The sequence below is a fragment of the Escherichia sp. GZ89 genome (genome assembly GCF_019366485.1).
Classification (GTDB): domain Bacteria; phylum Pseudomonadota; class Gammaproteobacteria; order Enterobacterales; family Enterobacteriaceae; genus Escherichia; species Escherichia fergusonii.
The window spans coordinates 402,000-459,670 of sequence record NZ_JAEOHX010000001.1 but is presented as its reverse complement, the minus strand read 5'-3'; the positions used below and the strand labels follow the sequence as shown (position 1 = coordinate 459,670).

General features: G+C 48.8%; 55 protein-coding genes (2 of these 55 cut by a window edge). 36 read left to right on the top strand and 19 right to left on the bottom strand.

Annotated features, from left to right (window positions below):
- Nucleotides 1-880, bottom strand: partial view of a Re/Si-specific NAD(P)(+) transhydrogenase subunit beta gene (gene pntB / locus K0335_RS02250; protein WP_000014025.1) — the 5' portion only. Its footprint begins 509 nt before the window's first position; only the first 880 of its 1,389 coding nucleotides appear in the window; its start codon is at nt 878-880; its stop codon lies beyond the left edge, outside the window.
- Nucleotides 881-890: 10 nt separating this feature from the next.
- The gene (gene pntA, locus K0335_RS02245; protein WP_104919727.1) at nt 891-2,420 is read right to left on the bottom strand and encodes a Re/Si-specific NAD(P)(+) transhydrogenase subunit alpha; all 1,530 of its coding nucleotides are present in this window, start codon (nt 2,418-2,420) and stop codon (nt 891-893) included.
- A 519-nt stretch (nt 2,421-2,939) separates the two neighbouring features.
- Between pntA and ydgH the strand changes: the two genes are divergently transcribed.
- The 3 genes from ydgH (at nt 2,940) to folM (ending at nt 6,211) form a co-directional block, all read left to right on the top strand.
- Complete coding sequence (ydgH, locus tag K0335_RS02240; RefSeq protein ID WP_104919726.1) at nt 2,940-3,884, top strand: DUF1471 family protein YdgH; 945 nt, start codon at nt 2,940-2,942, stop codon at nt 3,882-3,884.
- Nucleotides 3,885-4,071: 187 nt separating this feature from the next.
- On the top strand, nt 4,072-5,454 hold the full coding sequence (locus K0335_RS02235; protein ID WP_000412346.1) for an amino acid permease: 1,383 nt from the start codon (nt 4,072-4,074) through the stop codon (nt 5,452-5,454).
- A 34-nt stretch (nt 5,455-5,488) separates the two neighbouring features.
- Complete coding sequence (folM, locus tag K0335_RS02230) at nt 5,489-6,211, top strand: dihydromonapterin reductase (RefSeq protein ID WP_104919725.1); 723 nt, start codon at nt 5,489-5,491, stop codon at nt 6,209-6,211.
- Here folM and K0335_RS02225 read toward each other — a convergent pair.
- The gene (locus tag K0335_RS02225) at nt 6,208-6,543 is read right to left on the bottom strand and encodes a GlpM family protein (RefSeq protein ID WP_104919724.1); all 336 of its coding nucleotides are present in this window, start codon (nt 6,541-6,543) and stop codon (nt 6,208-6,210) included. The genes folM and K0335_RS02225 overlap by 4 nt on opposite strands.
- A 130-nt stretch (nt 6,544-6,673) precedes the next feature.
- Here K0335_RS02225 and rstA point away from each other — a divergent pair, with 130 nt between their 5' ends.
- The 3 genes from rstA (at nt 6,674) to tus (ending at nt 9,773) form a co-directional block, all read left to right on the top strand.
- On the top strand, nt 6,674-7,393 hold the full coding sequence (gene rstA / locus K0335_RS02220) for a two-component system response regulator RstA (protein ID WP_024256867.1): 720 nt from the start codon (nt 6,674-6,676) through the stop codon (nt 7,391-7,393).
- A 12-nt stretch (nt 7,394-7,405) separates the two neighbouring features.
- A complete protein-coding gene (gene rstB / locus K0335_RS02215; RefSeq protein WP_104919723.1) occupies nt 7,406-8,692 on the top strand; it encodes a two-component system sensor histidine kinase RstB in 1,287 nt (428 codons plus the stop codon).
- A 151-nt stretch (nt 8,693-8,843) separates the two neighbouring features.
- A complete protein-coding gene (gene tus, locus K0335_RS02210; RefSeq protein WP_104919722.1) occupies nt 8,844-9,773 on the top strand; it encodes a DNA replication terminus site-binding protein in 930 nt (309 codons plus the stop codon).
- On the opposite strand, the gene fumC is transcribed toward tus, so the two are convergent.
- Nucleotides 9,770-11,173, bottom strand: a complete 1,404-nt coding sequence (fumC, locus tag K0335_RS02205) for a class II fumarate hydratase (RefSeq protein ID WP_104919721.1) — start codon at nt 11,171-11,173, stop codon at nt 9,770-9,772. The two genes, tus and fumC, sit on opposite strands and share 4 nt — an antisense overlap.
- A 153-nt stretch (nt 11,174-11,326) precedes the next feature.
- The gene (gene fumB / locus K0335_RS02200) at nt 11,327-12,973 is read right to left on the bottom strand and encodes a class I fumarate hydratase (RefSeq protein WP_219393709.1); all 1,647 of its coding nucleotides are present in this window, start codon (nt 12,971-12,973) and stop codon (nt 11,327-11,329) included.
- Nucleotides 12,974-13,168: 195 nt separating this feature from the next.
- On the opposite strand from fumB, the gene manA reads away from it, so the two are divergent.
- The 4 genes from manA to add all read left to right on the top strand — a co-directional run bounded on the left by manA (nt 13,169) and on the right by add (nt 18,496).
- A complete protein-coding gene (gene manA / locus K0335_RS02195) occupies nt 13,169-14,344 on the top strand; it encodes a mannose-6-phosphate isomerase (protein WP_219393708.1) in 1,176 nt (391 codons plus the stop codon).
- A 101-nt stretch (nt 14,345-14,445) separates the two neighbouring features.
- Nucleotides 14,446-15,948, top strand: coding sequence for a YdgA family protein (locus K0335_RS02190; RefSeq protein WP_000749395.1), 1,503 nt, complete (start codon nt 14,446-14,448; stop codon nt 15,946-15,948).
- 265 nt (nt 15,949-16,213) lie between these two features.
- Nucleotides 16,214-17,386 carry a MalY/PatB family protein gene (locus tag K0335_RS02185; protein ID WP_104919719.1) on the top strand — a complete coding sequence of 391 codons (1,173 nt, stop codon included), beginning with the start codon at nt 16,214-16,216 and terminating at the stop codon, nt 17,384-17,386.
- A gap of 105 nt (nt 17,387-17,491) precedes the next feature.
- Nucleotides 17,492-18,496 (top strand): adenosine deaminase, encoded by a 1,005-nt coding sequence (add, locus tag K0335_RS02180; protein WP_104919823.1) that lies wholly within the window; start codon nt 17,492-17,494, stop codon nt 18,494-18,496.
- Nucleotides 18,497-18,541: 45 nt separating this feature from the next.
- Here the strand turns inward: add and K0335_RS02175 are convergent, their stop codons facing one another.
- On the bottom strand, nt 18,542-19,582 hold the full coding sequence (locus tag K0335_RS02175; protein WP_001283781.1) for an oxidoreductase: 1,041 nt from the start codon (nt 19,580-19,582) through the stop codon (nt 18,542-18,544).
- A gap of 235 nt (nt 19,583-19,817) precedes the next feature.
- On the opposite strand from K0335_RS02175, the gene blr reads away from it, so the two are divergent.
- The 12 genes from blr to gstA all read left to right on the top strand — a co-directional run bounded on the left by blr (nt 19,818) and on the right by gstA (nt 30,204).
- The gene (gene blr / locus K0335_RS02170) at nt 19,818-19,943 is read left to right on the top strand and encodes a division septum protein Blr (protein WP_001080815.1); all 126 of its coding nucleotides are present in this window, start codon (nt 19,818-19,820) and stop codon (nt 19,941-19,943) included.
- A gap of 272 nt (nt 19,944-20,215) precedes the next feature.
- Nucleotides 20,216-20,431, top strand: coding sequence for a transcription modulator YdgT (ydgT, locus tag K0335_RS02165; RefSeq protein ID WP_000217945.1), 216 nt, complete (start codon nt 20,216-20,218; stop codon nt 20,429-20,431).
- Nucleotides 20,432-20,522: 91 nt separating this feature from the next.
- Nucleotides 20,523-20,963 (top strand): DUF2569 domain-containing protein, encoded by a 441-nt coding sequence (locus tag K0335_RS02160; RefSeq protein WP_104919717.1) that lies wholly within the window; start codon nt 20,523-20,525, stop codon nt 20,961-20,963.
- 76 nt (nt 20,964-21,039) lie between these two features.
- Nucleotides 21,040-21,621 (top strand): electron transport complex subunit RsxA, encoded by a 582-nt coding sequence (gene rsxA / locus K0335_RS02155; protein ID WP_000133195.1) that lies wholly within the window; start codon nt 21,040-21,042, stop codon nt 21,619-21,621.
- Nucleotides 21,621-22,199 (top strand): electron transport complex subunit RsxB, encoded by a 579-nt coding sequence (gene rsxB, locus K0335_RS02150; protein ID WP_001092590.1) that lies wholly within the window; start codon nt 21,621-21,623, stop codon nt 22,197-22,199. Before rsxA ends, rsxB begins: the two co-directional genes overlap by 1 nt.
- Nucleotides 22,192-24,372 (top strand): electron transport complex subunit RsxC, encoded by a 2,181-nt coding sequence (gene rsxC, locus K0335_RS02145; RefSeq protein WP_000915565.1) that lies wholly within the window; start codon nt 22,192-22,194, stop codon nt 24,370-24,372. Before rsxB ends, rsxC begins: the two co-directional genes overlap by 8 nt.
- Entirely contained in the window at nt 24,373-25,431 is a 1,059-nt protein-coding gene (rsxD, locus tag K0335_RS02140) for an electron transport complex subunit RsxD (protein WP_046077535.1), read from the top strand.
- Nucleotides 25,432-25,434: 3 nt separating this feature from the next.
- Nucleotides 25,435-26,055 carry an electron transport complex subunit RsxG gene (gene rsxG, locus K0335_RS02135; RefSeq protein WP_000920776.1) on the top strand — a complete coding sequence of 207 codons (621 nt, stop codon included), beginning with the start codon at nt 25,435-25,437 and terminating at the stop codon, nt 26,053-26,055.
- A 2-nt stretch (nt 26,056-26,057) separates the two neighbouring features.
- Complete coding sequence (locus K0335_RS02130) at nt 26,058-26,750, top strand: electron transport complex subunit E (RefSeq protein WP_001289670.1); 693 nt, start codon at nt 26,058-26,060, stop codon at nt 26,748-26,750.
- Nucleotides 26,750-27,385 carry an endonuclease III gene (gene nth, locus K0335_RS02125; protein WP_001076952.1) on the top strand — a complete coding sequence of 212 codons (636 nt, stop codon included), beginning with the start codon at nt 26,750-26,752 and terminating at the stop codon, nt 27,383-27,385. Before K0335_RS02130 ends, nth begins: the two co-directional genes overlap by 1 nt.
- Nucleotides 27,386-27,986: 601 nt before the next feature.
- Complete coding sequence (dtpA, locus tag K0335_RS02120) at nt 27,987-29,492, top strand: dipeptide/tripeptide permease DtpA (RefSeq protein WP_000100917.1); 1,506 nt, start codon at nt 27,987-27,989, stop codon at nt 29,490-29,492.
- A 106-nt stretch (nt 29,493-29,598) separates the two neighbouring features.
- Complete coding sequence (gene gstA / locus K0335_RS02115; protein ID WP_000765733.1) at nt 29,599-30,204, top strand: glutathione transferase GstA; 606 nt, start codon at nt 29,599-29,601, stop codon at nt 30,202-30,204.
- Nucleotides 30,205-30,293: 89 nt separating this feature from the next.
- On the opposite strand, the gene pdxY is transcribed toward gstA, so the two are convergent.
- From pdxY to anmK, 5 genes are all read right to left on the bottom strand, one after another.
- Nucleotides 30,294-31,154 (bottom strand): pyridoxal kinase PdxY, encoded by an 861-nt coding sequence (pdxY, locus tag K0335_RS02110; protein ID WP_000789728.1) that lies wholly within the window; start codon nt 31,152-31,154, stop codon nt 30,294-30,296.
- Nucleotides 31,155-31,210: 56 nt separating this feature from the next.
- Nucleotides 31,211-32,485, bottom strand: a complete 1,275-nt coding sequence (tyrS, locus tag K0335_RS02105; RefSeq protein ID WP_002431557.1) for a tyrosine--tRNA ligase — start codon at nt 32,483-32,485, stop codon at nt 31,211-31,213.
- 126 nt (nt 32,486-32,611) lie between these two features.
- A complete protein-coding gene (gene pdxH, locus K0335_RS02100; RefSeq protein ID WP_015953371.1) occupies nt 32,612-33,268 on the bottom strand; it encodes a pyridoxamine 5'-phosphate oxidase in 657 nt (218 codons plus the stop codon).
- A 57-nt stretch (nt 33,269-33,325) separates the two neighbouring features.
- A complete protein-coding gene (gene mliC, locus K0335_RS02095; RefSeq protein WP_000734958.1) occupies nt 33,326-33,649 on the bottom strand; it encodes a C-type lysozyme inhibitor in 324 nt (107 codons plus the stop codon).
- Between the two features lie 91 nt (nt 33,650-33,740).
- Entirely contained in the window at nt 33,741-34,865 is a 1,125-nt protein-coding gene (anmK, locus tag K0335_RS02090; RefSeq protein ID WP_001256262.1) for an anhydro-N-acetylmuramic acid kinase, read from the bottom strand.
- Between the two features lie 273 nt (nt 34,866-35,138).
- Here anmK and slyB point away from each other — a divergent pair, with 273 nt between their 5' ends.
- A complete protein-coding gene (gene slyB, locus K0335_RS02085) occupies nt 35,139-35,606 on the top strand; it encodes an outer membrane lipoprotein SlyB (protein WP_000595673.1) in 468 nt (155 codons plus the stop codon).
- A 45-nt stretch (nt 35,607-35,651) separates the two neighbouring features.
- Here the strand turns inward: slyB and slyA are convergent, their stop codons facing one another.
- Entirely contained in the window at nt 35,652-36,092 is a 441-nt protein-coding gene (slyA, locus tag K0335_RS02080; protein WP_000764576.1) for a transcriptional regulator SlyA, read from the bottom strand.
- Between the two features lie 197 nt (nt 36,093-36,289).
- Between slyA and K0335_RS02075 the strand changes: the two genes are divergently transcribed.
- The 3 genes from K0335_RS02075 to K0335_RS02065 are packed head-to-tail and all read left to right on the top strand — an operon-like array spanning nt 36,290 to nt 39,396.
- On the top strand, nt 36,290-36,526 hold the full coding sequence (locus K0335_RS02075) for a DUF1656 domain-containing protein (protein WP_000668781.1): 237 nt from the start codon (nt 36,290-36,292) through the stop codon (nt 36,524-36,526).
- A gap of 2 nt (nt 36,527-36,528) precedes the next feature.
- Nucleotides 36,529-37,386 carry an HlyD family secretion protein gene (locus K0335_RS02070; RefSeq protein ID WP_104919713.1) on the top strand — a complete coding sequence of 286 codons (858 nt, stop codon included), beginning with the start codon at nt 36,529-36,531 and terminating at the stop codon, nt 37,384-37,386.
- On the top strand, nt 37,387-39,396 hold the full coding sequence (locus tag K0335_RS02065) for an FUSC family protein (RefSeq protein ID WP_160194037.1): 2,010 nt from the start codon (nt 37,387-37,389) through the stop codon (nt 39,394-39,396).
- On the opposite strand, the gene sodC is transcribed toward K0335_RS02065, so the two are convergent.
- From sodC to K0335_RS02050, 3 genes are all read right to left on the bottom strand, one after another.
- Nucleotides 39,397-39,918, bottom strand: coding sequence for a superoxide dismutase [Cu-Zn] SodC (gene sodC / locus K0335_RS02060; RefSeq protein ID WP_002431560.1), 522 nt, complete (start codon nt 39,916-39,918; stop codon nt 39,397-39,399).
- An 80-nt stretch (nt 39,919-39,998) separates the two neighbouring features.
- Entirely contained in the window at nt 39,999-40,895 is an 897-nt protein-coding gene (locus K0335_RS02055) for an aldo/keto reductase family oxidoreductase (protein WP_000250656.1), read from the bottom strand.
- Between the two features lie 48 nt (nt 40,896-40,943).
- Complete coding sequence (locus tag K0335_RS02050) at nt 40,944-41,183, bottom strand: DUF1289 domain-containing protein (protein WP_000840481.1); 240 nt, start codon at nt 41,181-41,183, stop codon at nt 40,944-40,946.
- A gap of 102 nt (nt 41,184-41,285) precedes the next feature.
- Between K0335_RS02050 and nemR the strand changes: the two genes are divergently transcribed.
- The 5 genes from nemR to K0335_RS02025 all read left to right on the top strand — a co-directional run bounded on the left by nemR (nt 41,286) and on the right by K0335_RS02025 (nt 48,967).
- Nucleotides 41,286-41,885, top strand: a complete 600-nt coding sequence (nemR, locus tag K0335_RS02045; RefSeq protein WP_001032929.1) for a DNA-binding transcriptional regulator NemR — start codon at nt 41,286-41,288, stop codon at nt 41,883-41,885.
- Between the two features lie 36 nt (nt 41,886-41,921).
- Nucleotides 41,922-43,019 carry an N-ethylmaleimide reductase gene (nemA, locus tag K0335_RS02040; RefSeq protein ID WP_000093593.1) on the top strand — a complete coding sequence of 366 codons (1,098 nt, stop codon included), beginning with the start codon at nt 41,922-41,924 and terminating at the stop codon, nt 43,017-43,019.
- 80 nt (nt 43,020-43,099) lie between these two features.
- The gene (gloA, locus tag K0335_RS02035) at nt 43,100-43,507 is read left to right on the top strand and encodes a lactoylglutathione lyase (protein ID WP_001237799.1); all 408 of its coding nucleotides are present in this window, start codon (nt 43,100-43,102) and stop codon (nt 43,505-43,507) included.
- A 102-nt stretch (nt 43,508-43,609) separates the two neighbouring features.
- Nucleotides 43,610-44,257, top strand: coding sequence for a ribonuclease T (gene rnt / locus K0335_RS02030; protein ID WP_001282299.1), 648 nt, complete (start codon nt 43,610-43,612; stop codon nt 44,255-44,257).
- 87 nt (nt 44,258-44,344) lie between these two features.
- Nucleotides 44,345-48,967, top strand: a complete 4,623-nt coding sequence (locus K0335_RS02025) for an ATP-dependent helicase (RefSeq protein WP_219393707.1) — start codon at nt 44,345-44,347, stop codon at nt 48,965-48,967.
- Nucleotides 48,968-49,059: 92 nt separating this feature from the next.
- Here K0335_RS02025 and grxD read toward each other — a convergent pair whose 3' ends face one another.
- The gene (gene grxD, locus K0335_RS02020) at nt 49,060-49,404 is read right to left on the bottom strand and encodes a monothiol glutaredoxin 4 (RefSeq protein ID WP_000099402.1); all 345 of its coding nucleotides are present in this window, start codon (nt 49,402-49,404) and stop codon (nt 49,060-49,062) included.
- 326 nt (nt 49,405-49,730) lie between these two features.
- On the opposite strand from grxD, the gene K0335_RS02015 reads away from it, so the two are divergent.
- Complete coding sequence (locus K0335_RS02015) at nt 49,731-50,570, top strand: C40 family peptidase (protein WP_000101163.1); 840 nt, start codon at nt 49,731-49,733, stop codon at nt 50,568-50,570.
- 205 nt (nt 50,571-50,775) lie between these two features.
- Complete coding sequence (gene sodB, locus K0335_RS02010) at nt 50,776-51,357, top strand: superoxide dismutase [Fe] (protein WP_000007279.1); 582 nt, start codon at nt 50,776-50,778, stop codon at nt 51,355-51,357.
- A 45-nt stretch (nt 51,358-51,402) separates the two neighbouring features.
- Here sodB and K0335_RS02005 read toward each other — a convergent pair whose 3' ends face one another.
- Nucleotides 51,403-52,569 carry an MFS transporter gene (locus K0335_RS02005; RefSeq protein ID WP_000701020.1) on the bottom strand — a complete coding sequence of 389 codons (1,167 nt, stop codon included), beginning with the start codon at nt 52,567-52,569 and terminating at the stop codon, nt 51,403-51,405.
- Nucleotides 52,570-52,736: 167 nt separating this feature from the next.
- Nucleotides 52,737-52,826 (bottom strand): YnhF family membrane protein, encoded by a 90-nt coding sequence (locus tag K0335_RS02000; RefSeq protein ID WP_046077524.1) that lies wholly within the window; start codon nt 52,824-52,826, stop codon nt 52,737-52,739.
- 296 nt (nt 52,827-53,122) lie between these two features.
- Between K0335_RS02000 and purR the strand changes: the two genes are divergently transcribed.
- Entirely contained in the window at nt 53,123-54,148 is a 1,026-nt protein-coding gene (gene purR / locus K0335_RS01995) for an HTH-type transcriptional repressor PurR (RefSeq protein WP_000190995.1), read from the top strand.
- Here the strand turns inward: purR and punR are convergent.
- Nucleotides 54,145-55,077: a DNA-binding transcriptional activator PunR gene (gene punR / locus K0335_RS01990; protein ID WP_000269508.1), complete on the bottom strand. Its 933-nt coding sequence runs from the start codon at nt 55,075-55,077 to the stop codon at nt 54,145-54,147. The genes purR and punR overlap by 4 nt on opposite strands.
- A gap of 113 nt (nt 55,078-55,190) precedes the next feature.
- Here punR and punC point away from each other — a divergent pair, with 113 nt between their 5' ends.
- On the top strand, nt 55,191-56,396 hold the full coding sequence (punC, locus tag K0335_RS01985; protein ID WP_001182330.1) for a purine nucleoside transporter PunC: 1,206 nt from the start codon (nt 55,191-55,193) through the stop codon (nt 56,394-56,396).
- A gap of 289 nt (nt 56,397-56,685) precedes the next feature.
- Nucleotides 56,686-57,671, top strand: partial view of a cyclopropane fatty acyl phospholipid synthase gene (cfa, locus tag K0335_RS01980; protein ID WP_000098871.1) — the 5' portion only. The gene runs 163 nt beyond the window's last position; 986 of the gene's 1,149 nt are visible here — the first part of the coding sequence; its start codon is at nt 56,686-56,688; its stop codon lies beyond the right edge, outside the window.

Sequence of the window (57,671 nt, the reverse complement as noted above, 5' to 3'; positions counted from 1 at the left end):
TTTCACGATGTTCACCAACTTCCTGATCATCACCTGTGGAGGTTCCGTCTGTACCAAAGCCACCGGCGATAACGCTGATGAATGAGCGATTCATCGCCTTACACATAATGTAAGAGAGGATGGCACCAGAAGACCCCACCAGCGCACCAGTAACAATTAACAGGTCGTTACTCAGCATAAAGCCTGCAGCTGCCGCAGCCCAACCAGAGTATGAGTTGAGCATTGATACTACGACAGGCATATCCGCCCCGCCGATAGATGCAACTAAATGCCAGCCAAATACCAGTGCGATCACGGTCATCACCAGCAGTGCCAACACTTGCAGACCAACACTTTCGGTACGAACGAAAACAAGCAGTAACAGGAAGGAAACCACCAGTGCCGCAAGGTTCATTTTATGACGATTTGGTAGCATCAGCGGTTTTGAGGAGATTTTTCCGCACAATTTACCGAACGCCACAACCGAACCGGTGAACGTTACCGCACCGATAAAGATACCGAGGAATACCTCCGTCAGGTGAATATTGACCAGTACTGGCTCCATGCCAGCATCATGATGCAGGTAACTGTTAAAACCAACCAGCACCGCCGCCAGACCTACGAAGCTGTGCAGAATCGCCACCAGTTCTGGCATCTCGGTCATTTCAACCTTTTTCGCCAGGCGGATACCAATTGCACCACCGATGATCATCGCCACCAGAATCCATGCAACATTGCCTGTATCCGGCCCAAAGATGGTAGCGATTAACGCTATCGCCATCCCGGCTATACCAAAGTTATTTCCCCGTTGCGAAGTTTCGTGTTTTGAAAGCCCCGCCAGACTAAAAATAAACAGGATTGCGGCAACAATGTATGCAGCTGTAACTAATCCTCCAGACATATGTTACCCCTTAATTTTTGCGGAACATTTTCAGCATACGCTGAGTTACAGTGAAACCACCGAAAATATTAATGCTGGCGATAAGCACCGCAATAAAGCTCAGGAAGCTAACCCAGCCACCCTGGCCTATTTGCAACAATGCTCCGACAACAATAATCCCCGAAATTGCGTTAGTGACAGACATCAGCGGTGTATGTAACGCGTGAGAAACGTTCCAGACCACGTAATAACCAACGACACATGCAAGGGCAAAAACGGTGAAGTGACCAAGGAACTCTTTAGGCGCGACATTTGCCATCCAGCCAAAGAGAATAATGGCCAAAGCCATCAAGGCATATTTCCGCCATGGCGAAGCCGGTTTTTCCGGTTCCGTTGGTTGGGGCGCGGCTTTCGGTGCTGTCTGTGGCTGAGCGGAAACCTGAATCGGTGGTGCCGGCCAGGTAATTTCTCCATCGCGGATCACCGTCACACCACGAATCACGACATCATCGAAATCAACAGTAATGTTGCCGTCTTTCTCTTTGCAAAGCAGTTTCAGCAGGTTGACCAGGTTAGTACCGTAAAGCTGTGAAGATTGGGTCGGCAAGCGACCTGGCAGATCGGTGTAGCCAATCACTTTTACGCCGTTTTCGGTAGTATAAATTTCGCCTGGTACGGTGTATTCGCAGTTACCCCCGTTCTGGGCCGCCAGATCGACAATCACACTACCCGATTTCATGGAGTCAACCATTTCCCGGGTGATAAGTTTTGGTGCAGGTTTGCCAGGAATAAGTGCGGTAGTAACGATGATATCGACATCTTTTGCCTGAGCAGCAAAGAGTTCCATTTCGGCTTTGATAAACGCCTCAGACATTACTTTGGCATAACCATCGCCACTGCCTGCTTCCTCTTTGAAATCAAGCTCGAGGAACTCGGCGCCCATACTCTGTACTTGTTCTTTTACTTCCGGGCGGGTGTCAAAGGCGCGAACAATCGCCCCCAAACTGTTAGCCGCGCCGATAGCCGCAAGGCCCGCAACCCCAGCACCAATGACCATAACTTTGGCCGGAGGCACTTTCCCAGCAGCCGTAATTTGCCCGGTAAAGAAGCGGCCAAATTCATGTGCGGCTTCGACAATCGCGCGGTAACCCGCGATATTCGCCATTGAGCTTAATGCATCCAGCGACTGCGCACGTGAGATACGTGGCACAGAGTCCATTGCCATGACGGTCACGTCGCGCTCCGCCAGTTTTTGCATCAGTTCAGGATTTTGTGCAGGCCAGATGAAGCTAACCAGTGTTGTTCCCGCTTTGAGTAGCGGAATTTCTTCATCTTCAGGTGCGTTTACTTTGAGAATAATCTCTGACTGCCAAATGGCGTTGCCATCGACTATTTCCGCCCCTGCTTGTTCAAATGCCTTATCGTCAAAACTTGCCAGTTGACCCGCGCCGCTCTCTACTGCAACGGTGAAACCTAGTTTCAGTAGCTGCTCAACCGTTTTTGGTGTTGCAGCGACTCTGGTTTCATTGGTTAACCGCTCTTTTGGTATGCCAATTCGCATAATATTCCCTTCCATCGGTTTTGGATGATGGTTTGTCAGTGATCGTAAAAGGCCAAAGCGCTCTTACGTTAGAGGTATGTATTACCCCGGAAAAAAACTGTAACAAACTTGCTATAAGCTACTGAAAATAGCGTCAGTGATCTAGCGGCAAAACAGGGTATTTATACGTGCATTGGCGAAATCTGAACGATTCAGCATCTGAAGCGGGATATTGACCTTAGATATCATGGCAACAACTGATAATTCTCTTATAGCCAATAGCAAAACATGATTAATCTCCACCGCATTCGCCTAGTTAACATTAAATTAACTTATAAAAATTATGTAGATCATAAGTTTCTGCCACGCAATGTCTGTTTTTTAAACTTCTGGCTAAAGGATAGTGCGTATCTGATTGACTGTTACATGGGGAATGAAAATTACCGCAGACATTGACCTAATTTAAATGCCATAATCAGCGACGTTTCTAGTCAATAACAATACCAGTACCTGGTTTGCGCAAGGCGAAGGATTATTTTTATGAAGCTTAAGAACACACTCCTGGCGTCCGCACTGCTTTCTGCGACTGCTTTTTCTGTAAATGCAGCGACAGAACTGACGCCGGAGCAAGCGGCAGCATTAAAACCTTATGATCGTGTAGTAATTTCCGGTCGTTTTAACGCGATTGGCGATGCGGTAAAAGCCGTTTCCCGCCGTGCAGACAAAGAAGGCGCAGCCTCTTTTTATGTTGTTGATACCTCTGATTTTGGCAACAGCGGCAACTGGCGCGTTGTTGCAGACCTCTATAAAGCCGATGCGCAGAAAGCTGAAGCTGAGAAAAACCGCGTCATTAATGGTGTCGTTGAATTGCCAAAAGATCAGGCTGTCCAGCTGGAACCGTTTGATACAGTCACCGTACAGGGTTTCTACCGCAGCCAACCAGAAGTTAATGCAGCGGTAACGAAGGCGGCAAAAGCGAAAGGGGCATACGCCTTTTTTATCGTTCGTCAGATTGACGCCAACCAGGGCGGCAACCAGCGTATTACCGCATTTATCTATAAAAAAGATGCGAAAAAACGTGTAGTACAAAGTGCGGATGTCATCCCTGCTGATTCAGAGGCCGGACGTGCAGCTCTCGCAGCGGGTGGTGAAGCAGCGAAAAAAGTTGAAATTCCAGGGGTAGCCAGCAGTGCATCTCCAAGTTCAGATGTTGGCCTGTTCTTCGAGACTCAATCATCTAAAGGTGGTCGTTACACTGTCACGCTGCCGGATGGCACTAAAGTCGAGGAAGTGAACAAAGCGACAGCAGCAATGATGGTGCCGTTTGACAGCATTAAATTCACGGGTAATTATGGCAACATGACTGAAATTTCTTATCAGGTTGCCAAGCGTGCAGCGAAAAAAGGTGCCAAGTATTACCACATTACTCGCCAGTGGCAGGAACGTGGTAACAACATGACCATCAGTGCTGACCTGTATAAATAATCACGACAGGTATTAAATTGAAGGCGGCTTTGTGCCGCCTTTCGCATTTTTAGTGATAAATATTGCTTAAGCCATTGCATGCCCCCTGCTCTCCCCGTAAAATCGCGCGCCTTAGCGGCATTCACCATTTTTATGCGTTTTGCCCTAATAATTATTCTGACTCTCTCGTTTTGATGACTGGACACCGATGGAAAAAAAACTGGGACTGAGCGCACTCACCGCGCTGGTATTAAGCTCAATGCTTGGCGCTGGCGTATTCAGCCTGCCGCAAAATATGGCGGCAGTTGCCAGTCCGGCGGCCTTACTCATCGGCTGGGCCATTACCGGGGCCGGAATTCTGTTACTGGCCTTTGCCATGTTGGTATTAACGAGAATTCGCCCTGACCTTGACGGTGGCATCTTCACTTATGCCCGTGAAGGATTTGGAGAATTGATCGGTTTCTGTTCTGCATGGGGCTACTGGCTTTGTGCGGTAGTTGCCAACGTCTCGTATCTGGTTATCGTTTTCTCGGCACTCAGCTTCTTTACTGATACCCCAGAACTGCGTCTGTTCGGTGATGGCAACACCTGGCAATCTATTGTGGGTGCTTCGCTATTGTTGTGGGTTGTTCATTTTCTGGTGTTACGTGGTGTACAAACCGCTGCCACTATCAACCTGGTCGCGACACTGGCAAAACTTCTGCCGCTCGGTTTATTTATCGTGCTGGCATTTTTAATGTTTCGCATGGATATTTTTAGCCTTGATTTTACTGGCGTTGAATTAGGCGTTCCGGTCTGGGAACAGGTTAAAAACACCATGCTGATCACGCTGTGGGTGTTTATCGGGGTTGAGGGCGCGGTTGTTGTCTCCTCTCGTGCAAGAAATAAACGCGATGTTGGTCGTGCCACGTTGCTGGCTGTTCTTGCTGCGCTTGGTGTCTATTTACTGGTGACGTTACTTTCGCTTGGTGTTGTAGCTCGCCCGGAGCTGGCTGAGTTGCGTAACCCATCAATGGCGGGTCTGCTGGTCAAAATGATGGGCCCATGGGGTGAAGTTATTATCGCCGCCGGGTTAATCGTCTCCGTTTGTGGTGCTTATTTAAGCTGGACGATTATGGCAGCCGAAGTACCGTTTCTTGCTGCAACTCACAAAGCGTTTCCACGTATTTTCGCTCGTCAGAACGCCAATGGAGCACCTTCAGCCTCTTTATGGTTGACGAACATTTGCGTGCAAGTATCGCTGGTATTGATCTGGCTTACCGGTTCTGATTACAACACGTTGTTGACCATTGCTTCAGAGATGATTCTGGTGCCCTATTTCCTGGTCGGTGCCTATTTACTTAAAATTGCCACTCGCCCAATACATCAGGCTGTAGGTGTCGGCGCATGCATTTATGGCTTATGGTTACTCTATGCTTCCGGGCCAATGCATTTGCTGTTATCTGTTGTGTTGTATGCTCCAGGTCTGCTGGTGTTTCTGTACGCACGTAAAACACATACCCATGATAATGTATTGAACCGCCAGGAAATGGTGCTGATTAGTTTACTGTTAGTCGCGGCTATTCCTGCGACGTGGATACTGGTGGGATAACATGAATCCCATCGTTTGACGCTAAGGAGCTACGATGGGTCATTCCCGCGCATTCCCTGTTCTTATTACTGGTGGAGGCCGTCGCATCGGCCTCGCTCTCGCATGGCATTTTATCAATCAAAAACAACCTGTTATTGTCAGTTACCGAACACACTACCCGGCAATTGATGGTTTGAAGAAGGCCGGTGCGCTTTGTATTCAGGCTGATTTCTCCACAGATGAAGGTATATTAGCATTTGCTGAACAGGTAAAAGCTGCAACATCGGGTTTACGGGCGATTTTGCATAACGCCAGTGCCTGGATGGCAGAGAAGCCGGGGATTCCACTCCCGGACGTTTTATCATGCATGATGCAGATCCATGTTAGCACGCCGTACTTACTCAACCATGCACTGGAACCGTTACTGCGCGGCCATGGACACGCAGCGAGCGATATTATCCACTTCACTGATTACGTCGTCGAACGCGGTAGCGATAAGCATATCGCCTATGCTGCAAGTAAAGCCGCGCTGGATAATATGACCAGGTCGTTTGCCCGCAAACTGGCGCCTGAAGTTAAAGTCAATGCTATTGCACCATCGCTGATTTTATTTAACGAACATGACGATGCGGAGTATCGCCAGCAGGCACTGAATAAATCACTGATGAAAACCGCACCTGGTGAAAAGGAAGTAATTGAATTAGTTGATTATTTGCTCACAAGCTGTTTTGTTACCGGGCGTAGTTTTCCCCTGGATGGTGGCCGTCACCTGCGCTAATGCAGTTTTATCCAGCAGAAAATTAACAACCATGCGCTTAGCCCCCAGCATATAACCGCCCCTCCGAGAGCTGTGGGCAGGCGCATAAATCCGGTGAAATACCATAAAGAGGCCAGATAAACAAAATAGGGAATGATCGACCACATACTGAAGATGATGGTTGTTCGTAATGCTTCAATCCCTCGTTCGCTTGCCACAATATAGTGAGCAATCAACGCAAAGGTCGGAAATAAGGGAATTAAACCTGCAATATAGTAATTTTTTGTTTTTGCCAGTAAGCCTATCAACACCACGACCAGCGCACCAAGTGCAGCTTTGAATACTAAACCCATCCTCATTCACCTTAACACTTCCATAACATATTCTCAGTAGAATACCTTATGCTCTTTTGTTTAGGAACGATTGATATGCAGGTAAAACGTGCCAGTGTATGGTGAGGTTTTTATTTCCACTGTGAATATTATGAACACACTCGTTTTTGTCGAAGATGATGCTGAAGTAGGCTCTCTGATTGCTGCTTATCTGGCAAAACATGATCTTAATGTTATCGTCGAACCGCGTGGTGATAAGGCGGAAGAAGTCATTGCCAGCATTCAACCAAACCTGGTATTGCTGGATATTATGCTTCCTGGCAAAGACGGGATGAGTATTTGTCGTGATTTGCGTGGTAAATATGCCGGCCCTATTGTGCTTCTGACATCACTTGATAGCGACATGAATCATATTCTGGCGCTGGAATTGGGGGCTTGTGACTATATTCTGAAAACGACACCCCCGGCTGTGTTGCTGGCGCGGTTACGTTTGCACTTGCGACAAAATGAACTAACGCAACAGAGCAAAGGTATTCAGGACTCTGTGCTGAAAATGCATAGCACGTTGTGCTTTGGTTCTTTGAGTATCGATCCTATTAATCGCAGTGTACTTCTTGCCGGAGAAGAGGTCGTACTTTCTACTGCCGATTTCGAACTGCTTTGGGAACTGGCTACCCATGCCGGGCAAATAATGGACCGCGATGCCCTGCTGATGAATCTGCGCGGTGTCAATTATGACGGCTTAGATCGAAGCGTGGATGTCGCTGTCTCTCGTTTACGTAAGAAATTACTCGATAACGCCGCCGAACCTTACCGGATCAAAACTATTCGTAATAAAGGTTATTTGTTCGCGCCACACGCCTGGGAATAAACGGGTAAAGATATGAAAAAACTTTTTGTTCAGTTTTATCTGCTGCTCTTCACCTGTTTTCTGGTAATGACCTTGTTAGTAGGGCTGGTCTATAAATTCACCGCTGAACGCGCCGGTAAGCAGTCCCTGGATGATTTAATGAAAAGCTCCCTGTATCTGATGCGTAGCGAGCTCCGGGAAATTCCCCCTCGTGACTGGGGAAAAACCTTAAAAGAGATGGACCTGAATCTCTCTTTCGACCTTCGTGTAGAACCATTGCAGCATTACCAGCTTGAGCCCCGTGCAATGCAGCGTTTACGCAGTGGTGAAATTGTGGCGCTTGAGGACCAATATACATTTATACAGCGTATTCCTCGCAGCCACTACGTTCTGGCTGTCGGCCCAGTGCCCTATCTTTATTTCCTGCACCAGATGCGCTTACTTGATGTGGCGCTTATTGCTTTTATCGCCTTCTCTCTCGCCTTTCCGGTGTTTATCTGGATGCGCCCACACTGGCTGGATATGTTGAAGCTGGAAGCTGCAGCGCAACGATTTGGCGAAGGCCATCTGACCGAACGATTGCATTTTGACAGTAACTCCAGTTTTGCCCGTCTTGGCGTGGCCTTTAACCAAATGGCTGACAACATTAACGTTCTGATTGCAAGCAAAAAGCAGCTAATCGATGGTATTGCCCACGAGCTGCGTACCCCTCTGGTGCGCTTACGCTACAGGCTGGAAATGAGCGATAACCTGAGTGAAGCAGAATCGCTGGCGCTAAATCGCGATATTGGTCAACTGGAGTCATTGATTGAAGAGCTGCTCACTTATGCCCGGCTGGACAGACCGCAAAATGAGCTAAGCCTCAGTGAAGTGGATCTCCCCCACTGGTTAACGACGCATTTGGATGATGTGCAAACCTTGAATCCAGACCATAACATTCGGGTGAAAACGCTGAATACGGCAAATTACGGCGTTCTGGATATGCGGTTAATGGCAAGAGTACTGGATAATTTAGTTAATAATGCCCTGCGTTACTGCTGTTCGACAGTGGAAATTAGTCTGATACATCAGGGTAACTTCGCAACACTCATTGTTGAAGATGATGGGCCGGGTATCGCCCCGGACGCCCGTGAACATATCTTCGACCCCTTTGTTCGCCTTGATCCCAGCCGTGACCGGAGCACGGGGGGATGTGGTCTGGGATTGGCGATTGTACGCTCCATTGCCCAGGCAATGGGCGGAACGGTCATCTGTGAAGAAAGCGAATCAGGTGGTGCAAAATTTCGATTTAGCTGGCAAGTGTTATCTCTATCAGCCTGAAATAATTCGAATTGCCGGGCAAATTACCTATAGCATGTTGAACACTGCCTGGAAATAAATGCATAAATCCCTGCCAGACTATGACCGCACGGTGGTGATGTCCGGCATGTTGTGATATACATAAAGTATGTTGTAACTAAATGGTGGTTTTATGGCCCGTTACGATCTTGTTGACCGACTCAATACTACTTTTCGTCAAATGGAGCAGGAACTGGCGACCTTTGTTGCAGAGCTTGAACAGCACAGGTTGCTGATCGCCCGCGTATTTTCATTACCCGAAGTCAAAAAAGAGGATGAACATAACCCACTGGAACAGATCGAGGTAAAACAACATTTGGGAAAAGAGGCTGAATCTTTGGCGTTGCGCCATTTTCGCCATTTGTTTATCCAACAACAGTCTGAAAACCGTAGTAGCAAAGCAGCAGTAAGATTACCCGGAGTCATCTGTTATCAGGTTGATGACAATACTCGTCCCCTACTTGAAGAACACGTTAAACGCATCAATGAATTAAAAATGGCTTTTGAGCACATTGTCACAGTGGAGTCTGGTTTACCAACAGCAGCACGTTTTGAGTGGGTACACCGCCACTTGCCAGGCCTCATAACGCTTAACGCTTATCGAACGTTGACGGTTATTAACGATCCGGCGACCTTACGTTTTGGTTGGGCGAACAAGCATATTATTAAGAACTTACGACGCGACGACGTACTGGCGCAACTTGAGAAAAGCCTCAAATCACCGCGTAGCGTTTACCCCTGGACACGGGAAGAGTGGCAGGCAAAGCTGGAACGCGAGTATCAGGATATCGCCTCTCTGCCCCAGGAGGCGAAATTAAAAATTAAACGGCCTGTAAAGGTACAGCCTATTGCCCGCGTCTGGTATAAGGGCGATCAAAAGCAAGTACAACATGCCTGCCCTACGCCGCTTATTGCCTTAATTAATACCCATAATGGTGCCGGGGTGCCGGATATTGGCGAATTACTCAATTACGACGCCGCGAATGTTCAGCATCGCTATAAACCACAGGCGCAGCCGCTTCGTTTAATCATTCCACGACTGCATCTGTATGTAGCTGATTAGTGGTTTTGTTGCATACTTCCAACCATCTGTTCAGGGCGTACCCAACTGTCGAATTCAGCTTCGCTCAGATATCCCAACGCCAGGGCTGCTGCTTTTAATGTCAGCCCTTCTTTGTGGGCTTTTTTGGCAATTTCTGCTGCTTTGTCATAACCAATATGGGTATTCAGAGCGGTAACCAGCATCAGCGATTCATTAAGCAGTTGGTTGATTCGCGCACGATTTGGTTCGATACCCACTGCGCAATGTTGGTTAAAACTTTCCATACCGTCAGCCAGCAAACGTACCGATTGCAGGAAATTGTGGATCACCATTGGGCGGAAGACGTTCAATTCGAAATTACCTGACGCACCGCCCATATTGATAGCGACATCGTTACCCATTACCTGACAACAGAGCATGGTCAATGCTTCGCACTGCGTCGGGTTGACTTTACCTGGCATAATTGAACTGCCAGGTTCGTTTTCAGGAATGGAGATTTCACCGATGCCGCAGCGGGGGCCAGAAGCCAGCCAGCGAACATCGTTGGCAATCTTCATCAGCGAAGCTGCCAGCCCTTTTAACGCGCCGTGTGCCTGCACCAGAGCATCGCAGGTTGCCAGCGCTTCAAATTTGTTCGGCGCGGTAACAAAGGGAGCTGAAGTTAATGACGTCAGTTCCTCCGCCACACGATGAGCATATTCCGGATGTGTGTTCAGCCCCGTGCCCACCGCCGTGCCGCCCAGTGCCAACTCCGCTAAGTGAGGCAGGCTGTATTCGATATGCTTAAGGTTATGTTCCAGCATCGCCACCCAGCCGGAAATCTCCTGCCCCAGGGTCAACGGTGTGGCATCTTGCAAATGTGTACGACCAATTTTGACGATATCAGCAAACACACGTGATTTTTCATTTAAGGTATGTGTAAGCGTTTTAAGCTGCGGAATCAGTTGATTTTGCAGCGACAACAAAGCGGCAACGTGCATGGCAGTGGGAAATACATCATTGGAACTTTGGCTTTTATTTACATCATCGTTAGGATGAACTTTACGTTCCATGCCACGCACACCGCCAAGCAGTTCGCTGGCCCGGTTAGCCAGCACTTCATTCATGTTCATATTGCTTTGTGTACCAGAACCGGTTTGCCAGATAGCCAACGGAAATTCATCACTATGCTTTCCGGCCAGTACTTCATCTGCCGCTTCACAGATGGCGCTTGCTTTTTCTTCTGAGAGCAAACCTAAATCCTGGTTTACTTTAGCCGCTGCACGCTTGGTGAGCGCCAGTGCATGAATCAGTGAAACGGGCATTTTTTCCGTAGATATCCGAAAATGTTCCAGCGAACGTTGGGTTTGTGCGCCCCACAATTTATCTGCCGGAACGTCAATCGCACCCATTGAATCTTTTTCGCTGCGTACTGTTTTCATGGCCTGCTCCTCACCTGATTGTTTATTGCATCTGTTCAGTCATCATTCCCATTACATGTGCTGCGACTCAAATTACTTAGAGCACATACCCAACAAAGTATTTGCCATTTAATAACAATAAAAAGCCGCCCCGAAGGACGGCTTACCTGGCGATTACTTGACGCAGCGCGAACACTGCGACATTTGTATCTGTTGGAAGAAGTCATTTCCTTTGTTATCCACAAGGATAAATGCCGGGAAATCTTCGACTTCAATTTTCCAGATAGCTTCCATGCCAAGCTCCGGGTACTCAACACACTCAAGGCTCTTAATGCTGCCCTGGGCCAAGACCGCTGCCGGGCCGCCAATACTGCCGAGGTAGAAGCCACCGTGTTTTTTACAGGCATCTGTTACCTGCTGGCTACGGTTACCTTTGGCCAGCATGATCATGCTGCCACCGTGGGACTGTAACTGATCGACATAAGAGTCCATACGTCCGGCGGTAGTTGGGCCAAGAGATCCTGATGCGTATCCTTCCGGTGTTTTCGCCGGACCTGCATAATAAATCGGGTGATCTTTAATGTACTGTGGCAGACCTTCCCCGTTATCCATACGCTCTTTCAGTTTAGCGTGTGCAATATCACGACCGACAATAATGGTGCCGTTCAGCGATAAGCGCGTTGATACCGGATACTGCGACAACTGAGCGAGGATTTCACTCATCGGACGATTTAAATCAACACGTACGGCCTCACCTTCTCCCGCTTTACGCAGCTCTTCAGGAATGTATTTCCCTGGGTTATGTTCCAGCTTCTCAATCCAGATACCCTGGCGATTGATCTTCGCTTTAATATTACGGTCAGCAGAACATGAGACGCCCATACCAACCGGGCAAGATGCTCCATGGCGTGGCAAACGGATAACACGGATATCATGGGCGAAATATTTACCGCCGAACTGCGCTCCCAGCCCCAGATTCTGTGCTTCGATCAGCAACTCTTTTTCCAGCTCAACATCACGGAATGCCTGACCATGCTCATTCCCTTCCGTTGGTAGCTCGTCATAGTATTTCGCCGACGCCAGTTTCACTGTTTTAAGGTTGGTTTCAGCAGAAGTGCCACCGATAACAAACGCAATATGATAAGGCGGGCAAGCTGCTGTACCCAGTGTGCGCATTTTCTCAACCAGGTAATTTTTCAGTTTCCCCGGTGTCAGTAATGCTTTGGTTTCCTGATAGAGATACGTCTTGTTTGCCGAACCACCACCTTTCGCGATGCAAAGGAATTTATACTCATCACCATCAACCGCGTAGAGATCGATCTGGGCTGGCAGGTTAGTACCGGTGTTCACTTCTTTGTACATATCAAGCGCGGCGTTTTGTGAATAGCGCAGGTTATCTTCAATGTAGGTATCGTACACACCGCGTGCCAGCGCAGCTTCATCGCCTCCACCAGTCCATACACGCTGACCTTTTTTGCCAACGATAATGGCTGTACCGGTATCCTGGCAGGTTGGCAATACGCCTTTTGCCGCGATATCCGAGTTGCGCAGGAATTGCAGTGCGACATATTTATCGTTTTCACTGGCTTCAGGGTCACGCAAAATATCAGCTACCTGCTGTTGATGGGCAGGACGCAGCATAAATGAGGTATCATGAAACGCCTGTCTCGCCAACAGAGTCAGTGCTTCGGGCGCAACTTTTAAGATCTCCTGTCCTTCAAATTCAGAGACAGTGACATGTTCGCTGGACAGCAGATAGTACTCGGTATCATCTTTCTTGAGTGGAAAAGGAGCCTGATAATGGAAGGGTTTATTTGACATTGTTCTCTCACTTACTGCTCGTTCAGTTTTTTCTCTCAGTATCTTGCGACACTCGTTAAAAACCAGGTAACAGCATCATACACAAATATTTAACAAAAACTGAGACTAGTACGACTTTTTAAGCCCACAGGTTACTTGCCAGAGAATTCTTGCTTTAATAACGCCAACAAATTACACATGAAACAGGGCTTGATAATGCAAAAACTCATTAACTCAGTGCAGAACTATGCCTGGGGAAGTAAAACAGCGTTAACGGATCTTTACGGTATCGCCAACCCATCCCAACAACCGATGGCCGAGTTATGGATGGGCGCACACCCGAAAAGCAGCTCAAAAGTTGAAACATCTGAAGGACAAATCGTCTCACTGCGTGATGTTATTGAGAACGATAAATCAGCCCTGCTTGGGGATGCAGTCGCGGAGCGTTTTGGCGAACTCCCGTTTTTGTTCAAAGTGTTGTGTGCCGCGCAACCGCTCTCTATTCAGGTGCACCCTAACAAACGTAACTCTGAAATCGGCTTTGCCAAAGAAAATGCAGCAGGTATTCCAATGGATGCCGCCGAGCGAAATTATAAAGATCCCAATCATAAACCAGAGTTAGTTTTTGCCCTGACACCGTTCCTTGCAATGAACGCGTTCCGTGAATTCTCTGAGATTGTTTCGTTGCTGCAACCTGTTGCGGGGGCGCATCCGGCAATTGCCCATTTTTTACAGCAACCTGATGCCGAACGTTTAAGTGAACTGTTTGCCGCCCTGCTCAATATGCAGGGAGAGGAAAAATCCCGCGCGCTGGCCATTCTGAAATCGGCACTCGACACTCAGCAGGGTGAACCGTGGCAGACGATTCGCGTGATCGCGCAGTTTTATCCAGATGACAGCGGCCTGTTCTCACCCCTGCTGCTCAATGTGGTGAAACTGAATCCTGGTGAAGCCATGTTCCTGTTTGCCGAAACGCCACACGCTTATTTGCAGGGCGTGGCTCTGGAAGTCATGGCCAACTCCGATAACGTATTACGCGCCGGTTTGACACCAAAATATATTGATATTCCTGAACTGGTTGCCAACGTTAAGTTTGAAGCGAAACCCGCGGGACAATTGTTGACGCAGCCCATCAAAAACGGTCATGAACTTGACTTCCATATTCCGGTTGAGGATTTTGCGTTTGCTTTGCATGACCTGACGAAAGACGAAGCTGCCGTTAACCAGCAAAGTGCGGCAATCCTGTTCTGCGTTGAAGGTGAAGCCTGTTTGCGCAAAGGTGATCAACAGTTACATCTGAAGCCTGGCGAATCTGCTTTTATAGCCGCAAACGAGTCGCCGGTTTTAGTGAGTGGCAATGGTCGTTTAGCCCGCGTTTACAACAAGCTGTAATGGCATACTGAAATATTTAACAACTCTTGCTAAGCTTATTAAAGGCTTATAACACCACCAGGCGGTATGTTCCGCCTGGTTTCATTTTACGGATAAAAAATATGAAAAAATCGCTGGTAGCGGCAGGCGTTGTTGTAGCACTTGGTCTTATCTGGACAGGTGGTGCATGGTACACGGGGAAAAAACTGGAAACGCATCTGGCGGAGATGGTTAGCCAGGCCAATGCGCAACTCAAGCTCACCGCTCCTGAGGCTAACGTGGAGGTGAGTTATCAAAATTATCAGCGTGGCATTTTCAGTAGCCAGTTACAGTTGGTAGTGAAACCTGAGGCAGGTAAGGTGAGTCCGTGGATTAAAACTGGTCACAGCGTCATCCTCGACGAATCTGTTGATCATGGCCCCTTTCCGCTCTCCCAGTTAAAATCGCTCAATCTTATCCCGGCGATGGCATCGGTCAGAACCACTCTGGTCAATAATGAAGTAACTCAACCACTGTTTGAACTCTCTAAAGGCGAAATGCCTTTCGTCGTCAATTCACGTATTAGTTATAGCGGCGATAGCCGTTCAGATATTCATCTGAACTCACTAAATTATGAAAAAGAAGGTGAAAAAGTTGCCTTTAGTGGCGGTGAGTTTCAGGTTAATGCAGACCGGGACGGTAAAGTTATTTCCCTTTCCGGGGAAGCACAAAGCGGCCTGATTGATGCAGTGAATGAATACGACCAAAAAGTTCAGATCACCTTTAACAACCTGAAAACCGAGGGTTCCAGTACACTTGCGGATTTCGGCGAACGAGTGGGTAATCAGCAACTTTCTGTAGACAAGGTAGCCATTTCAGTCGCAGGCAAGGAACTGGCACTACTGGAAGGGATGGAGATTGCGGGTAAATCTGATTTGGTGAACGACGGCAAAACGATCAATAGCCAACTGGACTACTCACTTAAGAGCCTGAAAATGCAGAATCAGGATCTGGGCAGCGGTAAGCTGACTCTTAAAGTGGGTCAGATTGATGGCGCGGCCCTGCACCAGTTTACCCGGCAGTACAATGCCCAGACTCAGGCTCTGATGGCACAACCAGAAATCAGCAATAATCCGGAACTCTATCAGCAAAAAGTGACCGAAGCATTTTTTGCTGCCCTACCACTGCTGATGAAAGGTGATCCTGTTATTACGATTGCACCACTGAGCTGGAAGAACAGCAAAGGTGAAAGCGCGTTTAATCTGTCGTTGTTCCTCAAAGATCCCACCACCACTACCGAACAGCCTCAAACGTTGGCTCAGGAAGTGGATCGCTCTGTAAAATCTCTGGATGCAAAACTGACCATCCCTGTGGATATGGCAACGGAGTTGATGACTCAGGTGGCAAAACTTGAAGGCTATCAGCAAGATAAGGCTGAAAAATTAGCTCAACAGCAGGTTAATGGATTTTCAGCTGCCGGGCAGATGTTCCGCCTGACGACGTTGAATGACAATACCATCACCACCAGCCTGCAATATGCCAATGGTCAAATTACGCTTAATGGCCAAAAAATGCCGCTGGAAGCGTTCGTTGGCATGTTTGCCATGCCTGCATTATCAGTGCCCGCAGTTCCCGCTCTCCCATAAAGGTAACAGCGCCGGAGAATTTCACTCCGGCGTTCTATCGAATCCCCGCTTTCTCCCGGTAATCAAACAAACGCTGACAATATTCTTACTGCCCTGGTCAGTGATAAATGCGTCACTTCTGAATATTCCGGCACTAAAAGACTATCGCGCCAGCAGTAGAGTGCAGTTTAATCAGCAACTTCTTCAGGTCGTGATTACCCATGTACCGTCAGTCAAAGATGAGATCGTGGGTTTAATGAATACAACTCAAGCTTAAGGACATCATATGTTTGATTTTTCAAAGGAAATTGACAGACGTGGGACCTGGTGTACGCAATGGGACTATATCGCGGATCGTTTTGGTAGTGCAGACCTGCTGCCATTCACCATTTCTGATATGGATTTTGCGACAGCTCCCTGCATCATTGAGGCACTGAATCAGCGCCTGATGCATGGTGTCCTCGGCTACAGTCGCTGGAATAACGATGATTTTCTCTCTGCCATTACCCACTGGTTTGCGACTCGCCATGACACAACTCTTGATCCGCAATCGATAGTTTACGGACCTTCTGTTATCTATATGGTTGCAGAACTGATTCGCCAGTGGTCGGCGCCAGGCGATGGCGTGCTGATTCATACCCCGGCATATGATGCTTTTTATAAAGCGATTGAAGGTAATCAGCGCACCGTTCTGCCCATCTCGCTGGAAAAACAGGCTGATGGCTGGTACTGCGATATGCAGCAACTGGAACGTGAACTGGCCCGTCCGGAATGTAAGGTTATGCTGCTATGTAGTCCACAAAACCCGACAGGAAAAGTGTGGACGTTTGATGAATTACAGACCATGGCTGAGCTCTGTCAGCGCCACGGTGTACGCGTAATTTCTGATGAAATTCACATGGATATGGTGTGGAGTGTGCATCAACATATTCCATGGAGTCATGTTGCTCGCGGAGACTGGGCTTTGCTGACTTCAGGTTCGAAAAGTTTCAATATTCCCGCGTTAACCGGAGCTTATGGAATTATTGAAAGCCGTCAGTGCCGCGAAGCTTATTTGACAGCACTGAAAGGTCGTGATGGACTTTCTTCCCCGGCAGTACTGGCACTCACGGCACATATCGCCGCTTATCAACACGGTGCACCATGGCTTGATGCCTTACGTCAGTATCTCAATGCTAATCTGGATTATGTCGCCGAAGAACTTAACGGCACATTCCCGGAACTCAACTGGCAAACTCCCCACTCCACCTATCTGGCATGGATAGATTTACGTCCGTTAAATATTAATGATGCACTATTGCAGGACAGACTCATTCATCAGCAAAAAATCGCCATTATGCCTGGCTTTACCTATGGTGAAGAAGGACGTGGCTTTATCCGCCTTAATGTTGGATGCCCGCGCGCTAAACTGGAAAAAGGGGTGCAGGGATTAATTAAGGCAATATTGTCACTGCGGTGATTAATGCGTTGCGCAATAGATATATTTATTGCGCAACGTAGATTTTTCCGAAGATTTGTTTTTATAATGGCGCGCACTTTTATATTCAAAATAATGAGTGCAATTATGATTGATACTTCTCTGCCATTAACTGATATCCATCGCCACCTCGACGGTAACATTCGCCCACAAACCATTCTTGAACTTGGTCGTCAACACAATATTGTGCTGCCTGCTGATTCTCTTGAGGCGCTTATCCCCCATGTCCAGGTCACCAGCACTGAACCGGATCTGGTGAGCTTTTTAAGCAAGCTGGATTGGGGGGTAAAAGTCCTGGCATCGCTGGAATCTGTTCGCCGCGTTGCTTTTGAGAATATTGAAGATGCTGCCCGTAATGGTCTGCATTATGTAGAGCTGCGTTTTTCCCCTGGCTATATGGCTATGACTCACCAGTTGCCCGTTGCCGGGGTGGTGGAAGCGGTCATTGCTGGTGTTCAGGAAGGGTGTAAAACATTTGGTGTCGAAGCTCGCCTGATTGGCATAATGAGCCGTACTTTTGGTGAAGCTGCTTGTCTGCAGGAACTTGAAGCGCTTTTAGCCCATCGGGATCACATTACTGCGCTGGATTTAGCCGGTGACGAACTTGGCTTCCCTGGTAGTCTGTTCCTCTCTCATTTTAACCGTGCCCGCGACGCTGGCTGGCGTATTACTGTTCATGCTGGTGAAGCTGCTGGAGCCGAAAGTATTTGGCAGGCGATCCGTGAACTGGGTGCCGAACGTATTGGTCACGGCGTTAAAGCCATTGAGGATCGGGCGCTGATGGATTTTCTGGCGGAACAGCGGATCGGAATTGAGTCCTGTCTGACATCAAATATTCAGACCAGCACCGTCTCTTCTCTGAGTGTGCATCCTCTTAAAACTTTCCTTGAACACGGTATTCTTGCCAGCCTGAATACGGATGATCCCGGCGTTCAGGGGGTTGATATTATTCATGAATATAATATAGCAGCGCCTGCAGCCGGGCTATCCCGCGAGCAGATTCGCCAGGCGCAAATAAACGGTCTGGAAATCGCTTTCCTGAGCGATGCAGAGAAAAAAGCCCTGCGTGCGAAAGTCGCTGCAGGACAATAACCACATATTACAGACCGGCCTTGTTGCCGGTCTGTTCGTTTAAGATTATGCCAGAGAAAGTGTCGCCCGATGCTTCGCTGATTCAATGCCCAGCTCGATCAACTCCATAATTTGGATCGCCTGACTGGCCGGTACTGGATTTTCCCCTTCACCTTTTAGCGCATCACGAATAGCAGCATAATATGCCGGATAATTGCCGGGGATTGTCAGCAACGTCTCTTCTACCCGTGCATCACCTTCGACGCGTGTCAGCACACCGTCACGCATATCATAGCCCCAGTCTTCCTGTGGCAGTCGTTCGCCGTTTTTCAATCTCTCTTCCTGAGGGTCAAGTCCATATTTCACATAACTACCACGGGAACCGTGAACGATATAACGGGCGGATTCTGCCGCTGCCAGCATAGTGCCGTGGAGAATCACTCGCCGCTGTGGATACGACAAAATGGCATGAAAATAATCGGTGGATTGCGCACCAGGGCGCAGTTGCGCAAGGTCAACCGTCAGACTGACAGGCAGACCAAACAGATTAATTGCCTGATCCAGTAAATGTGGCCCTAAATCGTACCAGATACCGCTCCCCGGACCGCCTTGCTCACGCCAGCGATCACGAACTTGCGGGCGGAAACGGTCAAAGTGAGATTCAAAATAAGCCACTTCACCCAGTGTGCCTTCGGCCAATAACGCTTTCAACGTCAGGAAATCACTATCCCATCGACGGTTATGAAAGACCGAAAGTACCCTTCCAAGGCTGCGCGCCAGGGAATCCAGCTCGCGAGCTTGTGACAGTGTCACGGTGAATGGCTTATCAACAATCACGTGCTTACCCGCTTCCAGCGCAGCTTTCGCCAGAGGGAAATGGGTATCGTTTGGCGTCGGGATTACAATTAAATCAAGATGAGGATCGTTAAACAGATGTTTCGGTTCTGAAACAACAGTAACTGTCGGCCAGTCCACCTTAACTTTTGCTTCATCACTACTTGATACCGCTGCCAGTTCCAGACCTGGAGTACCTGCAATCAAAGGGGCATGGAACGTTTTACTGGCATAGCCATAACCGATTAATCCTACCCTGATTCTGTCGCTCATCTTCTGACCTCTTTGTGCGAAACGTAGTTATTTACACCATCTCACCAACTGCCACAACAGATTACTCGCGGTGTCACCAGTGAATAAGGTTTAACTTAAGTCAATGAAATATTACAAAGTGCCTGTTTCAGATGAAAAAACCGCTAAAATCAACATGCACCAACTTGCTGATAAGCCCATTGCTCAGTAATATTCGTACCCTGTATATTGAAAATCTTAGTCGAAGTAATCCGCGATGAATCGTTTAATTGAATTAACCGGTTGGGTTGTATTAGTGATTTCTGTCATTCTGTTAGGCGTAGCCAGTCATATTGATAACTATCAACCACCTGAGCAAACAACAGCGGTACAAAAGAAATAAAGGTGACCACGAGATTTCTTTCGCCTGGCTCGCAGCCGGTTGTACAATATGCAACAGAATGTGTCACTGAATTCGGATAATAATATTTATCACTACGTCTTTAATGATTGTCAGTAACGAGTATGCAGGATATTCTTTGTTCGATTTTGTCGAGTATTTTTTCATTATCGCTACCTATTTCATTGCTGGCTGTTGAATAATTTTTGTGGTTATTTTGCCGTTCCCGGAGTCAATCCTACCTCTTTAGTATTAATTTTAATATGGAACCTTCTATGACTGTACAGGACTATTTATTAAAATTTCGTAAAATCAGTTCGCTTGAAAGTCTTGAAAAACTGTTTGACCATCTTAATTATACCCTTACCGATGATCATGAAATAATCAATATGTACCGTGCTGCTGACCATCGTCGTGCAGAACTGGTCTCTGGTGGTCGTCTGTACGATATCGGCAAAGTGCCGCAATCCGTCTGGCACTACGTGCAATAATAAAGAAAGTAGCGATCATCATTGAAAGCGATATAATAATCGGCTCAAATGATTTGGTACGCCTGTTAGCTTTAGCACATCCGGAGAAATTATGACCTCAACACCGGCACAACGTATCGGCGGCTGGTTGCTTGCACCATTAGCCTGGCTCTTAGTGGCATTGCTGAGTGTTTCACTGGCTATGATGCTTTACGCAATGGCTTTGGCGTCACCGCAAACGTTGAAAATGCTGGGCGAACAAGGCTCAACCAGTCTGGCGTTATGGGCCGCCTCCTTTATTACCGCCATTGGCATGTGGTATTACACATTGTGGTTAACAATCGCTTTCTTTAAACGCCGTCGATGTGTACCAAAACACTATATTATCTGGCTGCTTATCTCTGTGCTGTTGGCTGTTAAAGCATTTGCCTTTTCACCAGCTGCTGACACTTTGGTTGTACGTCAGTTACTGTTTTCACTACTTGCGACGGCTTTATTCGTCCCCTATTTCAAACGCTCGGCTCGTGTTACAGCAACGTTTGTGAACCCGTAATAACCTTACAGTTAACCTGTTGTCGCCTGATGTGGATTAACGGATAATAGGCGGCTTTTTTATTTCAGGCCGAAAAATGACTGATTACTTGCTACTGTTTGTCGGGACTGTACTGGTCAATAACTTTGTACTGGTGAAGTTTCTTGGCCTTTGTCCGTTCATGGGCGTTTCCAAAAAGCTGGAAACGGCAATGGGTATGGGGCTGGCTACGACCTTTGTGATGACCCTTGCCTCCATTTGCGCATGGCTTATCGATACCTGGATCCTGATTCCGCTCAATCTGATTTATCTGCGCACACTGGCGTTTATATTGGTTATCGCTGTAGTGGTGCAGTTTACTGAGATGGTGGTACGCAAAACCAGCCCGGTACTTTACCGTTTGCTGGGGATTTTTCTCCCACTTATCACCACTAACTGTGCGGTGCTGGGTGTGGCGTTGCTGAATATTAATCTCGGGCACAATTTCCTGCAGTCAGCATTGTACGGTTTTTCTGCTGCGGTGGGCTTTTCGCTGGTTATGGTATTGTTCGCCGCTATTCGCGAACGTCTGGCCGTTGCAAACGTTCCGGCACCATTTCGCGGTAACGCCATTGCGCTGATTACTGCTGGTTTAATGTCTCTGGCCTTTATGGGCTTCAGTGGTTTGGTGAAGTTGTAATGAATACTATCTGGATTGCCGTTGCCGCCATAAGCCTGTTAGGCCTGGCGTTTGGCGCCATTCTGGGTTATGCCTCCCGCCGTTTTGCAGTGGAAGATGATCCGGTCGTTGAAAAAATCGACGAAATTTTACCGCAAAGCCAGTGTGGGCAGTGCGGTTATCCAGGCTGTCGCCCTTATGCTGAAGCTATCAGTTGCAATGGCGAAAAAATTAACCGCTGTGCGCCAGGTGGTGAAGCGGTTATGTTGAAAATTTCTGAATTGTTAAATGTCGAACCGCAACCTCTTGATGGCGAAGAGCAGGAACTCGCGCCAGCACGAGTGGTGGCGGTGATTGACGAAAATAATTGCATTGGCTGCACCAAATGTATTCAGGCCTGCCCGGTAGATGCCATCGTTGGTGCTACCCGTGCAATGCATACCGTCATGAGTGACCTCTGTACTGGCTGCAATTTGTGCGTTGATCCTTGTCCGACGCAGTGCATCTCTTTACAGCCTGTTGCTGAAACGCCTGACAGTTGGAAGTGGGATCTGAACACGATTCCTGTTCGCATCATTCCAGTGGAACACCATGCTTAAGTTATTCTCTGCCTTTAAAAAAAATAAGATCTGGGACTTTAATGGTGGCATTCATCCACCAGAAATGAAAAGCCAGTCTAACGGCACACCGTTGCGCCAGGTTCCGCTGGCGCAACGTTTTGTTATGCCCCTAAAACAACATATAGGTGCTGAGGGAGAATTGTGCGTGAGTGTGGGTGATCATGTTTTACGTGGTCAGCCTTTAACGCGTGGCCGCGGGAAAATGCTGCCCATACATGCTCCGACTTCCGGCACCGTGGTCGCCATTGCCCCCCACTCCACGGCACATCCTTCTGCGCTGGCTGAATTAAGCGTGATTATTGATGCTGATGGCGAAGATCGCTGGATTGAACGTGATGGCTGGCTGGATTATCGCAATCACAGCCGCGAGGAGTTAATTGCGCGTATTCATCAATTTGGCGTGGCGGGTCTCGGCGGTGCAGGCTTCCCGACTGGCGTTAAATTGCAAGGCGGTGGCGATAAAATTGAAACGCTGATTATTAACGCCGCGGAATGTGAGCCATATATCACTGCTGATGATCGTCTGATGCAGGATTGTGCAGCACAAGTTGTGGAAGGTATCCGCATTCTTGCGCATATCCTCCAGCCTCGTGAAGTGTTGATCGGCATTGAAGATAATAAACCGCAGGCTATTTCCATGCTGCGTGCAGTTCTTGCTGATTCACATGACATTTCGCTGCGGGTAATCCCAACCAAGTATCCTTCTGGCGGTGCCAAACAGTTGACATATATTCTGACGGGCAAACAAGTGCCGCATGGCGGTCGTTCCTCAGATATTGGCGTGTTAATGCAAAACGTCGGTACGGCTTACGCGGTGAAACGCGCCGTCATTGACGGAGAGCCGATCACCGAACGCGTGGTCACACTTACTGGTGAGGCCGTCAGCCGTCCGGGTAATGTATGGGCACGGCTGGGAACGCCTGTAAAGCATCTGCTAACCGATGCCGGATTTTGCCCTTCAGCCGACCAGATGGTAATTATGGGCGGGCCATTAATGGGCTTTACTCTTCCCTGGCTGGATGTACCTGTTGTCAAAATTACCAACTGTCTGTTAGCCCCTTCAGCTTCGGAACTCGGCGAACCGCAAGAAGAACAAGGTTGTATTCGTTGCAGCTCGTGCGCCGACGCCTGTCCGGCAGATTTACTGCCACAACAGTTATATTGGTTTAGCAAAGGTCAGCTACACGATAAGGCCACTGCGCACAATATTGCCGACTGTATTGAATGTGGTGCCTGCGCCTGGGTTTGTCCTAGTAATATTCCGCTGGTGCAATATTTTCGTCAGGAAAAGGCAGAGATTGCCGCAATTCGCCAGGAAGAACGACGTGCAGCTGAAGCCAAAGCACGATTCGAAGCAAGGCAGGCACGTCTGGAGCGTGAAAAAGCTGCGCGTCTTGAACGGCATAAAAAAGCAGCAGTTCAACCTGCAGAGAAAGATAAAGACGCCATTGCGGCAGCTCTTGCCAGAGTGAAAGAGAAACAAACGCAAGCGACACAACCGATTATCATTAAAGCGGGTGAACGTCCGGATAACAGCGCTATTATCGCAGCACGAGAAGCACGTAAAGCGCAGGCCAGAGCAAAGCAGGCGCAAATTCTACAAGCCGATGAATCACCATCAACAGCCGATCCGCGTAAAGCCGCTGTTGAGGCTGCTATTGCCCGAGCTAAAGCACGTAAGCAGGAACAACAAGCTGTCACTGATACCAGTGCTAACGAAACGGTCGATCCACGCAAAGCCGCTGTTGAAGCAGCTATCGCCCGTGCCAAAGCACGTAAACAGCAACAGCAAGCCTCTGCTAATACCAGTGCTAACGAAACGGTCGATCCACGCAAAGCCGCGGTTGAGGCCGCTATCGCCCGTGCCAAAGCTCGCAAACAAGAACAACAAGCTGCTGCTAATACCAGTGATAACGAAACGGTTGATCCACGCAAAGCCGCGGTTGAAGCAGCTATCGCCCGTGCCAAAGCACGTAAACAGCAACAGCAAGCCGCCGCTAATACAAGTGATAACGAAACGGTTGAACCGCGCAATACCACAGCAGCAAACGGCGAAGAAGTGGTTGATCCACGTAAAGCTGCAATCGCTGCAGCTATCGCGCGGGCGCAAGCCAAAAAAGCAGCACAGCAAAAGGTAGTTAACGAGGACTAAATGGTATTCAGAATCGCAAGCTCCCCCTATACCCATAACCAACGGCAAACTTCACGGATTATGCTGTTGGTATTGCTGGCCGCTATTCCTGGTATTGCGACACAATTGTGGTTCTTTGGCTGGGGCACACTTGTCCAGATCATATTGGCTGTCATTAGCGCCCTTTCAGCTGAAGCTTTGGTGTTAAAACTGAGAAATCAGCCAATTGCCGCCATTCTGAAAGATAATTCAGCACTACTGACCGGTTTGCTGTTAGCTGTAAGTATTCCGCCTCTCGCACCGTGGTGGATGGTAGTTCTCGGTACGGTCTTTGCGGTAATTATCGCCAAGCAACTTTACGGCGGTCTGGGGCAGAATCCGTTCAACCCGGCAATGATCGGTTATGTTGTTTTGCTGATCTCTTTCCCGGTCCAGATGACCAACTGGCTCCCCCCCTATGAAATTGCAGCAACCGTACCTGGCATGGCAGACGCGTTACAGGTGATTTTCACCGGACATACCACCAGCGGTGGTGATATGAGTACACTGCGAATGGGTATTGATGGAATCAGCCAGGCGACACCCTTAGATACGCTGAAAACTTCGTTACATTCTGGTCGCTCCGTTGAACAGATCATGCAGTATCCCATCTTTAGCGGCATGTTGGCAGGTGCTGGCTGGCAGTGGGTTAACCTCGCATGGCTGGCTGGCGGTGTATGGTTGCTTACGATTAAAGTTATCCGCTGGCATATCCCGGTAAGTTTTCTGGTGTCACTGGCGCTGTGCGCGACACTCGGTTGGTTGTTTGCACCTGAATCGCTCGCGTCGCCACAAATTCATATGCTTTCCGGCGCGACGATGTTGGGGGCATTTTTTATTCTTACCGATCCCGTCACCGCGTCTACTACCAATCGTGGACGCTTAATTTTCGGCGCTCTGGCGGGTGTGCTCGTCTGGCTTATTCGTAGCTTTGGTGGCTATCCCGATGGTGTGGCATTTGCTGTCCTGCTGGCGAATATTACCGTTCCTCTGATCGATTACTACACGCGCCCGCGCGTTTACGGACACCGGAAAGGATAAATCATGCTGAAAACGATTCGAAAACATGGCATCACTCTGGCCCTGTTTGCTGCCGGGTCAGCAGGATTAACTGCAGCCATAAACCAGATGACCAAATCGACCATTGCTGAACAAGCCGCCATCCAGCAAAAGGCGTTATTTGATCAGGTATTACCCACAGATCACTACAATAACCGCCTGACTGAGAGTTGTTATCTGGTTAATGCACCTGAACTGGGTAAAGGCGAACACCGCGTTTATATTGCTAAACAAGATGATCAACCTGTCGCTGCGGTACTGGAGGCAACTGCACCTGATGGTTATTCTGGCGCTATTCAGTTACTTGTTGGCGCCGATTTCAGTGGCACCATTCTCGGCACCCGTGTTACTGAACATCATGAAACACCTGGTCTTGGTGACAAAATTGAGCGGCGTCTCTCCGACTGGATCACCTTTTTTGCGGGAAAAAAAATTGACGGCGCAGATGACCGTCGTTGGGCAGTGAAAAAAGATGGTGGTGAATTTGACCAGTTCACTGGTGCAACCATCACACCACGTGCAGTCGTTAACGCCGTCAAACGAGCCGGACTGTACGCCCAACAGTTGCCAGAACAACTTCCTCAACTTACCGCCTGTGGAGAATAACAATGAGCGAGATTAAAGATGTCATTGTCCAGGGATTGTGGAAAAACAACTCTGCACTGGTGCAGCTGCTCGGCATGTGTCCTTTATTGGCGGTCACTTCTACAGCGACAAACGCGCTTGGATTAGGGCTGGCAACGACGCTGGTGCTGACTCTAACCAATCTGACGATTTCGACGCTACGTCGTTGGACACCAACAGAAATCCGTATCCCGATTTATGTCATGATCATCGCTTCGGTGGTAAGCGCAGTGCAAATGTTGATCAACGCCTATGCATTTGGTCTTTATCAGTCGCTGGGGATCTTTATTCCGCTTATTGTTACGAACTGTATCGTCGTTGGCCGTGCAGAAGCCTTCGCGGCGAAAAAAGGCCCTGCACTTTCGGCACTGGATGGTTTTGCAATTGGAATGGGGGCAACTGGCGCAATGTTTGTTCTCGGCGCCATGCGTGAAATTATTGGTAATGGCACGTTGTTTGATGGCGCCGATGCGCTACTGGGCAATTGGGCCAAAGTCTTACGTGTCGAAATTTTCCATACCGATTCCCCTTTCCTGCTGGCAATGTTGCCGCCAGGTGCGTTTATCGGCCTTGGACTAATGCTGGCAGGTAAATATCTTATCGATGAAAAAATGAAAAAGCGCCGTGCAAAAACTGTTGTGAATGAAATACCAGCAGGCGAAACAGGGAAAGTCTGATGAATCAAACTAAAAGAGTGGAGATCCTCACGCGCCTGCGTGATAACAATCCACATCCAACAACTGAACTCAATTTTTCTTCACCGTTTGAACTGTTAATCGCAGTACTACTTTCAGCCCAGGCGACGGATGTCAGCGTTAATAAAGCCACAGCAAAGCTCTATCCAGTTGCTAATACGCCCGCTGCGATGCTGGAGTTGGGTGTTGAAGGCCTGAAGTCATATATCAAAACTATCGGCTTATTCAACACTAAAGCAGAAAATGTGATTAAGACCTGCCGTATTCTGCTGGAGAAACATAACGGTGAAGTACCAGAAGATCGCGCGGCACTGGAAGCTTTGCCTGGTGTGGGCAGAAAAACGGCCAATGTAGTGCTCAATACCGCTTTCGGCTGGCCGACTATCGCGGTTGATACTCATATTTTCCGCGTCTGTAACCGTACGCAGTTTGCGCCAGGTAAAAATGTCGAACAGGTGGAAGAGAAGCTGCTGAAAGTAGTACCAGCGGAGTTCAAAGTAGATTGTCACCACTGGCTTATTTTGCATGGTCGTTATACCTGCATCGCCCGTAAACCACGCTGCGGCTCATGTATCATTGAAGATCTTTGTGAATACAAAGAGAAAGTCGATATCTGATACCTCGCGGGGCGTGCTCACGCGCCCCCGACGTCACTCCCCCTGCTATTGCTCTCATCTGGTTAATGATGCCGCTTCGTTACCTCTTCATCAGACAATCTGCTGGTGATTAACCACGTTTGCAGGTTGATAGTTCTTTTAATAGCGAAATTTTCTATCTATATGTGACTCAAATCACAATGTACTACTGGTGTTAAAAAAAAGGGTGATTCCGGTGAAATCCTGAAATGAATAATCATCTGTAAGATTTTTTATACAAAAGATTACACTGGCTATTAGCCACTTGCTGGCCTATATCACTATGTTTTGCGTAACCAAGCAAAATATAATTCCATTCCAAGCATTACCTTAACCAACTTGCAGAGTAAAAAACTGCCATTGCGGAAATGAAAAAATTTAACGCTGGATAACATTTGAGGTAACCGAGGAATCATCCATCCATGATAAATGTAACGGATTATTACAAAAGACTTGTCTGAAAATGTAATCCAGGGAACATTACCTGCCGTTTCCCCTCCCACTATAACAATGCACGAATGTACTGACGGCATAACGTGCCAGAACACCCCCGTTAATATGGGATGTAAAAAAAGAGGTTAAAGTGTCAACTGCAAACAATAAACCAACTGAAAGCGTGAGTTTGAACGCTTTCAAACAACCTAAGGCGTTCTATCTCATCTTCTCGATTGAGCTCTGGGAACGTTTCGGTTACTACGGCCTGCAAGGAATTATGGCTGTTTACCTGGTTAAACAACTGGGTATGTCTGAAGCGGATTCGATCACCCTGTTCTCCTCATTTAGTGCTCTCGTTTACGGTCTGGTCGCTATCGGCGGCTGGTTGGGCGACAAAGTACTGGGTACTAAGCGTGTCATCATGCTTGGTGCAATCGTTCTGGCTATCGGTTATGGGCTTGTTGCATGGTCCGGGCACGATGTCGGTGTTGTCTATATGGGTATGGCAGCAATCGCTGTGGGTAACGGCTTGTTTAAAGCTAACCCATCCTCCCTGCTTTCTACCTGCTATGCGAAAGATGATCCGCGTCTGGACGGTGCATTTACCATGTACTATATGTCCGTCAACATCGGTTCTTTCTTCTCCATGCTGGCAACACCATGGCTGGCTGACCGGTATGGCTGGAGCGTAGCATTCGCACTGAGCGTAGTGGGCCTGATTATTACCATCGTTAACTTCGCTTTCTGCCAACGTTGGGTTAAACAGTACGGTTCCAAACCTGACTTCGCGCCAGTTAACTACCGTAACCTGTTGCTGACCATCATCGGTGTTATTGCACTGATCGCGATCGCTACCTGGCTGCTGCACAACCAGGAAATTGCACGCATGGCACTGGGCGTTGTTGCTCTGGGTATCGTCTTTATCTTTGGTAAAGAAGCTATCGCCATGAAAGGTGCTGCACGTCGTAAAATGATCGTTGCATTCATCCTGATGCTAGAAGCCATTATCTTCTTCGTGCTTTATAGCCAGATGCCAACGTCACTGAACTTCTTTGCGATTCGTAACGTTGAACACACCATTCTGGGCATGACGGTTGTACCTGAACAGTACCAGGCACTTAACCCGTTCTGGATCATCATTGGTAGCCCTATTCTGGCCGCTCTGTATAACAAGATGGGCGATACTCTGCCGATGCCAACTAAGTTCGCTATCGGTATGGTGATGTGCTCCGGTGCGTTCCTGATCCTGCCACTGGGTGCAAAATTCGCCACTGACGCGGGTATCGTTTCCTCTGGCTGGTTGGTGGCAAGCTACGGCCTGCAGAGTATCGGTGAACTGATGATTTCTGGTCTGGGTCTGGCAATGGTTGCTCAGCTCGTTCCACAGCGTCTGATGGGCTTTATTATGGGTAGCTGGTTCCTGACCACTGCCGGTGCCAACATCATTGGCGGTTATGTTGCCAACATGATGGCTGTACCAGAAAATGTTTCCGATCCACTGATGTCTCTGGAAGTCTATGGTCGCGTATTTATGCAGATCGGTATCGTTACTGCGGTAATTGCTGTCCTGATGCTGCTGACTGCTCCGAAACTGAATCGTATGACTCAGGACGATTCAGATGACAAAAAAGCATCTAAAACTGCGACTGCGTAAGTTTTAAGGGAAACGCTTTTTTAAGCCGCTAACTTTGCGTTAGCGGCTTTTTTTTTACCCATTTGCGCACTACCATGATCTTTCAATCAGTCAAAAGGAGTTAGCGATGAAACTGTTTTACAAACCCGGCGCCTGTTCACTGGCTTCTCATATCACCCTTCGTGAGAGTGGTAAGGATTTCACTCTGGAGTGTGTGGATTTACAGAACAAACGCCTGGAAAATGGCGATGACTACTTCGCTGTCAATCCCAAAGGTCAGGTTCCGGCACTGCTGCTTGATGAAGGTGCGCTACTCACCGAAGGCGTTGCTATTATGCAATACTTGGCAGACCTTGTGCCTGATCATCAATTACTGGCCCCTGTTAATACCCTTGCCCGCTACCAGACCATCGAATGGCTGAATTACATTGCCACTGAGCTACACAAAGGCTTCACGCCACTGTTTCGTCCTGATACACCGGAAGAGTTTAAGCCATCCGTGCGTGCGCAGCTTGAAAAGAAACTGCACTACATTGACAATGCGCTAAAAGATGACCAGTGGATTTGTGGCGCACGTTTCACCATTGCCGATGCTTACCTGTTCACAGTTTTGCGTTGGGCATATGGCGTTAAGCTGAATATGGAAGGTTTAGATCATATCGCTTCATATATGACGCGAATGGCAGAACGCCCGAAAGTTAAAGCGGCACTGTCAGCGGAAGGATTAAAGTAAACGTTAACGCCAGATGGCGAGATAAATCACTTATCCGGTTCTGTTGATGCACTCTCAGACCGGATAAGTGTTTTGAATAGCGACAAAAATTAAAGCTGTGTCGCACTGAAATAATGTTCAGGGTTAGCAATGCGATCCTGAGCTGCGACAACTTGCAGTTCATACTCCTGCATTGCTTTCGTTGTCAGCATAATTTCATACACTGCAGCAGTGACATGTTCCAGCGCCTGTTGTAGGGTCGCGCCTTGCAACAGTTTCACCAGGAGTAAGCCGCTGGTTACATCGCCAACACCAACAGGCTGGCGTGCGCCAAAATCAACCAGAGGGCGACTGATATGCCAGGCTTCGTCTGCGGTGACCAATAACATTTCAAAGCGATCAGCACTATAACCTGCACGAGCCAAATGTTTTACCAAAACGATCTGCGGCCCTTTGGCAATTAGTTCACGTGCCGCAGCGACTGCTTCGGCAACATTATGAACCGGATGTTCGCAAAGAATTTCCAGCTCTACCAGATTCGGGGCAATAATATCGCTTGCTGGCAGAGAGTATCTGACATGGAATTCCGCCACACCAGGGGCAACAATACACCCTTTTTCCGGGTGCCCCATGACCGGATCGCAGAAATATTTTGCCTGCGGATTAGCCTCTTTCACCTGGCGTACAATACCAAGAATATGTTCGCCCTGCTCGGCTGAACCAAGATAACCGCTTAATACAGCATCGCATGTTTGCAATTTGTTAATTGCGGCAATGCCCTGAACGATTTCGGTTAAATGGCTGGGAGGCATTACACAACCCGTCCATTTACCATATTGCGTGTGGTTTGAAAATTGTACGGTATTTAACGGCCAGACATTAGCGCCCAGGCGGCGCATCGGAAATTCTGCAGCGCTATTACCAGCATGACCAAAGACAACGTGAGATTGAATGGCGAGAATATTCTTCATTTTTGTACCTGAACAAATAAATAAGGGAGTGATTTCTCACTCCCTAATTCAAAGTATTACTTCCAGCAAATCAGACAGTAATTCTTTTTACCGCGACGTAACAATGTAAAGCGACCAAACAGACGGTCTTCTTCTTTGAAGAAATATTCAGGATCGGACTGTTTTTCACCGTTAATTGTTACGGCATTAGAAGCGATTGTTTTACGCGCCTGACCACGGGATGGTTGCAGTTCAGAATCGACCAGCGCCTGCATCAGGTCTGCGCCTTTTTCCATTTCGACCATTGGTACGCCATCTTGCGCCAGTTGTTCGAAATCAGCCTCGCTCAGCGCGCTCAGAGAACCACTGAACAAACATTCGGTAATACGTTTAGCGGCCTGTAAACCTTCTTCACCGTGAACCAAACGAGTCACCTGCTCCGCCAGCACATACTGAGCGCGCGGTGCTTTGCCACTGTTTTTGTCTTCTTCTTCAAGGGCATTAATTTCTTCAATGCTCATGAAAGTGAAGAACTTCAGGAAGCGGTAGACATCAGCGTCGGCAGTGTTGATCCAGAACTGGTAGAACTTATACGGACTGGTTTTCTTCGGATCCAGCCACACAGCACCACCTTCGGTTTTACCAAACTTAGTACCATCAGCTTTGGTGATCAGCGGAACGGTCAGACCAAACACCTGATTTTGATGCAGGCGGCGAGTCAAATCGATACCGGATGTGATATTGCCCCACTGGTCTGAACCGCCAATCTGTAACGACACACCGTACAGCTTGTTCAGGCAGGCAAAGTCATAACCCTGCAGCAGGTTGTAAGAAAACTCAGTAAAAGAAATACCCTGATCTTCACGGTTGAGACGTTGCTTAACCGCTTCTTTGTTGATCATCTGGTTAACGGAGAAGTGCTTACCGATATCGCGCAGGAAGGTCAGCACATTCATATTGCCGAACCAGTCGTAGTTGTTGGCCGCGATAGCAGAGTTTTCTCCGCAGTCGAAATCGAGGAACGGGGCTACCTGTTTGCGGATTTTGTCCACCCACTCCTGAACAGTTTCTTCTGTGTTCAGTTTACGCTCGGCAGCTTTAAAGCTCGGATCGCCAATAAGACCCGTTGCGCCACCTACCAGCGCAACCGGCTTGTGACCCGCCTGCTGGAAGCGTTTCAGGCATAACAATGGAACAAGATGCCCCAAATGCAAGCTGTCAGCGGTAGGATCGAAGCCGCAATAGAGCGCGATCGGGCCTTGCGCCAGTCGCTCTGCTAACGCTTCTTCATCCGTCACCTGGGCCACCAGCCCCCGCTCTTGCAATTGTTTAATCAAGTTACTGCTTGCCATCAAAATCTCCATGTATATAACGACTGCACCTTTGCCGGTACACGACTTTTCGCCAGATGCGAAAGAGACATAGGATAAAGCGCCGGAATCAGGAGTGCCAGCGCTTAAAACAAGATTTTTGCATCTTCAGGGAGCGAGACGGTCAATTTTCCATGCGTCGTTTTCACGCTGGTATAAAAAGCGGTCATGAAGACGGTGTTCTCCACCCTGCCAGAACTCTATTTGTTCCATACTGACACGGAAACCGCCCCAAAAACTGGGCAATGGAACTTCACCTTGCTGGAATTTCTGTTTCAGTTCGAGGAATTTGCTTTCCAGAATACCGCGAGCGGAAATACGACTGGATTGTTTAGACACCCATGCCCCTATCTGGCTGTCGCGAGGACGGCTATGAAAATATTTTACGACCTCCAGTGTTGAGAGACGTTCGGCTTTGCCAGTCACCATAACCTGACGCTCAAGGGTATGCCATGGGAAAAGCAAACTGACTCGGGGATTACTTTCAATCTGGTGCGCTTTGCGACTGCCCAGATTCGTGTAAAACACCATCCCTTTTTCATCGTAATGTTTGAGTAAGACAATTCGCTGATAAGGCTGACCATTTTCATCAACAGTAGCGACAACCATCGCAGTTGGATCAGCCAGTTTGGCCTCACAGGCCTGAGACAACCAACGTTCGAAAAGAGTTAATGGATCGGCAGGAAGATCGCGGCGGCGTAAACCACCTTTGGTATATTCGCGGCGCAAATGAGCAATTTGCTGCAGTTCATCGTTATCAGACATACGTTCGATTTTCATTGTCAGTGGGTGACGCTATTGTGCGCCGCCCCTGGAAAAATCTCAACGCTGGTTATTTTGTAACTGGCAGTTATTCAAGACGATACGGTCACGTTTATAGACCGTCGCCTCGTTACCCTTCGACCAGAAAACATAAATTCCATCGCTATAACGCGTCCCTGAAGCTGAAATTCCCTGTTTCAGATTAAGCAATTTATTATCGTAGACAAAACTCACCACCTGGCGAGGATTATTCAGTTTTACTGTCAACGGTTTTTCATCACACTGGTATTCCAGCGTCTCGGTTTGCAACGTCTCAACAAACTGATTAAAAGCACTACAGCCTGTAAGAATCAGCGGTAAGCAAAGGAGTAGCAGTTTTTTCATAGCAGCATCCTGAAGACTTTCCTGGTCCGGAGGGCAAAACGCCCTCCCTAACATTCCTAGTGTAACGGCAGTATGACTAAGAAAAATTCAGTTAACTCTGAGTTCGCGGGGGATTAGCTGGAAAAATTGCGCCAAGCACTGTCGCCTCACTGGCGCCAGTGACCGACGGTAAATTGCCCGCCAGACCAGCCAGTGTTCGCCAGGCAAGCCATGCAAAAGCTAAGGCCTCCATATCATCACCACTGATACCTGCCGTATCTGTTGTGGTCACTTCTGTGCCAGGCAGTAAACCAGCCAGACGCGCCATTACTAATGGATTGCGACTTCCTCCGCCACACACCATCAGGCGATCGCAGCCTCCGCTCAACAAGACTTGCTCGGAGATAGTCACAGCAGTAAGTTCTGCCAGTGTCGCCTGAACGTCCCGCGACCGCAGTCCTGGGAATTTCTGTAGATGACGTTCCAGCCAGCCATAATTGAAGTATTCACGCCCGGTACTTTTTGGTGCTGGTGCGGCAAAGTAGGGATCGTTAAGCATTTGCTGTAACAACGGTAACACGACATTCCCTTCACAGGCCCACTGAGCATCTTTATCATACGGTTTGGCACACTGCCGCCAGATCCAGGCATCCATCAACATGTTACCAGGACCGGTGTCGTAACCCCGTACTGGTTGTCCGGGGAGAAGCATTGACAGATTGGCAATACCCCCAATATTTAGCACCATCCGTCGTTCGGTAGGATGTGCTAACAGTGCATGATGAAACGCCGGCACCAGTGGTGCGCCTTGTCCACCGAGCGCGATATCACGGCGACGAAAATCCCCGACAACGGTGATGCCTGTACGGGCAACGATCTGATTGTTATCACCAATTTGCAAAGTATGGGGAGCCGGGCCTTGTGGTTCATGCCAGACCGTTTGACCGTGGCAGCCTATTGCCACGATATCCTGCGGTTGTAGGTTTTCTTGTGCCAGCAAACCATTTACGGCATCAGCAAACAAGATGCCTAATCGGGTATCGAGTTGTCCAAACTGAGAAAGTGTGAGTTGTTGGCCTTGGCAAATATCCAGCACGGCCTGTTTGAGTTCGACCGGGATAGGCCAACTCAGGCTGGCTTGCTGCGCCACCATGTTTTCATCTATCGCCGCCAGCACCACATCAACTCCATCAAGGCTGGTTCCTGACATAACGCCAATATAACGACCGGATCTCATAGGCCTTCCTTATGCAGCATAATTTATCTGTCACACTCCACCACAAACGCCTCGTCAATGCCATGCTTCAGCTATTTTTTTAGCTGTTTTAGCCTGTGGTTTACGTGAAATTAATAATTTTAGTGAATGAGTTGTTTATAATAAGATTACCCGATTCTCATCATGATTTCGTCACCGTTCTGGACGATCCTATCATCCAGATACGACAAATATCATAGACTTTACTGAGAGGGATGCCAGTGTGGCGTTTTATGGTAAACAGGAGATTTTTCAATGATTAAACGTGCGCTCATTGTGTCAATGGTTGGTCTTTCTTTAGTAGGTTGTGTGAACAATGACACCCTTTCAGGGGATGTCTATACTGCCTCTGAAGCAAAGCAGATTCAGAATGTCAGCTACGGTACAATTGTTAATGTCCGCCCGGTAAAAATTCAGGGTGGTGATGATGCGAATGTCATCGGCGCTATTGGCGGTGCGGTTCTCGGTGGTTTCCTGGGTAATACCGTAGGAGGCGGCACAGGTCGTTCACTGGCAACTGCAGCGGGAGCCGTTGCAGGTGGGGTCGCAGGTCAGGGCGTACAGAGTGCGCTGAACAAAACTGATGGTGTGGAGCTGGAAATCCGTAAGGATGATGGCAAAACCATCATGGTCGTGCAGAAACAAGGGAGCACCCATTTCTCCGCAGGTCAACGTGTCGTACTGGCAAGCAACGGTAGCCAGGTCACTGTTTCTCCTCGCTAATAATGACAAAAGGGGGCAACTACTGCCCCCTTAATTATCTGAAGTTTATCCTTGCGCCTGTAGCGTAATGATGTTGTGTTCAAGTCGGGCAATCAGTTTGACCAACAGTTCAATTTCTTCTGGTGCGATACCTTCAAGAATTTCACTGCGCGTTTTGTTGATCACCGCTTCCATATCTGCAATAAGTGGCTCGGCTTTTTCCGTCAACTTAATGCGTTTTGCCCGGCGATCGCTCGCGCAGGTCTGACGTGAAATCAACCCTTTTTCTTCGAGTTGATCTAAGGTGCGCACCAGGGAAGGCTGTTCGATGCCAATCGCTTTAGCCAGTTGAATTTGTGATTGTTCAGGCGGCAATTGATGAATGCTGTGTAGCGTCACCCAGTGCGTCTGAGTTAATTCCAGAGGTTTCAGGCGATGGTCTATCAGAGCACGCCATATGCGCACCAACCGTGCCAGATCAGAACCTAGTGGCGATTCCAATTTCATCTCCTTATAATTAGCTTGCTAAGATATTATGCTCATTTATAATAGTTTGCAGCAATTCCATTACTAAAACAAATATATTACGCCATTTAATTAATCTCAGGCATATTTTTCAGAAATTACACGAAAAAAACACTCATTTTGCATCGGAATTTTACCAACAAAAAAACCGCGTTAACTGACGCAAAGGAATATTTCTCGTGAAGTTTATACTTAACGAAACAGGATTACCGCTTCAAGATCTGGTGATTGGTGCATCGGTTTACTTCCCTCCTATTTTCAAGGCGTTTGCAGTGGGTTTCATTATCTGGTTAGTTATTCACCGACTACTTCGTGAGTGGATCTATTCGGGTGAAATATGGCATCCCCTGCTTATGGATTTATCCCTTTTTATCCTTAGCGTCTGCCTTGGACTGGTCTTGTTAATTGTGTGGTGAATATGTCGCTTAAAACAGTTAAGTATTTTTCAACTATTGCCATCGCAACTATCGCTATCCTGGCGGGTTGGTGGTTATGGAATTATTACATGCAGTCGCCCTGGACGCGTGATGGCAAAATCCGTGCTGAACAAGTGAGTGTCGCCCCACAAGTTCCTGGTCGGATTAGTAAATTAAATGTTAAGGATAATCAATTTGTTAATGCCAATGACGTCTTATTTATCATTGATAATACGCCCTTTAAAATTACAGAACTGAACGCCGAGGCCCAGCTGGCGAAAGCGCAGTCGGATTTAGCAAAGGCAAACAACGAAGCGACACGCCGTCGCCATTTATCACAAAAATTTATTTCTGTTGAAGAGCTGGATACTGCAAATTTGAACGTTAAAGCAATGCAGGCCAGTGTAGATGAAGCCAAAGCTTCGTTAAAACAGGCGCAATGGCAACTGGCACAAACGGAAGTTCGTGCTCCTGTAGCAGGTTGGGTCACAAATCTGTCCACCCGCGTTGGCGATTACGCGACCACCGGAACTCCTCTTTTCGCCCTCATTGACAGCAAATCGTTTTATGTCATGGGGTATTTTGAAGAAACTAAACTGCAACATATTCGTGAAGGTGCTCCTGCCCAAATCACTTTATACAGTGGCAATGTAAAGTTACAGGGTCACGTTTCCAGCATTGGGCGAGCTATATATGATCAGAGTGTCGAGAGTGATTCTGGTCTGGTACCCGATATCAAACCTAATGTGCCCTGGGTTCGTCTGGCACAACGGGTGCCCGTACGCATCGAATTCAATCACCTGCCCAAAGATGTAACTCTGGTTGCTGGCACAACATGCAGCGTGGCGATTGGCCAATAAATGAAAGTTCCCAGCCTCCGAAATGCCCCCTGGATACGGGCTACAACTGCACAATGGCGCTATGCACTAAGAAATTGCATTGCTATGTGTCTGGCATTGACGGTGGCTTACTATTTCGATCTTGACGAACCTTATTGGGCAATGACCTCTGCTGCAGTAGTGAGCTTTCCTACGGTTGGTGGTGTTATCAGTAAAAGTTTTGGTCGAATCGGAGGAAGCCTGCTTGGTGCCACCGCAGCGCTTCTTCTCGCCGGGCATACTCTGAATGAACCCTGGTTTTTTCTACTGAGCATGTCGGCATGGATTGGATTTTGCACCTGGGCTTGCGCGCACTTCAGTAATAACGTTGCTTACGCTTTTCAACTGGCAGGCTATACCGCAGCAATCATTGCCTTCCCGATGATCAATATTACCGAAAGCACCCAACTCTGGGATATCGCCCAGGCGCGGGTCTGTGAAGTGATTGTGGGGATCTTATGTGGGGCGATGATGATGATGGTTTTGCCCAGCACCTCCGATGGCACCACACTTTTAACCTCATTAAAGAATATGAATGCCCGCCTGCTGGAACATGCCCGGCTGTTGTGGCAACCGGAAACAACAGAAGCCATTCGCTCAGCACATGAAGGTGTTATTGGACAGATTTTAACCATGAATCTTCTGCGTATTCAGGCCTTCTGGAGTCACTACCGTTTCCGTCGCCATAACGCCCTGTTGAATGCGTTGTTGCATCGGCAACTTCGGTTAACCAGTGTTATTTCCAGTCAGAGAAGGATGCTGGTTAACTGGCCCTCACCGCCTGACAATACGCGAACAGTTATTGAAAATCTTCTTACTGCTCTAGCCGATCCACATACGCATTTTTATACCGTTGCGCGGCTCCTTGCTCCACTTTATCCATATGATAAAAGTGATTACCGCCATGTCGCCTTCTGGCTACGACTGAGATATTTTGCGAGATTATTTCTGAAAAGCAGCCAGCAGCTACAAATGCTGCAAAACGGAGCTGCACCAGAGCAAATCTCAATAACCCGGACGCCAGCACTCGCCCGCCATACTGATAATGCCGAAGCTGCGTGGAGTGGATTGCGTACCTTCAGTACGTTAATGGTAATCGGCGCATGGAGTATTGGAGCACAGTGGGAATATGGTTCTGGTGCATTAACGCTCGCAGCCATAAGTTGCGTACTCTACTCTGCTGTTGCGGCCCCCTTTAAATCACTTTCATTACTGATGCGTACTCTGGTTCTACTTTCATTATTCAGTTTTGTGGTGAAATTCGGGCTGATGGTACAAGTTAGTGAGTTGTGGCAATTTCTGTTTTTTTTGTTTCCTTTATTGACCACAATGCAATTGCTTAAGCTACAAATGCCTAAACTGACGGCATTATGGGGGCAGCTCATTGTTTTCATGGGATCATTTATCTCTGTTACCAACCCGCCGGTTTATGATTTTGCTGATTTTCTTAATGACAATACCGCGAAAATTGTCGGTGTTGGCATCGCGTGGCTGGCATTTGCAATCCTTCGTCCAGGTTCTGACGCGCGCAAAAGTCGCCGCCATATTCGTGCATTACGCCGCAATTTTGTTGATCAGCTTAGCCGTCGCCCTTCACTTAGCGAAAGCGAGTTTGAATCTCTGACTTACCATCATGTGAGTCAGCTAAGTAATAGTCAGGATGCGCCAGCCCGCCGCTGGTTGTTACGTTGGGGAGTCGTACTACTGAATTGTTCACATGTGGTCTGGCAATTGCGTGACTGGGAGTCACGCTCAGATCCACTTGCGCGTGTCAGGGATAACTGTATTGCATTGCTGCGGGGAGTGATGAGTGAGCGTGGCGTTCAGCAACGTTCGCTGGCTGCCACGCTTGAAGAGTTACAACGTATTTGTGATGCACTTGCCCGTCATCATCAACCTGCCGCCCAGGAGCTGGCGGCAATTGTCTGGCGACTGCACTGCTCGCTTTCGCAACTTGAGCACGCGCCGGCGCAAGGTACGCTGGGCTCTTAGTTACTTAATCACTCCACAGGCATAGCGTTCACCGCCACCGCCCAGCGGTTTAGGTTGATCGGACATATTATCGCCGCCAACGTGAACCATCAGTGCTTTGTCTTTGATTTCATCCAGTGATTTCAGACGAGGCGCGATGACAGCATCGGTAGCTTTGCCGTCATTATTGACTACCAGTGCAGGCAGATCGCCTAAATGTCCGGCACCTTCTGGCCCTTCATGTTTACCGGTATTTTGTGGATCAAGATGCCCGCCTGCGGATTCCGCGGCGCTGGCTTTTCCATCTTTGGTGGCTGGCTGGCAGCTTCCTTTTGCATGAATATGGAAGCCATGTTCACCGGGAGGTAATGCTTTCAGATCGGGCGAAAACTCCAGACCTTTATCGGTTTCAGTAATGGTGACGCTACCAATTGTCTGCCCAACCCCTTGCGACGTAACGAGGTTCATCTCGACTTTTTCACTGGCAGCTTGTGCGCCGGTCGCAACAACCAGCGCCAGAATGGCCAGACTAAAACGTTTCATAGGACCTCCGTTCATTGTGCATTCCTGAATAAGTGTAAACCAGTGACACATTTTTGAACGGCGGCTATTCCTAAAAGTGCTTACGGTACGTCGTAACCTAGTGCTGCTTTACGGATACGGAACCATTGTTGACGGGTCATTTTCAATGTTTCTGCTTCGACAGCCGCCCGTACACGCTCAATTTTACCTGAGCCGATAATTGGCAGCGGCTGCGACGGTAAACGTAACACCCAGGCGTAAACCACCTGTTCAATAGAGCCCGCGTTTAACTCCTCCGCCACCACAGCCAGTTCATCACGCAGCGGCTGGAAATAATCATCATTAAACAGACGACCACCACCAAGGCAGGACCACGCCATCGGACGAACACGCAGTTGCTGCAGTTGGTCGAGCGTGCCATCCAACAGTAACGGCTGATGCACCGGGGATATTTCCACCTGATTAGTGGCAAGGGTAAACGGCAGACGTGATTGCAACAGCGCAAATTGCGCAGGCGTAAAGTTCGATACGCCAAAATGACGCACTTTGCCGCTCTGATGCAGATGCTTAAACGCGTCTGCCACTTCATCGGCATCCATTAACGGGTCTGGTCGGTGGATTAACAGCAGATCCAGATGATCGGTCGCGAGATTAATCAGCGACTGTTCGGCACTCTTAATGATGTGATCGCGGTCAGTAATATAATGACCAATGACATTTTCTTCACGCGCGGTCGTCGCGATACCGCATTTGCTGACAATTTCCATCCGTTCACGCAGATGAGGTGCCAGTTTCAGTGCCTCGCCAAACGCTGCTTCGCACTGATAGCCGCCATAAATATCAGCGTGGTCCACGGTAGTTACGCCGAGATCCAGATGCTCTTCAATAAAGCTGACCAGCTGGCGGGCGGACATATTCCAGTCCATCAATCGCCAGTAGCCCATCACAAAACGGGAAAACTCCGGGCCTTGCGGCGCAATAGTAATACGCTGAACCATAATCGCTTCCTCTTATCAGATATGAGAGGAGTATACGCAAGATTATGTTCAAAAGAGTGATGGTTGCTCCGGTTCGTCTGATGACGCTGGCTTATTTGCACGTAATTTGCGCATTAATCGCTGCCGACAAAGGCGCAGCACCTCTTGTTTTTCGCCATCGCTCATTTTATTCCAGTTAAAACGCTCATCCCGACTACGAAAACAGCCGCGACAAAATCCGCGTTCGTCAGACTGGCAAATTCCCCGGCACGGGCTCTGGACGGGAAAGAACTCTAATTGCTCCGCCACCTCGCCCTCCTGAGATAAGATTATTACCATTATTGAAGCTGTTAATGCCCAAAGTAGCAACTTTGCTTGCACTAGACCGACTGGTCTACTACACTCCAACACATGAACAAACACACCGAACATGATACTCGCGAACATCTCCTGGCGACGGGCGAACAACTTTGCCTGCAACGTGGATTCACCGGGATGGGGCTAAGCGAATTACTAAAAACTGCTGAAGTGCCGAAAGGGTCCTTCTATCACTACTTTCGCTCTAAAGAAGCGTTTGGCGTTGCCATGCTTGAGCGCCATTACGCCGCATATCACCTGCGACTGACTGAGTTGCTGCAATCCGGCGAAGGTAACTACCGCGACCGCATACTGGCTTATTACCAGCAAACACTGAACCAGTTTTGCCAACATGGAACCATCAGTGGTTGCCTGACAGTAAAACTCTCTGCCGAAGTGTGCGATCTGTCAGAAGATATGCGCAGCGCGATGGATAAAGGGGCTCGCGGCGTGATCGCCCTGCTCTCTCAGGCGCTGGAAAATGGCCGTGAGAACCATTGTTTAACCTTTTGTGGCGAACCGCTGCAACAGGCACAAGTGCTTTACGCACTGTGGCTTGGCGCGAATTTGCAGGCCAAAATTTCGCGCAGTTTCGAGCCACTGGAAAACGCGCTGGCCCATGTAAAAACCATTATTGCGACGCCTGCCGTTTAGCAGGCATTTTTTATCACCAGACCACCGGGAGCCTTTATGTCATCTGAAAAACTGTATTCCCCACTGAAAGTGGGCGCGATCACGGCGGCAAACCGTATTTTTATGGCACCGCTGACACGTCTGCGCAGTATTGAACCGGGTGACATCCCTACCCCGTTGATGGCGGAATACTATCGCCAACGAGCCAGTGCCGGTTTGATTATTAGCGAAGCCACGCAAATTTCTGCCCAGGCAAAAGGATATGCAGGCGCGCCTGGCATCCATAGTCCGGAGCAAATTGCCGCATGGAAAAAAATCACCGCTGGCGTTCATGCTGAAAATGGTCATATGGCCGTGCAGTTGTGGCACACCGGACGCATTTCTCACGCCAGCCTGCAACCTGGCGGTCAGGCACCGGTAGCGCCTTCAGCACTTAGCGCGGGAACACGTACTTCTCTGCGCGATGAAAATGGTCAGGCGATCCGCGTTGAAACATCCATGCCGCGTGCGCTTGAACTGGAAGAGATTCCGGGTATCGTCAATGATTTCCGTCAGGCCATTGCTAACGCGCGTGAAGCCGGGTTTGATCTGGTGGAGCTCCACTCTGCTCACGGTTATTTGCTGCATCAGTTCCTTTCTCCTTCTTCAAACCATCGTACCGATCAGTACGGCGGCAGCGTGGAAAATCGCGCACGTCTGGTGCTGGAAGTGGTCGATGCCGGGATTGAAGAATGGGGAGCCGACCGCATTGGCATTCGTGTTTCGCCAATCGGTACTTTCCAGAACACGGATAATGGCCCAAATGAAGAAGCCGATGCACTATATCTGATTGAACAACTGGGCAAACGTGGCATAGCTTACCTGCATATGTCCGAACCGGACTGGGCGGGAGGCCAACCGTATACTGATGCGTTCCGCGAAAAAGTACGCGCCCGTTTCCACGGTCCGATTATCGGCGCAGGTGCATACACGGTAGAAAAAGCCGAAACGCTGATCGGCAAAGGGTTAATTGATGCGGTGGCATTTGGTCGAGACTGGATTGCAAACCCGGATCTGGTCGCCCGCTTGCAGCGAAAAGCTGAGCTTAACCCACAGCGTGCTGAAAGTTTCTATGGTGGCGGTGCGGAAGGCTACACGGATTACCCGACGCTGTAATCCAGCATTGCGAGCGGCGCAAAGCCGCCGCTATACTAAAACAACATTTTGAATCTGTTAGCCATTTTGAGGATATAAAGATGCGTCTTCTTCATACCATGCTGCGCGTTGGCGATCTGCAGCGCTCCATCGATTTTTATACCAAAGTACTGGGCATGAAACTGCTGCGTACCAGCGAAAACCCGGAATACAAATACTCACTGGCGTTTGTTGGCTACGGCCCGGAAACCGAAGAAGCGGTGATTGAACTGACCTACAACTGGGGCGTGGATAAATACGAACTCGGCACTGCTTATGGTCACATCGCGCTTAGCGTAGATAACGCTGCTAAAGCGTGCGAAAAAATCCGTCAGAACGGCGGTAACGTCACCCGTGAAGCGGGTCCGGTAAAAGGCGGCACTACGGTTATCGCGTTTGTGGAAGATCCGGACGGTTACAAAATTGAATTAATCGAAGAGAAAGACGCCGGTCGCGGTCTGGGCAACTAATCTTCTGCCGGGCGTGAACTCATCACGCCCGCATCTTTACTGCATCGGCAAGTAATATTTGTCATAATGCGCGCTGCAATTTATCCGTATTAAGAGAATCAGATGTCCGATAACGCTCAACTTACCGGTCTGTGTGACCGTTTTCGTGGTTATTATCCTGTTGTTATTGATGTTGAAACGGCAGGGTTTAACGCTAAAACTGATGCACTGCTTGAGATCGCTGCTATCACGCTGAAAATGGATGAGCAAGGCTGGCTGATGCCGGACAATACGTTGCATTTTCATGTTGAACCTTTCGAAGGGGCGAATCTGCAACCGGAAGCCCTTGCCTTTAACGGCATCGATCCGAACGATCCACAACGTGGTGCAGTACGCGAATATGATGCCCTGCATGCCATCTTTAAAATGGTGCGTAAAGGCATTAAAGATACAGGCTGTAACCGCGCCATTATGGTTGCGCATAATGCGACCTTCGATCACGGTTTTCTGATGGCAGCAGCCAACCGTGCTTCTCTCAAACGTAACCCTTTTCATCCGTTTGTGACCTTTGATACCGCCGCACTCAGCGGGCTTGCACTAGGGCAGACGGTACTCTCTAAAGCCTGTACTGCGGCGGGAATGGCATTCGATAGCACTCAGGCACACTCAGCACTGTATGACACTGAACAAACGGCAATGCTGTTTTGCGAAATCGTTAACCGCTGGAAACGTCTTGGCGGCTGGCCGCTTCCCGTTACGCCTGAAGAGTGAAATGCAGAGCCTGAGAACGTTACAAGTTGGCGTTTTAAGTGCAATACTGTTCCTCCAGAGGAGTCGACATCCGGGGGAACAGCATTTATGGCAGAAAATAACCCAACATCATCTTCCCTACCGGAGTTTTTTTCACCCGCCACTCGTGAATGGTTTTCTTCAACATTCAGTCAGCCGACACCCGTTCAGGCACAAACATGGGCAGTGACCGCCGCAGGTCAAAATGCGCTGGTGATTGCACCCACCGGTTCAGGTAAAACGCTCGCGGCTTTTTTATTCGCCCTCGATCAGCTGTTTCGCCAGCCGCATACCGAGTCAGGGTATAAAACCAGTCGTATCCTTTATATCTCGCCGATAAAAGCACTGGCGACTGATGTGCACCGCAATTTGCAGATACCGTTACAGGGTATCCGAGACGCCCGATACAAACGCGGAGATGCAGAAGTTACGATAACGGTTGGGATGCGCTCCGGTGATACTTCCTCGCAAGAACGCGCAAAACTTGTTCGTCATCCGCCCGATATTTTAATTACCACGCCTGAATCGCTTTATTTATTACTGACTTCTCGCGCCCGTGAAACTTTGCGCGGCATAGAAACGGTGATAATCGATGAAGTTCATGCCGTAGCGGGTAGCAAGCGTGGCGCGCACCTTGCGCTAAGTCTGGAACGACTGGATGCCCTGCTTTCACAACCTGCACAGCGAATTGGCTTATCAGCAACCGTGCGTCCGGTCTCAGATGTGGCGCAATTTATCGGGGGGATTCATCCGGTAACCGTAGTTAATCCCGCAGTCAGCCGTATTCCTGATATTCGTATTGTGGTGCCCGTCGCCAACCTGGATAACGTAGTTGCGAATCATAGCGAAGCGGGAGAATCCAGCCTGACAGGAAGAGAAGGTTCCATCTGGCCCTATATTGAAAATGGAATTCTTGATCAGATCCTCAGTCACCGTTCAACCATCGTTTTTACTAACTCCCGGGGCCTTGCGGAAAAGCTCACGGCGAGGCTTAACGAATTATATGCCGCTCGTACGCATCATCGCCCTTCCCGGCAAACGGAAGTTGCTCAGTACGATTCATTAACAGGAGCAACATCCAACCGTGTGCAGACGGGTACAGAATTTATTGCCCGCTCTCACCATGGCTCAGTTTCTAAAGAACAACGCGCGATAACTGAACAATCTTTAAAATCAGGAGAATTGCGCTGCGTTGTCGCTACCTCAAGCCTGGAATTGGGTATTGATATGGGCGCGGTCGATCTCGTTATTCAGGTTGCAACGCCTCTCTCTGTGGCTAGTGGTCTGCAACGAATTGGTCGGGCAGGACATCAGGTCGGAGGAATTTCAAAAGGGCTGTTTTTCCCCCGCACACGGCGGGATCTGATTGACTCTGCTGTCATTGTTGGTTGTATGCAGGCCGGAAGACTGGAAAAGCTCACGCCGCCGGGTAATCCCTTAGATGTGCTGGCACAGCAGACGGTTGCCGCCGCAGCCATGGATACGCTCAATGTTGATGCGTGGTTTGCACTCGTGCGCCGGGCTTCTCCATGGCGGGAATTATCACGCAACGTTTTTAATGCCACGCTCGATATGCTCAGTGGCCGCTTTCCCTCGGGGGATTTCAGCGTCTTTCGACCTCGTCTTATCTGGAATCGTGAAACAGGAGAAATCATCGCGCGGCCTGGCGCGCACCTTCTCGCCGTCACCAGTGGCGGAACTATCCCTGATCGTGGGATGTACAGCGTAATGCTTCCTGAAGGCGAAGAACAGGCGGGCTCCCGACGTGTAGGTGAACTGGATGAGGAAATGGTTTACGAATCACGCGTTAATGACATTATCACCCTCGGTGCAACGTCCTGGCGTATCCAACAAATCACCCGCGACCAGGTGATTGTGACACCTGCACCAGGGCGCTCTGCTCGTCTGCCCTTCTGGCGCGGTGAAGGCAGCGGACGACCTGCAGAATTGGGGGAAATGACAGGCGATTTTCTCCAGGCCGCTTCCAACGAAAATTTTTATGTCAATCTTCCCCCATGGTTAGCAGCCGAAAACGTTATCAACAATATTAAAAGCCTGATTGATGAACAGCGGGAAGCCACGGGCGTAGTTCCTGCCAGTCGTCACCTGGTGCTGGAGCGCTGTCGTGATGAAATGGGTGACTGGCGCATCATGCTGCACTCTCCATGGGGACGTCGAGTTCATGAGCCCTGGGCACTGGCGATCGCCGGAAGGCTGCATGCGCACTGGGGCGCAGATGCTTCAGTTGTTGCCAGCGATGATGGTATTGTTGCACGCCTGCCAGATAGCGAAGGGAAATTACCCGATGCTTCTCTGTTTTTGTTCGATGCAGATACACTTGAGCGCATCGTACGTGAAGCAGTAGGCAATACCGCGCTTTTTGCCGCGCGCTTTCGTGAGTGTGCCGCTCGCTCACTGCTAATGCCCGGTCGTACGCCAGGACATCGAACACCACTCTGGCAACAGCGTCTACGGGCAGGCCAGTTACTGGAAATTGCTCAGGGATATCCTGATTTCCCGATTATTCTGGAAACAGCAAGAGAATGTTTGCAGGATGTCTATGATCTGCCGTCACTCCATCAGTTAATGCATCGCCTTAACGGTGGTGAAATCCAGATTTCTGAAGTCACTACCACCACACCCTCACCTTTCGCCGCTAACCTGCTTTTCGGTTATGTTGCGGAATTTATCTATCAGTCCGATGCCCCACTGGCTGAGCGAAGAGCTTCAGTACTCGCACTGGATAGCGAATTATTGCGAAATCTGCTGGGGCAAGGTGATCCTACAGAACTGCTTGATCCACGCATTAATCAACTGCTGGAAGATGAGTTGCAACGGCGGGTAGCAGAAAGACAAGCCAAAGGTAAAGAAGGCGTTTACGACCTTTTGCGTGAACTGGGACCGATGAATCTGCAAACATTAAATGCGCGGCACGTCGCCAGTACAGCAGAAATTGAAAATTATCTTGCGCAGCTTGCTGAAGAAAAACGGATATTCTCAACGGATATAAGAGGAACTCATCAGTATGCCAGTATGGAAGATGCAGCAACATTGCGTGATGCCCTTGGCATCAAATTACCCACCGATATTACGGATTCCTTACTGCATCACGTTAAAGCCCCCCTACGGGATCTATTGCTCCGCTTTATCCATACCCATACCTTGTTCAGCACTGAACAATTAGCCAGTCAATTTGGTCTTGGTGTTGCGGTGGTGGATGAGCAATTAGCATTGTTGCGAGAACAAGGGCTGGTTTTATGCCTACATCAACAGACAAACCAACACGAATCAGCGTGGATTAGTGAAGAGAACTTTCGCCGCTTGCGTCTGCGATCACTCCAGGCAGCACGAGAAGCTACTCGCCCTGTTTCTGCGAATATCTATACCCGCCTGCTTCTGGAGTGCCAGGGGATTTTGCCAACAACGGATGGTAGTGCGGCATTGTTTAATCAGGCTACACAGGGGATCTATGAAGGCACTGAAGGTGTGGTTCGGGTCATTGAACAACTCGCCGGGTTAGGTATTCCAGCCTCGTTATGGGAAAGCCAGATCTTTCCTGCACGCGTACAGGATTATTCAACAGAAATGTTGGACGAACTGCTGGCAACAGGTGTGGTGGTCTGGTCCGGGCAGAAAAAGTTAGGTGACGATGATGGTCTGGTCGCCTTACATTTACAGGAGTATTGTGCAGAAACACTGACGCTGCCACCACTTGATGCTCCTTCGCTCTCACCGCTAGAGCGCGCAATTTTACGTGTACTGGCTACTGGTGGCGCATGGTTTGCACAACAAATTAGTTTGCAGGTTACTCCTCAACCGGGAGATGCCAGCCAGTTCCACGAGGCCTTGTGGGGGTTGGTCTGGCAAGGATATATCACCTGTGATATCTGGACACCACTTCGCGCACTAACGCGGGCGGCACCTCCTGTTCGTCATCAGTCGCGAAGAACCTCCCGACTGCGTCGGGGCCATGTAAGCTATGCTCCACGCCCGGAAAGTACGTTGCCGCGAGCGTCTTATCATACCGCCGCTCTTGTCGGACGTTGGTCTCTATTGCCAACAGCGCCTATGGACACCACCGAACAGATGCTGGCCCAGACAGAGAACATACTTGATCGCTATGGCATTATTAGCAGACGTGCAGTTATGGCTGAAAATCTGGCGGGTGGATTTCCGGCAATGCAGACGCTTTGCCGAAGTATGGAGGACACAGGACGTATTTTACGTGGGCGCTTTGTAGAGGGATTAGGGGGCGCACAGTTTGCAGAAAGAAATACCATCGACCGGTTACGTGATCTCGCTGCCACTTTAGCGCTAAAGGCGAAGTTTACACCCGTTAGCCTGTCAGCCAGCGATCCTGCTAATCCCTGGGGATATTTGCTGCCCTGGCCCGAACATTCATCTTCTCTTGTTCCCACTCGCCGTACGGGTGCATTGGTGGTGATTTGCGGTGGGCGATTACAGTTATATTTGGCTCAGGGAGGAAGGAAAATGCTTGTCTGGTATCACGACGAAAGTGAAATTTTGCTGCCAGATGTATTACAAGCCTTAACCAATGGGCTACGTCGTGAGCCTCGATTGCGTTTTACTCTGCTGGAAATCAATGACAAACCTGTCCGCCAGTCACCGTTATTCACCCCTTTACGCGAAGTCGGTTTTTCCAGTTCCCCCCAGGGGCTGGACTGGGGATAAGATTAAGAAAAAGGGAATCTTATTTTACAAGATTCCCCTGAGACTGATGGCAAACGCCAAATTGCCAGATGCGCTTAGCCAGTGACGGTGATTTATTCAGCGTCAGTCTGATCTTTATATTTTGCGGCGGTTTCTTTAATTAACTGCTGCAATTCACCACGCTGATACATTTCAATCACGATATCACAGCCACCGACCAGCTCGCCGTCTACCCACAACTGCGGGAATGTCGGCCAGTTGGCATATTTCGGTAACTCAGCACGAATATCTGGGTTCTGCAAAATATCAACATAAGCAAAACGCTCACCGCAAGCGGACAGCGCCTGCACTGCCTGAGCGGAAAAACCGCAGCTAGGGAGTTTTGGCGAACCTTTCATGTACAGGAGAATCGGGTTTTCAGCGATCTGGCGCTGGATTTTTTCGATTGTGGAGCTCATTGTCTTGCTTCCTTAACTTCTTTACGACAGAAACCTGCATTGTAACGGCACAGGCTGCTATCAGAAAATAACATTTTCATTACGCTTATTAATTTTATCCCCTGTTGCCAAAAGTTGCATTGAAAATATTGTTTACGACCTTGCTGAGCACGTTTCAATCTCAGGGTATGGCCCTGGTTAATCACGCCGTTTTTTTGCGCTATTTAACGAAACGCAATTTTTAACAATTAAAGCTATTAACTTTTTTACTTTCTTTAGTTTAGAATCATCGAGTTTTGTAAATCACCCGCAGGCATGATGGACCTGCCTTTACAGAGGATTGCTCAGTGGCGCGGATAAACCGAATCTCGATCACGCTCTGTGCTTTGCTGTTTACTACACTCCCTTTCACGCCAATGGCCCATGCTTCCAAGCAAGCCAGGACAACGTCTGCCACAACGCATGTAACACAAAAGGCAGAGAAAAAGAAAAGCACGACCACAACGAAAAAAACAGCGAAAGCCATTAAGAACACCAATAAAAAAGCCGTCAGCAAAAATAAAACTAGCAGTAAAACCGCCTCATCGTCTAAAAAACGTCTTAACACATCACCCGCTAAAGTCAGCAAAACAGCCAGCCACAAGGCTAAAGCAACCGCCAAAAAGGTAACGACTGTCGCCTGGACCGAGAAATGCACACCACGTAAAGGGCGTAAACCAGTCTGTGTAAAAGTGCGTAATGCCGCGCCAGGCACCATTGCTGATGCCCATAAAGCCAGAGTGCAAAAAGCCACTAAAACGGCAATGAACAAACTAATGCAGCAAATTGGCAAACCGTATCGTTGGGGAGGTACATCTCCACGCACTGGTTTTGATTGCAGTGGTCTGGTTTATTACGCCTACAAAGATCTGGTTAAATTCCGCATTCCTCGTACTGCTAATGAGATGTATCACCTGCGTGATGCGGCGCCCATTGAACGCAGTGAATTGAAAAATGGTGATCTGGTGTTCTTCCGTACCCGAGGTCGTGGTGCTGCAGATCATGTAGGGGTTTATGTGGGTAACGGAAAATTCATCCAGTCGCCGCGTAGTGGTCAGGAAATCAAAATCACCTCTTTGAGTGAAGATTACTGGCAACGCCATTATGTCGGCGCTCGCCGGGTGATGACCCCACAAACCATCCGCTAAAAATTTACCCTGTTGTGAACGCAACAGGGTAAGTTCATCTTTTGTCTCACCTTTTATTTTGCTACCCTATCCTCACTCACAATAAGGCTATTGTGCGTATACTCGTCATAGTTCAGGTTGAATGGGGTATGGTTGCGTTCGCTTACCGTCTGCCTGCAACCCGAATTAAGAAGAGTAATTCCAATAATGAAGAAGGAGAGTAGCAATGTCGTTTGAATTACCTGCACTACCGTATGCCAAAGATGCATTGGCTCCGCACATCTCTGCGGAAACCATTGAGTACCACTATGGCAAACATCACCAGACGTATGTCACTAACCTGAACAACCTGATCAAAGGTACCGCGTTTGAAGGTAAGTCTCTGGAAGAGATTATTCGTAGCTCTGAAGGTGGCGTATTTAACAACGCCGCTCAGGTCTGGAACCACACCTTCTACTGGAACTGCCTGGCTCCGAATGCTGGCGGTGAACCAACAGGTAAACTCGCGGAAGCCATCGCAGCCTCTTTCGGTAGCTTTGCTGACTTCAAAGCACAGTTTACTGATGCGGCTATCAAAAACTTTGGTTCTGGCTGGACCTGGTTGGTGAAAAACAGCGATGGCAAACTGGCTATCGTGTCGACCTCTAACGCGGGCACTCCGCTGACTACTGACGCGAAACCACTGCTGACCGTTGACGTCTGGGAACACGCTTACTACATCGACTATCGTAATGCACGTCCTGGCTACCTGGAGCATTTCTGGGCACTGGTAAACTGGGAATTTGCTGCGAAAAACTTCGCTGAGTAATTGTGATAACGCAGAAGGCTTTCCCTTCTGCGTTTTTGTTTGCTATCAACCCGCCACGCATACCGCCTCAGGTTGTTTACGCGCCGAAATAAACACCAGCAGTAACGCCACCCCGGCAATGATTGCCCCCATCACCGGAACAAAACTGTAGCCCAGGCCGCCGGATATCACCGCGCCACCAGCTGCCGCACCTAAAGCGTTTCCTAAATTAAACGCCCCAATATTGACCGAAGAAGATAGCCCCGGCGCTTCACTGGCAACGCGCATCACCCGCATTTGCAATGGTGGAACAACAGCAAAGGTAGCCGCCCCCCAGACAACCATCGCGACCGCGGCACCATACTCATTGCGTGCCAGGAATGGAATCAGCAACATAATCACCATCAGCAAGAATAAAAAGCCTTTTAGCGTTCCATTCACAGAGCGATCAGCAAATTTGCCGCCCAGGTAATTGCCGATAGAAAAACCAACACCAATCAACACCAGCATTGCCGTTACGAACACAGGCGTCGCATGGGTAATGGTTTGTAATACAGGAGAGATATAGGTATAGAGCGTAAACATGGCCCCCGCGCCCAGTACCGTGGTCAGCAGTGCTGAGAGCACTTGCGGTCGTAACAGCACACCCAGTTCTTTTTTGACATCTGGCCGTGCCCCTGCCCCACCTTTTGGTAAAGAGAACCAAAGACTGACCATTGAAACCACCCCTAACACTGCCGTTGCCATAAAGGACATTCGCCAGCCAATTGTTTCACCAAGCCAGGTGGCTGCGGGTACGCCACCAATATTAGCCAGCGTCAACCCCATAAACATCGTGGCAACGGCACTCGCCTGCTTGTGCTTAGGCACTACGCTTGCAGCGACAACCGAACCAAGACCGAAGAAGGCGCCATGGTTAAGGCTGGTCAAAATACGTGACAGCATTAATGTGGTGTAATCTGGCGCAATCGCAGAAAGTACATTACCAAGCGTAAAGATTGCCATCAGAAAAATTAGGGCGTTACGTCGGGCGCGATGAGAAAGTAACAATGTCATTAAAGGCGCACCAACCATGACTCCCACGGCATAGGCGCTAATCAACATACCAGCCGCAGGTATGGAGACATCCACACCACGAGCGATCACAGGCAACAAGCCCATTGGGGAGAATTCCGTTGTCCCAATACCAAATGCGCCAATTGCCAGCGCCAGCAAGGGATAATTTATCTTCATGCTTCGACTCCACGTCTTCGCGTTTTACGCGATACCTAAGTAAGTGGAGAAAAGCATGACATCAATCACAAAATAATGAAAATAACAAATTTACAAAACACTTTTGCAGATTTGCTAACAATTGGAGAAGAGCGAATGAGGGAGAGAATTCTCCCTCGGGGTAAAAATCAGTGCAGAGCTGCGGTCAGACCACCCGCAACGATCAAAGCGAGGACGATTAAGGTCGTAATTAAAGAGTATTTCAGATCATTGCTCATCAAGTTTTCTCCTTTTTATTCCCACACAAAAAGTGATGTAGCGCATTTTTGCATACATTTGGCTAAAAATCTCCCGCCATTTAGCGTGATAACTGTTTTTAGCACTTCCCCTTTTGGTCAAGATCGGCCAAAATTCCACGCTTACAAGTATAGCGTACCGGCCATTGACCCCTTCCTGTCGTTCCGTGTCGTATTTTCCGGCGTGCCGCAACCCTGACGTTGCGCTCAGGGTGTGTAAAGGCAAACGTTTACCTGGCATTTAATGGAGTTATGGATCGGGTCTGGAGTGAGATGTAATGGCAACAATTAAAGATGTAGCGAAGCGAGCAAACGTTTCCACTACAACTGTTTCACACGTAATCAACAAAACACGCTTTGTTGCGGAAGAAACCCGTAATGCCGTCTGGGCAGCAATCAAAGAATTGCATTATTCTCCGAGCGCCGTTGCTCGAAGTCTGAAGGTTAACCACACCAAGTCAATCGGCCTGCTGGCAACCAGTAGTGAAGCTGCTTATTTTGCGGAAATCATTGAAGCGGTTGAGAAAAACTGCTTCCAGAAAGGCTACACGCTGATTTTGGGTAATGCCTGGAACAACCTGGAAAAGCAACGTGCTTACCTTTCCATGATGGCGCAAAAGCGCGTGGATGGATTGCTGGTAATGTGTTCTGAATATCCAGAGCCCTTGCTCACCATGCTGGAAGAGTATCGCCACATCCCAATGGTGGTCATGGATTGGGGTGAGGCAAAAGCTGATTTCACCGATGCCGTGATTGATAACGCTTTTGAAGGCGGATACATGGCAGGTCGTTACCTGATTGAACGTGGACACCGCGATATCGGCGTAATCCCCGGACCTCTGGAACGTAATACCGGCGCGGGTCGTCTGGCAGGCTTTATGAAAGCGATGGAAGAAGCGCTGATTAAAGTGCCGGAAAACTGGATCGTACAGGGAGATTTCGAACCAGAATCTGGTTATCGCGCAATGCAGCAGATTCTTGCGCAAACGCATCGCCCCACGGCAGTTTTCTGTGGTGGCGATATCATGGCCATGGGTGCATTGTGTGCTGCCGATGAAATGGGCCTGCGTGTACCACAAGATATTTCAGTGATCGGTTATGATAACGTGCGCAACGCCCGTTACTTCACGCCAGCACTGACAACTATTCACCAGCCAAAAGATTCACTGGGCGAAACAGCATTCAACATGTTGCTGGACCGTATTGTGAATAAGCGTGAAGAACCGCAATCCATTGAAGTACATCCGCGCCTGATTGAACGTCGTTCTGTCGCAGATGGTCCTTTCCGCGACTATCGTCGTTAAGATGTCTTTGTGGGAGCCGATTCTGGCTCCCGCAACCACTCTTTATTCAGCGTTTCGCTGTCTCCCAGATAATCCAGCAACCAGGCGAGCGCTGGTGACATATCGTTTTGCTGCCAGGTAAGACAACAGGCAGCGTCCGGGAATGGATTTTCAAGCTGTAGCGCTACCCATTTACCGCTGTCGATCCACGGCTTGGCAAAATGCGTAGGTACCATCGCCATGCATAACCCAGCGGAAATACAGGTAGCTGAAGACTCCCAGTCCGGTACCACTACCCTTTTTTGGTTATCCAACAACCAGGTAATACGTTTTGGTAGATTTCTTGATGTGTCTTCACGCACCAACGAGGGCCAGTTGCGCAACGTATCATCACTTAATGGCCCCGGCATTGCTGCCAGTGGATGATGACTGGCAACCACGCAACACCAACTCAACATTCCCATATCGCGAAACGTATAGCGCCCCCCTACAGGAATCGCTTGTGTCGCGCCTATAGCCAGTTCCACACGTCCGTCAGCCAGTGCATCCCAGACACCATTGAAGACTTCCTGGAATACGCGCAATTCAACATCGTCAAAATGACGGTAAAAATCGACGATCAATTGACGTGTACGTTCTGGACGAACAATGTTATCCACCGCGATGGCCAACTCACCTCGCCACCCATTGGCAATTTGCTGGCATTGTTGTCGCGTGATCTGCATTTTTTTGATAACAGATCGCCCCTCTTTCAGAAACCATGCTCCCGCCGGAGTCAGTTCTACATCACGGTGTCGGCGTTCGAAAAGAGGCACCGCTAACCATTCTTCCAGTTGTCTTACGGTATAGCTGACGGCAGAAGGCACTCGATGTAATTCCTGTGCTGCTGCGCTAAAGCTGCCATTGCGCGCCACCGCATCAACCACTTCAAGAGAGTATTCAGACCACATATTCTGCCTACAAAATTTTTGAAATCACCCGTCAAATATTAACGTTTCACAATCAGAATTTCACTCCCTACACTTTGCGCCGATGTCTTACTGATAACTACAGAGAATGAATTATGCAACCTGGGAAAGGATTTTTAGTCTGGCTGGCAGGTTTAAGCGTACTCGGTTTCCTGGCAACCGATATGTATTTACCTGCTTTCGCCGCTATACAGGCAGATCTGCAAACCCCGGCTTCTGCCGTTAGTGCCAGTCTCAGTCTGTTTCTGGCGGGCTTTGCCGTCGCGCAGCTGTTATGGGGACCGCTATCAGACCGTTATGGTCGTAAACCAATACTGCTGCTTGGCCTGACCATCTTTGCCCTCGGAAGTTTGGGGATGCTGTGGGTCACTAACGCTGTAGGATTACTCGTTTTGCGCTTTATCCAGGCGATTGGTGTCTGTGCCGCAGCGGTTATCTGGCAGGCACTGGTGACCGATTATTATCCTTCGCAAAAAGTAAACCGTATTTTCGCCACGATTATGCCGCTGGTGGGGTTATCTCCTGCCCTGGCGCCGTTAGTGGGAAGCTGGCTACTGGTGCATTTTTCATGGCAATCCATTTTTGCCACGCTGTTTGCCATCACTGTCTTGTTGATGATTCCTGCTCTGCGCCTTAAACCTGCGCGTAAAAATCAGGAAAATAAGCAGCAGTCACTCACTTTCACTACCCTGCTGCGTTCAAAGGCTTACCGTGGCAATGTGCTGATTTATGCAGCGTGTTCTGCCAGCTTTTTCGCCTGGCTGACAGGTTCGCCATTCATTCTCAGTGAAATGGGTTACACCCCGGCGGTGATTGGTTTGAGTTATGTTCCACAGACTATCGCTTTCCTGATTGGTGGTTATGGTTGCCGTGCGGCATTGCAGAAATGGCATGGCCAGCAAATGTTGCCCTGGTTATTGGTACTGTTTGCGCTGAGCGTTATTGCCACCTGGGCGACCAGCTTTATCAATCACGTTTCGCTGGTTGAAATTTTAATTCCGTTCTGTGTGATGGCGATTGCCAATGGTGCGATCTACCCGATTGTTGTGGCGCAGGCGTTACGTCCGTTCCCGCAAGCGACCGGACGTGCAGCTGCGTTGCAAAATACTCTGCAGTTGGGATTATGCTTTCTCGCAAGCCTGGTGGTTTCCTGGCTTATCAGCACCCCGTTACTGACCACAACCAGCGTGATGTTAGCCACTGTTGTGTTGGTTACTGTGGGCTATAAGATGCAAAGCCATGCAGAAACTGCGAACGAATGCTGTCAGCGTAGCGATATGGCACACGGTGAATCGCACTGATAAATTGATATGATTTATGGATAGGTCGCTAAGATTTTTCTGTTGTATGAATGGTTTTTGCGGCCTATACTAATTTTCAGTTGTTAAAAAAGACGATAATTATTATGCGTTAACGGGATCAGGATGTTCCCGGTTTACTATGGATGGTCATTTCGGCAAGGGTTTCTCCCTTCCTCTGTTCTACGTCGGATTCCAGGCTCACGGAATTTTTCCGTGAGATTTCTCACAAAGCCATAAAAGCGACTACGCTGTTTTAAGGTTCTGATCACCGACCAGTGATGGAGAAGCTATGAGTTCATCGTGTATAGAAGAAGTTAGCGTACCGGATGATGACTGGTATCGCATCGCCAACGAATTACTTAGCCGTGCTGACATTACAATCAATGGCTCAGCACCGGCGGATATTCGTGTCAAAAACCCCGATTTTTTTAAACGCGTTTTGCAGGAAGGATCGCTGGGCTTGGGTGAGAGTTACATGGATGGCTGGTGGGAATGCGACAGACTCGATATGTTCTTTAGCAAAGTCCTGCGCGCCGGTCTGGAAAACCAACTCCCCCGCCATCTCAAAGACACACTCCGTATTGCAAGCGCTCGCTTGTTCAACCTGCAAAGTAAAAAACGCGCCTGGATAGTGGGCAAAGAACATTACGATTTGGGTAATGATCTATTCAGCCGAATGCTTGATCCCTACATGCAATATTCCTGCGCTTACTGGAAAGATGCCGATAACCTGGAAGCTGCCCAGCAAGCGAAGTTGAAAATGATTTGCGAAAAATTGCATTTGAAACCAGGGATGCGGGTTCTGGATATCGGCTGTGGCTGGGGCGGCTTGTCGCAGTATCTTGCCACTCATTATGGTGCCAGTGTTGTTGGGGTAACGATTTCTGCTGAGCAACAAAAAATGGCTCAGGAACGTTGCGCCGGGCTAGATGTGGAGATTCTGCTGGAAGATTATCGTGATCTTAACGACCAGTTTGATCGGATCGTTTCGGTTGGGATGTTCGAACATGTCGGGCCAAAGAATTACAACACTTACTTCGAAGTGGTAGACCGTAATTTAAAACCAGACGGTTTATTCCTGCTACACACCATCGGTTCCAAAAAGACCGACCATAATGTTGATCCGTGGATTAACAAATACATTTTCCCTAACGGTTGCCTTCCCTCCGTACGGCAAATTGCCTGTGCCAGTGAGCCACATTTCATTATGGAAGACTGGCATAACTTTGGGGCAGATTATGACACGACGCTGATGGCATGGTATGAACGCTTTCT

Bases quoted from the DNA above. Each gene is read 5' to 3' on its own strand.
- purR (WP_000190995.1), top strand. From the start codon at position 53,123: ATGGCAACAATTAAAGATGTAGCGAAGCGAGCAAACGTTTCCACTACA.
- sodC (WP_002431560.1), bottom strand. From the start codon at position 39,918: ATGAAACGTTTTAGTCTGGCCATTCTGGCGCTGGTTGTTGCGACCGGC.
- tus (WP_104919722.1), top strand. From the start codon at position 8,844: ATGGCCCGTTACGATCTTGTTGACCGACTCAATACTACTTTTCGTCAA.
- fumC (WP_104919721.1), bottom strand. From the start codon at position 11,173: ATGAAAACAGTACGCAGCGAAAAAGATTCAATGGGTGCGATTGACGTT.
- slyA (WP_000764576.1), bottom strand. From the start codon at position 36,092: ATGAAATTGGAATCGCCACTAGGTTCTGATCTGGCACGGTTGGTGCGC.
- grxD (WP_000099402.1), bottom strand. From the start codon at position 49,404: ATGAGCTCCACAATCGAAAAAATCCAGCGCCAGATCGCTGAAAACCCG.
- punC (WP_001182330.1), top strand. From the start codon at position 55,191: ATGCAACCTGGGAAAGGATTTTTAGTCTGGCTGGCAGGTTTAAGCGTA.
- manA (WP_219393708.1), top strand. From the start codon at position 13,169: ATGCAAAAACTCATTAACTCAGTGCAGAACTATGCCTGGGGAAGTAAA.
- rnt (WP_001282299.1), top strand. From the start codon at position 43,610: ATGTCCGATAACGCTCAACTTACCGGTCTGTGTGACCGTTTTCGTGGT.
- nth (WP_001076952.1), top strand. From the start codon at position 26,750: ATGAATCAAACTAAAAGAGTGGAGATCCTCACGCGCCTGCGTGATAAC.
- tyrS (WP_002431557.1), bottom strand. From the start codon at position 32,485: ATGGCAAGCAGTAACTTGATTAAACAATTGCAAGAGCGGGGGCTGGTG.
- rsxB (WP_001092590.1), top strand. From the start codon at position 21,621: ATGAATACTATCTGGATTGCCGTTGCCGCCATAAGCCTGTTAGGCCTG.
- K0335_RS02025 (WP_219393707.1), top strand. From the start codon at position 44,345: ATGGCAGAAAATAACCCAACATCATCTTCCCTACCGGAGTTTTTTTCA.
- K0335_RS02000 (WP_046077524.1), bottom strand. From the start codon at position 52,826: ATGAGCAATGATCTGAAATACTCTTTAATTACGACCTTAATCGTCCTC.
- slyB (WP_000595673.1), top strand. From the start codon at position 35,139: ATGATTAAACGTGCGCTCATTGTGTCAATGGTTGGTCTTTCTTTAGTA.
- rstB (WP_104919723.1), top strand. From the start codon at position 7,406: ATGAAAAAACTTTTTGTTCAGTTTTATCTGCTGCTCTTCACCTGTTTT.
- K0335_RS02065 (WP_160194037.1), top strand. From the start codon at position 37,387: ATGAAAGTTCCCAGCCTCCGAAATGCCCCCTGGATACGGGCTACAACT.
- rstA (WP_024256867.1), top strand. From the start codon at position 6,674: ATGAACACACTCGTTTTTGTCGAAGATGATGCTGAAGTAGGCTCTCTG.
- nemA (WP_000093593.1), top strand. From the start codon at position 41,922: ATGTCATCTGAAAAACTGTATTCCCCACTGAAAGTGGGCGCGATCACG.
- fumB (WP_219393709.1), bottom strand. From the start codon at position 12,973: ATGTCAAATAAACCCTTCCATTATCAGGCTCCTTTTCCACTCAAGAAA.
- ydgT (WP_000217945.1), top strand. From the start codon at position 20,216: ATGACTGTACAGGACTATTTATTAAAATTTCGTAAAATCAGTTCGCTT.
- K0335_RS02225 (WP_104919724.1), bottom strand. From the start codon at position 6,543: ATGGGTTTAGTATTCAAAGCTGCACTTGGTGCGCTGGTCGTGGTGTTG.
- K0335_RS02175 (WP_001283781.1), bottom strand. From the start codon at position 19,582: ATGAGCGACAGAATCAGGGTAGGATTAATCGGTTATGGCTATGCCAGT.
- rsxG (WP_000920776.1), top strand. From the start codon at position 25,435: ATGCTGAAAACGATTCGAAAACATGGCATCACTCTGGCCCTGTTTGCT.
- anmK (WP_001256262.1), bottom strand. From the start codon at position 34,865: ATGAGATCCGGTCGTTATATTGGCGTTATGTCAGGAACCAGCCTTGAT.
- add (WP_104919823.1), top strand. From the start codon at position 17,492: ATGATTGATACTTCTCTGCCATTAACTGATATCCATCGCCACCTCGAC.
- gstA (WP_000765733.1), top strand. From the start codon at position 29,599: ATGAAACTGTTTTACAAACCCGGCGCCTGTTCACTGGCTTCTCATATC.
- K0335_RS02055 (WP_000250656.1), bottom strand. From the start codon at position 40,895: ATGGTTCAGCGTATTACTATTGCGCCGCAAGGCCCGGAGTTTTCCCGT.
- nemR (WP_001032929.1), top strand. From the start codon at position 41,286: ATGAACAAACACACCGAACATGATACTCGCGAACATCTCCTGGCGACG.
- pdxH (WP_015953371.1), bottom strand. From the start codon at position 33,268: ATGTCTGATAACGATGAACTGCAGCAAATTGCTCATTTGCGCCGCGAA.
- punR (WP_000269508.1), bottom strand. From the start codon at position 55,077: ATGTGGTCTGAATACTCTCTTGAAGTGGTTGATGCGGTGGCGCGCAAT.
- K0335_RS02190 (WP_000749395.1), top strand. From the start codon at position 14,446: ATGAAAAAATCGCTGGTAGCGGCAGGCGTTGTTGTAGCACTTGGTCTT.
- pntA (WP_104919727.1), bottom strand. From the start codon at position 2,420: ATGCGAATTGGCATACCAAAAGAGCGGTTAACCAATGAAACCAGAGTC.
- K0335_RS02130 (WP_001289670.1), top strand. From the start codon at position 26,058: ATGAGCGAGATTAAAGATGTCATTGTCCAGGGATTGTGGAAAAACAAC.
- gloA (WP_001237799.1), top strand. From the start codon at position 43,100: ATGCGTCTTCTTCATACCATGCTGCGCGTTGGCGATCTGCAGCGCTCC.
- blr (WP_001080815.1), top strand. From the start codon at position 19,818: ATGAATCGTTTAATTGAATTAACCGGTTGGGTTGTATTAGTGATTTCT.
- K0335_RS02235 (WP_000412346.1), top strand. From the start codon at position 4,072: ATGGAAAAAAAACTGGGACTGAGCGCACTCACCGCGCTGGTATTAAGC.
- K0335_RS02185 (WP_104919719.1), top strand. From the start codon at position 16,214: ATGTTTGATTTTTCAAAGGAAATTGACAGACGTGGGACCTGGTGTACG.
- sodB (WP_000007279.1), top strand. From the start codon at position 50,776: ATGTCGTTTGAATTACCTGCACTACCGTATGCCAAAGATGCATTGGCT.
- rsxC (WP_000915565.1), top strand. From the start codon at position 22,192: ATGCTTAAGTTATTCTCTGCCTTTAAAAAAAATAAGATCTGGGACTTT.
- folM (WP_104919725.1), top strand. From the start codon at position 5,489: ATGGGTCATTCCCGCGCATTCCCTGTTCTTATTACTGGTGGAGGCCGT.
- K0335_RS02005 (WP_000701020.1), bottom strand. From the start codon at position 52,569: ATGAAGATAAATTATCCCTTGCTGGCGCTGGCAATTGGCGCATTTGGT.
- rsxA (WP_000133195.1), top strand. From the start codon at position 21,040: ATGACTGATTACTTGCTACTGTTTGTCGGGACTGTACTGGTCAATAAC.
- K0335_RS02070 (WP_104919713.1), top strand. From the start codon at position 36,529: ATGTCGCTTAAAACAGTTAAGTATTTTTCAACTATTGCCATCGCAACT.
- K0335_RS02160 (WP_104919717.1), top strand. From the start codon at position 20,523: ATGACCTCAACACCGGCACAACGTATCGGCGGCTGGTTGCTTGCACCA.
- mliC (WP_000734958.1), bottom strand. From the start codon at position 33,649: ATGAAAAAACTGCTACTCCTTTGCTTACCGCTGATTCTTACAGGCTGT.
- rsxD (WP_046077535.1), top strand. From the start codon at position 24,373: ATGGTATTCAGAATCGCAAGCTCCCCCTATACCCATAACCAACGGCAA.
- ydgH (WP_104919726.1), top strand. From the start codon at position 2,940: ATGAAGCTTAAGAACACACTCCTGGCGTCCGCACTGCTTTCTGCGACT.
- pdxY (WP_000789728.1), bottom strand. From the start codon at position 31,154: ATGAAGAATATTCTCGCCATTCAATCTCACGTTGTCTTTGGTCATGCT.